61 protein-coding genes, 3 tRNA genes, 3 rRNA genes and 1 other RNA gene (1 of these 68 only partly in view) are annotated in these 57,090 nt (G+C 43.3%); 41 read left to right on the top strand and 27 right to left on the bottom strand.

What is annotated here, in order from left to right; genetic code table 11:
* Positions 1-104: 104 nt before the first annotated feature.
* The 5 genes from LP107_RS02400 to LP107_RS14410 all read left to right on the top strand — a co-directional run bounded on the left by LP107_RS02400 (position 105) and on the right by LP107_RS14410 (position 1,946).
* Entirely contained in the window at positions 105-494 is a 390-nt protein-coding gene (locus LP107_RS02400) for a hypothetical protein (RefSeq protein ID WP_078275177.1), read from the top strand.
* A 71-nt stretch (positions 495-565) separates the two neighbouring features.
* Complete coding sequence (locus tag LP107_RS02395) at positions 566-919, top strand: hypothetical protein (RefSeq protein WP_078275178.1); 354 nt, start codon at positions 566-568, stop codon at positions 917-919.
* Between the two features lie 12 nt (positions 920-931).
* Positions 932-1,201 carry an SH3 domain-containing protein gene (locus LP107_RS02390; protein ID WP_078275179.1) on the top strand — a complete coding sequence of 90 codons (270 nt, stop codon included), beginning with the start codon at positions 932-934 and terminating at the stop codon, positions 1,199-1,201.
* 200 nt (positions 1,202-1,401) lie between these two features.
* A complete protein-coding gene (locus LP107_RS14415; protein WP_420029494.1) occupies positions 1,402-1,785 on the top strand; it encodes a transposase in 384 nt (127 codons plus the stop codon).
* Positions 1,749-1,946 (top strand): transposase, encoded by a 198-nt coding sequence (locus tag LP107_RS14410; RefSeq protein ID WP_420029493.1) that lies wholly within the window; start codon positions 1,749-1,751, stop codon positions 1,944-1,946. Before LP107_RS14415 ends, LP107_RS14410 begins: the two co-directional genes overlap by 37 nt.
* Positions 1,947-2,354: 408 nt before the next feature.
* Here the strand turns inward: LP107_RS14410 and LP107_RS02380 are convergent, their stop codons facing one another.
* On the bottom strand, positions 2,355-3,023 hold the full coding sequence (locus tag LP107_RS02380) for an XRE family transcriptional regulator (protein WP_112741806.1): 669 nt from the start codon (positions 3,021-3,023) through the stop codon (positions 2,355-2,357).
* 228 nt (positions 3,024-3,251) lie between these two features.
* On the opposite strand from LP107_RS02380, the gene LP107_RS02375 reads away from it, so the two are divergent.
* From LP107_RS02375 to LP107_RS02320, 12 genes are all read left to right on the top strand, one after another.
* The gene (locus LP107_RS02375; protein WP_112741805.1) at positions 3,252-3,491 is read left to right on the top strand and encodes a helix-turn-helix domain-containing protein; all 240 of its coding nucleotides are present in this window, start codon (positions 3,252-3,254) and stop codon (positions 3,489-3,491) included.
* Between the two features lie 29 nt (positions 3,492-3,520).
* Complete coding sequence (locus LP107_RS02370; protein ID WP_162860340.1) at positions 3,521-4,888, top strand: DDE-type integrase/transposase/recombinase; 1,368 nt, start codon at positions 3,521-3,523, stop codon at positions 4,886-4,888.
* A gap of 195 nt (positions 4,889-5,083) precedes the next feature.
* Positions 5,084-5,305 carry a hypothetical protein gene (locus LP107_RS02365; protein WP_036387886.1) on the top strand — a complete coding sequence of 74 codons (222 nt, stop codon included), beginning with the start codon at positions 5,084-5,086 and terminating at the stop codon, positions 5,303-5,305.
* A 42-nt stretch (positions 5,306-5,347) separates the two neighbouring features.
* Positions 5,348-5,560, top strand: a complete 213-nt coding sequence (locus tag LP107_RS02360; RefSeq protein WP_112741803.1) for a helix-turn-helix domain-containing protein — start codon at positions 5,348-5,350, stop codon at positions 5,558-5,560.
* A gap of 81 nt (positions 5,561-5,641) precedes the next feature.
* Positions 5,642-6,139: a D-Ala-D-Ala carboxypeptidase family metallohydrolase gene (locus LP107_RS02355; protein ID WP_112741802.1), complete on the top strand. Its 498-nt coding sequence runs from the start codon at positions 5,642-5,644 to the stop codon at positions 6,137-6,139.
* 9 nt (positions 6,140-6,148) lie between these two features.
* Positions 6,149-6,421, top strand: coding sequence for a DUF7940 domain-containing protein (locus tag LP107_RS02350; RefSeq protein ID WP_112741801.1), 273 nt, complete (start codon positions 6,149-6,151; stop codon positions 6,419-6,421).
* Complete coding sequence (locus tag LP107_RS02345) at positions 6,418-6,639, top strand: TraR/DksA C4-type zinc finger protein (protein ID WP_079326755.1); 222 nt, start codon at positions 6,418-6,420, stop codon at positions 6,637-6,639. The genes LP107_RS02350 and LP107_RS02345 overlap by 4 nt, the downstream gene beginning before the upstream one ends.
* Positions 6,636-6,920: a hypothetical protein gene (locus LP107_RS02340; protein WP_079326756.1), complete on the top strand. Its 285-nt coding sequence runs from the start codon at positions 6,636-6,638 to the stop codon at positions 6,918-6,920. Before LP107_RS02345 ends, LP107_RS02340 begins: the two co-directional genes overlap by 4 nt.
* Positions 6,917-7,939 (top strand): phage portal protein family protein, encoded by a 1,023-nt coding sequence (locus tag LP107_RS02335; RefSeq protein WP_112741800.1) that lies wholly within the window; start codon positions 6,917-6,919, stop codon positions 7,937-7,939. The genes LP107_RS02340 and LP107_RS02335 overlap by 4 nt, the downstream gene beginning before the upstream one ends.
* A gap of 1 nt (position 7,940) precedes the next feature.
* Positions 7,941-9,281, top strand: a complete 1,341-nt coding sequence (locus LP107_RS02330; protein ID WP_158079697.1) for a phage minor head protein — start codon at positions 7,941-7,943, stop codon at positions 9,279-9,281.
* Between the two features lie 5 nt (positions 9,282-9,286).
* Complete coding sequence (locus LP107_RS02325; protein ID WP_078274953.1) at positions 9,287-9,616, top strand: hypothetical protein; 330 nt, start codon at positions 9,287-9,289, stop codon at positions 9,614-9,616.
* Between the two features lie 2 nt (positions 9,617-9,618).
* The gene (locus tag LP107_RS02320; RefSeq protein WP_078274952.1) at positions 9,619-9,810 is read left to right on the top strand and encodes a hypothetical protein; all 192 of its coding nucleotides are present in this window, start codon (positions 9,619-9,621) and stop codon (positions 9,808-9,810) included.
* Here LP107_RS02320 and LP107_RS02315 read toward each other — a convergent pair.
* On the bottom strand, positions 9,791-9,979 hold the full coding sequence (locus tag LP107_RS02315) for a hypothetical protein (RefSeq protein ID WP_078274951.1): 189 nt from the start codon (positions 9,977-9,979) through the stop codon (positions 9,791-9,793). The genes LP107_RS02320 and LP107_RS02315 overlap by 20 nt on opposite strands.
* A 22-nt stretch (positions 9,980-10,001) precedes the next feature.
* Here LP107_RS02315 and LP107_RS02310 point away from each other — a divergent pair, with 22 nt between their 5' ends.
* The 4 genes from LP107_RS02310 to LP107_RS02295 all read left to right on the top strand — a co-directional run bounded on the left by LP107_RS02310 (position 10,002) and on the right by LP107_RS02295 (position 12,845).
* Positions 10,002-10,349: a hypothetical protein gene (locus LP107_RS02310; RefSeq protein ID WP_078274950.1), complete on the top strand. Its 348-nt coding sequence runs from the start codon at positions 10,002-10,004 to the stop codon at positions 10,347-10,349.
* Positions 10,350-10,424: 75 nt separating this feature from the next.
* Positions 10,425-10,745, top strand: coding sequence for a hypothetical protein (locus LP107_RS02305; protein WP_112741799.1), 321 nt, complete (start codon positions 10,425-10,427; stop codon positions 10,743-10,745).
* Positions 10,733-12,562 carry a hypothetical protein gene (locus tag LP107_RS02300; RefSeq protein WP_078274936.1) on the top strand — a complete coding sequence of 610 codons (1,830 nt, stop codon included), beginning with the start codon at positions 10,733-10,735 and terminating at the stop codon, positions 12,560-12,562. The genes LP107_RS02305 and LP107_RS02300 overlap by 13 nt, the downstream gene beginning before the upstream one ends.
* A 58-nt stretch (positions 12,563-12,620) precedes the next feature.
* A complete protein-coding gene (locus tag LP107_RS02295; RefSeq protein ID WP_078274935.1) occupies positions 12,621-12,845 on the top strand; it encodes a DUF2190 family protein in 225 nt (74 codons plus the stop codon).
* 265 nt (positions 12,846-13,110) lie between these two features.
* Here the strand turns inward: LP107_RS02295 and rrf are convergent.
* The 7 genes from rrf to rnpB all read right to left on the bottom strand — a co-directional run bounded on the left by rrf (position 13,111) and on the right by rnpB (position 19,714).
* A 5S ribosomal RNA gene (gene rrf / locus LP107_RS02290) occupies positions 13,111-13,224 on the bottom strand.
* A gap of 162 nt (positions 13,225-13,386) precedes the next feature.
* Positions 13,387-16,612 (bottom strand): 23S ribosomal RNA (locus LP107_RS02285).
* A 316-nt stretch (positions 16,613-16,928) separates the two neighbouring features.
* Positions 16,929-17,004 (bottom strand) — tRNA-Ala (locus LP107_RS02280).
* A 5-nt stretch (positions 17,005-17,009) separates the two neighbouring features.
* Positions 17,010-17,086, bottom strand: a tRNA-Ile gene (locus LP107_RS02275).
* A gap of 61 nt (positions 17,087-17,147) precedes the next feature.
* Positions 17,148-18,678, bottom strand: a 16S ribosomal RNA gene (locus LP107_RS02270).
* The 16S, 23S and 5S rRNA genes sit together here with 3 tRNA genes alongside, the layout of an rRNA operon.
* A 443-nt stretch (positions 18,679-19,121) precedes the next feature.
* A tRNA-Met gene (locus LP107_RS02265) sits at positions 19,122-19,198 on the bottom strand.
* Positions 19,199-19,275: 77 nt separating this feature from the next.
* Positions 19,276-19,714: RNase P RNA component class A (rnpB, locus tag LP107_RS02260), an RNA gene on the bottom strand.
* A 744-nt stretch (positions 19,715-20,458) separates the two neighbouring features.
* Here rnpB and LP107_RS02255 point away from each other — a divergent pair.
* From LP107_RS02255 to LP107_RS02225, 7 genes are all read left to right on the top strand, one after another.
* Entirely contained in the window at positions 20,459-21,193 is a 735-nt protein-coding gene (locus tag LP107_RS02255) for a LytR/AlgR family response regulator transcription factor (RefSeq protein ID WP_112741797.1), read from the top strand.
* A 196-nt stretch (positions 21,194-21,389) separates the two neighbouring features.
* Positions 21,390-22,331 (top strand): hydroxymethylbilane synthase, encoded by a 942-nt coding sequence (gene hemC / locus LP107_RS02250; protein ID WP_078275181.1) that lies wholly within the window; start codon positions 21,390-21,392, stop codon positions 22,329-22,331.
* A 45-nt stretch (positions 22,332-22,376) separates the two neighbouring features.
* Positions 22,377-23,255 carry a uroporphyrinogen-III synthase gene (locus LP107_RS02245; RefSeq protein ID WP_112741796.1) on the top strand — a complete coding sequence of 293 codons (879 nt, stop codon included), beginning with the start codon at positions 22,377-22,379 and terminating at the stop codon, positions 23,253-23,255.
* 30 nt (positions 23,256-23,285) lie between these two features.
* The gene (locus LP107_RS02240; RefSeq protein ID WP_078275183.1) at positions 23,286-24,308 is read left to right on the top strand and encodes a hypothetical protein; all 1,023 of its coding nucleotides are present in this window, start codon (positions 23,286-23,288) and stop codon (positions 24,306-24,308) included.
* A 79-nt stretch (positions 24,309-24,387) separates the two neighbouring features.
* Positions 24,388-24,846: an acyl-CoA thioesterase gene (locus tag LP107_RS02235; protein WP_078275184.1), complete on the top strand. Its 459-nt coding sequence runs from the start codon at positions 24,388-24,390 to the stop codon at positions 24,844-24,846.
* The gene (tusA, locus tag LP107_RS02230) at positions 24,843-25,079 is read left to right on the top strand and encodes a sulfurtransferase TusA (protein WP_078275185.1); all 237 of its coding nucleotides are present in this window, start codon (positions 24,843-24,845) and stop codon (positions 25,077-25,079) included. The genes LP107_RS02235 and tusA overlap by 4 nt, the downstream gene beginning before the upstream one ends.
* Before the next feature lie 2 nt (positions 25,080-25,081).
* Positions 25,082-25,648: a hypothetical protein gene (locus LP107_RS02225; protein ID WP_078275186.1), complete on the top strand. Its 567-nt coding sequence runs from the start codon at positions 25,082-25,084 to the stop codon at positions 25,646-25,648.
* Here LP107_RS02225 and LP107_RS02220 read toward each other — a convergent pair.
* From LP107_RS02220 to LP107_RS02200, 5 genes are all read right to left on the bottom strand, one after another.
* The gene (locus tag LP107_RS02220) at positions 25,645-26,175 is read right to left on the bottom strand and encodes an HI_0552 family protein (protein ID WP_078275187.1); all 531 of its coding nucleotides are present in this window, start codon (positions 26,173-26,175) and stop codon (positions 25,645-25,647) included. The genes LP107_RS02225 and LP107_RS02220 overlap by 4 nt on opposite strands.
* Positions 26,176-26,297: 122 nt before the next feature.
* Positions 26,298-26,690, bottom strand: coding sequence for a type II toxin-antitoxin system VapC family toxin (locus LP107_RS02215; RefSeq protein ID WP_078275188.1), 393 nt, complete (start codon positions 26,688-26,690; stop codon positions 26,298-26,300).
* Positions 26,687-26,950: an antitoxin gene (locus tag LP107_RS02210; RefSeq protein ID WP_264675982.1), complete on the bottom strand. Its 264-nt coding sequence runs from the start codon at positions 26,948-26,950 to the stop codon at positions 26,687-26,689. Before LP107_RS02210 ends, LP107_RS02215 begins: the two co-directional genes overlap by 4 nt.
* 79 nt (positions 26,951-27,029) lie before the next feature.
* Positions 27,030-28,289: a replication-associated recombination protein A gene (locus LP107_RS02205; protein WP_264675983.1), complete on the bottom strand. Its 1,260-nt coding sequence runs from the start codon at positions 28,287-28,289 to the stop codon at positions 27,030-27,032.
* 357 nt (positions 28,290-28,646) lie between these two features.
* Complete coding sequence (locus tag LP107_RS02200) at positions 28,647-29,024, bottom strand: hypothetical protein (RefSeq protein ID WP_264675984.1); 378 nt, start codon at positions 29,022-29,024, stop codon at positions 28,647-28,649.
* Positions 29,025-29,108: 84 nt separating this feature from the next.
* Here LP107_RS02200 and LP107_RS02195 point away from each other — a divergent pair, with 84 nt between their 5' ends.
* Positions 29,109-29,564, top strand: a complete 456-nt coding sequence (locus LP107_RS02195; RefSeq protein ID WP_264675985.1) for a type IV secretion protein Rhs — start codon at positions 29,109-29,111, stop codon at positions 29,562-29,564.
* A 64-nt stretch (positions 29,565-29,628) separates the two neighbouring features.
* On the opposite strand, the gene LP107_RS02190 is transcribed toward LP107_RS02195, so the two are convergent.
* The 5 genes from LP107_RS02190 to LP107_RS02170 form a co-directional block, all read right to left on the bottom strand.
* Positions 29,629-29,901, bottom strand: a complete 273-nt coding sequence (locus LP107_RS02190) for a type II toxin-antitoxin system YafQ family toxin (protein WP_228157760.1) — start codon at positions 29,899-29,901, stop codon at positions 29,629-29,631.
* Entirely contained in the window at positions 29,894-30,187 is a 294-nt protein-coding gene (locus LP107_RS02185) for a type II toxin-antitoxin system RelB/DinJ family antitoxin (RefSeq protein ID WP_029103533.1), read from the bottom strand. Before LP107_RS02185 ends, LP107_RS02190 begins: the two co-directional genes overlap by 8 nt.
* 143 nt (positions 30,188-30,330) lie before the next feature.
* On the bottom strand, positions 30,331-31,665 hold the full coding sequence (locus LP107_RS02180) for a deoxyguanosinetriphosphate triphosphohydrolase (protein WP_112741795.1): 1,335 nt from the start codon (positions 31,663-31,665) through the stop codon (positions 30,331-30,333).
* A gap of 208 nt (positions 31,666-31,873) precedes the next feature.
* A complete protein-coding gene (locus LP107_RS02175) occupies positions 31,874-32,590 on the bottom strand; it encodes a hypothetical protein (protein ID WP_078275193.1) in 717 nt (238 codons plus the stop codon).
* Positions 32,591-32,610: 20 nt separating this feature from the next.
* A complete protein-coding gene (locus LP107_RS02170) occupies positions 32,611-33,222 on the bottom strand; it encodes a class I SAM-dependent methyltransferase (RefSeq protein WP_112741794.1) in 612 nt (203 codons plus the stop codon).
* Between the two features lie 119 nt (positions 33,223-33,341).
* Between LP107_RS02170 and LP107_RS02165 the strand changes: the two genes are divergently transcribed.
* Genes LP107_RS02165 through LP107_RS02155 form a run of 3 tightly spaced genes read left to right on the top strand, consistent with a single transcriptional unit; the run spans position 33,342 to position 38,897 of the window.
* Positions 33,342-34,676 (top strand): valine--pyruvate transaminase, encoded by a 1,335-nt coding sequence (locus LP107_RS02165; RefSeq protein WP_078275195.1) that lies wholly within the window; start codon positions 33,342-33,344, stop codon positions 34,674-34,676.
* Between the two features lie 31 nt (positions 34,677-34,707).
* Positions 34,708-36,693, top strand: coding sequence for a type I restriction-modification system subunit M (locus LP107_RS02160; protein ID WP_078275196.1), 1,986 nt, complete (start codon positions 34,708-34,710; stop codon positions 36,691-36,693).
* 32 nt (positions 36,694-36,725) lie between these two features.
* Positions 36,726-38,897 (top strand): restriction endonuclease subunit S, encoded by a 2,172-nt coding sequence (locus tag LP107_RS02155; RefSeq protein ID WP_264676745.1) that lies wholly within the window; start codon positions 36,726-36,728, stop codon positions 38,895-38,897.
* On the opposite strand, the gene xerD is transcribed toward LP107_RS02155, so the two are convergent.
* Complete coding sequence (gene xerD / locus LP107_RS02150; RefSeq protein ID WP_078275198.1) at positions 38,887-39,840, bottom strand: site-specific tyrosine recombinase XerD; 954 nt, start codon at positions 39,838-39,840, stop codon at positions 38,887-38,889. The genes LP107_RS02155 and xerD overlap by 11 nt on opposite strands.
* 225 nt (positions 39,841-40,065) lie before the next feature.
* Between xerD and ribB the strand changes: the two genes are divergently transcribed.
* Positions 40,066-41,157 (top strand): 3,4-dihydroxy-2-butanone-4-phosphate synthase, encoded by a 1,092-nt coding sequence (ribB, locus tag LP107_RS02145; RefSeq protein WP_264675986.1) that lies wholly within the window; start codon positions 40,066-40,068, stop codon positions 41,155-41,157.
* Between the two features lie 286 nt (positions 41,158-41,443).
* Here ribB and LP107_RS02140 read toward each other — a convergent pair whose 3' ends face one another.
* The gene (locus tag LP107_RS02140) at positions 41,444-41,734 is read right to left on the bottom strand and encodes a hypothetical protein (RefSeq protein WP_264682804.1); all 291 of its coding nucleotides are present in this window, start codon (positions 41,732-41,734) and stop codon (positions 41,444-41,446) included.
* Between the two features lie 145 nt (positions 41,735-41,879).
* On the opposite strand from LP107_RS02140, the gene LP107_RS02135 reads away from it, so the two are divergent.
* Both LP107_RS02135 and LP107_RS02130 read left to right on the top strand, forming a co-directional pair.
* Positions 41,880-42,329 (top strand): NfeD family protein, encoded by a 450-nt coding sequence (locus LP107_RS02135; RefSeq protein ID WP_078275057.1) that lies wholly within the window; start codon positions 41,880-41,882, stop codon positions 42,327-42,329.
* Positions 42,330-42,450: 121 nt separating this feature from the next.
* Positions 42,451-43,299: an SPFH domain-containing protein gene (locus LP107_RS02130; RefSeq protein WP_078275058.1), complete on the top strand. Its 849-nt coding sequence runs from the start codon at positions 42,451-42,453 to the stop codon at positions 43,297-43,299.
* Positions 43,300-43,301: 2 nt separating this feature from the next.
* On the opposite strand, the gene LP107_RS02125 is transcribed toward LP107_RS02130, so the two are convergent.
* Together LP107_RS02125 and iscX are read right to left on the bottom strand one after the other, a co-directional pair.
* Complete coding sequence (locus LP107_RS02125; RefSeq protein WP_078275059.1) at positions 43,302-43,511, bottom strand: hypothetical protein; 210 nt, start codon at positions 43,509-43,511, stop codon at positions 43,302-43,304.
* The gene (gene iscX, locus LP107_RS02120; protein ID WP_029103819.1) at positions 43,498-43,698 is read right to left on the bottom strand and encodes a Fe-S cluster assembly protein IscX; all 201 of its coding nucleotides are present in this window, start codon (positions 43,696-43,698) and stop codon (positions 43,498-43,500) included. The genes LP107_RS02125 and iscX overlap by 14 nt, the downstream gene beginning before the upstream one ends.
* A gap of 95 nt (positions 43,699-43,793) precedes the next feature.
* On the opposite strand from iscX, the gene LP107_RS02115 reads away from it, so the two are divergent.
* From LP107_RS02115 to LP107_RS02105, 3 genes are all read left to right on the top strand, one after another.
* Entirely contained in the window at positions 43,794-44,537 is a 744-nt protein-coding gene (locus tag LP107_RS02115; RefSeq protein ID WP_228144857.1) for an epoxyqueuosine reductase QueH, read from the top strand.
* A 300-nt stretch (positions 44,538-44,837) separates the two neighbouring features.
* Positions 44,838-46,376, top strand: a complete 1,539-nt coding sequence (locus LP107_RS02110) for a catalase (RefSeq protein ID WP_112741788.1) — start codon at positions 44,838-44,840, stop codon at positions 46,374-46,376.
* Between the two features lie 344 nt (positions 46,377-46,720).
* The gene (locus LP107_RS02105; RefSeq protein ID WP_264675988.1) at positions 46,721-48,298 is read left to right on the top strand and encodes a reverse transcriptase domain-containing protein; all 1,578 of its coding nucleotides are present in this window, start codon (positions 46,721-46,723) and stop codon (positions 48,296-48,298) included.
* A gap of 534 nt (positions 48,299-48,832) precedes the next feature.
* Here the strand turns inward: LP107_RS02105 and LP107_RS02100 are convergent.
* A complete protein-coding gene (locus LP107_RS02100; protein WP_078275062.1) occupies positions 48,833-49,903 on the bottom strand; it encodes an enoyl-CoA hydratase/isomerase family protein in 1,071 nt (356 codons plus the stop codon).
* Positions 49,904-50,045: 142 nt separating this feature from the next.
* Between LP107_RS02100 and yaaA the strand changes: the two genes are divergently transcribed.
* The 3 genes from yaaA (at position 50,046) to LP107_RS02085 (ending at position 53,050) form a co-directional block, all read left to right on the top strand.
* Positions 50,046-50,828 (top strand): peroxide stress protein YaaA, encoded by a 783-nt coding sequence (gene yaaA / locus LP107_RS02095; protein WP_112741786.1) that lies wholly within the window; start codon positions 50,046-50,048, stop codon positions 50,826-50,828.
* 190 nt (positions 50,829-51,018) lie between these two features.
* The gene (recA, locus tag LP107_RS02090; protein WP_078275069.1) at positions 51,019-52,077 is read left to right on the top strand and encodes a recombinase RecA; all 1,059 of its coding nucleotides are present in this window, start codon (positions 51,019-51,021) and stop codon (positions 52,075-52,077) included.
* Positions 52,078-52,081: 4 nt separating this feature from the next.
* Entirely contained in the window at positions 52,082-53,050 is a 969-nt protein-coding gene (locus LP107_RS02085) for a regulatory protein RecX (protein WP_158079708.1), read from the top strand.
* 21 nt (positions 53,051-53,071) lie between these two features.
* On the opposite strand, the gene hemA is transcribed toward LP107_RS02085, so the two are convergent.
* From hemA to lptF, 3 genes are all read right to left on the bottom strand, one after another.
* Complete coding sequence (gene hemA / locus LP107_RS02080; protein WP_078275065.1) at positions 53,072-54,406, bottom strand: glutamyl-tRNA reductase; 1,335 nt, start codon at positions 54,404-54,406, stop codon at positions 53,072-53,074.
* A gap of 380 nt (positions 54,407-54,786) precedes the next feature.
* Positions 54,787-55,875 (bottom strand): LPS export ABC transporter permease LptG, encoded by a 1,089-nt coding sequence (gene lptG / locus LP107_RS02075; RefSeq protein ID WP_112741785.1) that lies wholly within the window; start codon positions 55,873-55,875, stop codon positions 54,787-54,789.
* On the bottom strand, positions 55,872-57,090 hold the 3' portion of the coding sequence (gene lptF / locus LP107_RS02070) for an LPS export ABC transporter permease LptF (protein ID WP_112741784.1). Its footprint extends 68 nt past the window's final position; only the last 1,219 of its 1,287 coding nucleotides appear in the window; its start codon lies beyond the right edge, outside the window; its stop codon occupies positions 55,872-55,874. Before lptF ends, lptG begins: the two co-directional genes overlap by 4 nt.

Raw genomic sequence — 57,090 nt, 5'->3', positions numbered from 1 at the left:
CCTCCACCAAGCGGTCGCTCTTGGAGGGGGTTAAGAAGTTCATAAAAGGCTTGTATTTTTTGCAGATTTGTTATGATAATAAGAATGTTTTTTAAGGAATATTTATGAAAAGTTTAAAAGCTGTATTATTGTGTGGGCTAATGGCAATAAGCGGGCAAAGTTTTGCCAAACCACCCACAGACATAGAAATCAAATTTAAAAAGGGCGATTATTGTGCCATCTATCAAATTGATACTCGTAGCGACCTGCATATTTATTTAAACAAAAATCAAAAATTTACCATTAATTTAATTGCAGGCATTGCAAAACCCTACCTTACCAACAGCAAAGGTAGTGGCGTTGAATATGATTATAGCAAAGTATATAGTCAAAAATACGACACCAACCAATCGCAATGGAAATATCATATTGCAAGCAAGGGAAAATATACGATTGGATTTGACATACCGCACGACAGCCATACTTATGCCGAACTTGAATTTTGTGCTTATTGATTTTAAAAAATTGTTTTTCTGGTTTTTTAGGATATAATTTCTACAACCCATGTTAATACTAAGGATATTTTATGAAAACATTTAAAGTTTTAGCCTTCTGTGCGTTTATGGTGGTGAGTGGGCAAAGTTTTGCCAAGAACAATCCCATCTCCTTTACCAAAGGTAGCCATTGTGGTAGCTTTGAGAGGGATTATACAAACCGAACTTTTACTTTAAATACCAAAGCCAACCAAACCATTTATGTTACTATTAGAGAAAACGCTCGTGATGTTGAGGATATTAAAATCATAGACCCAAAAGGTCGCACTACCTATGCAGACGGTGCGGAGCTTGATTTTACCACCAAAGTCAAAGGCGTGCATAAAATCAAGATTATCCCTTATAATGATGCAGGTTGGGCAAATATTGAATTTTGTGCTTATTAACCAGCAGTTTATATGAAAAAATTAGCATTTGCTCTAATATTAAGCTTTGCTAGCATATCTGCCCACGCTCAAACCTGCAAAGTAACCGACCCAACAGGCACACCGCTCAATGTACGAGCCACACCAAACGGCAAAATTATTGGTAAAATCAAAAATAATACAACCGTTTATGTTAGTGAATATGCCTATGACGACAAAGGTCGCCCTTGGATAATGGTGTTTAACGCCAAAACCAGTAAATATATCGGATGGGTATACCGGGAATTTATCAGTTGTTATTGATTTTTAAAAATCCATTCAAGAAATTGAGTGGATTTTTTTAAATCCGTATTACCAAATAACAGGTAAATCATATTTGGCACAATACCCATCAGAACTAGAGCATGTTGAACTTTACTAGAGCATGCTGAACTTTATTAACAAAACAAAAAACGATTTTGGTACAATGCAAGCTCTAACCCAAACAAAGCACCAAAATCGTCATGGCTCGCACCTTACTCACAAATGAACAATGGCACAAGTTAAAAATTATTCTACTACAACTTGGTATCTACAACAAGCACAATCTTAGATTAACCGTAGAAGGCATTTTGTTTCGCATTCGTACAGGCATACCTTGGAGAGACCCACCCAAATGTTTTGGTTGCCACAACACCATTTACAAAACCTTTGTGCGTTGGTATAAGCTGGGTAAGCTCATGAAATTGTTTCAATGCCTATCCAAAGAAGCTGATACTGAGTGGGTGTTTATAGATGGTAGTTACATCAAAGCCCATATCAACATGCTTGTAATGTTGCTAACAAGACAGAACAAGGCATTGGTAAAAGTGTGGGTGGTAACACCACAAAGATTCATCTTGTGGTAGATGCTTGCGGTAACCCTATTGATTTTCTCATCACAGGTGGACAAGTTCATGATGTTAAGGTTGCTCCACAGCTTATAGAGCAAAACAAACAAGTTTTATCAAAGCATACAGAAGCATTAAGTGCGGATATTGGCTACGACTGTGATGAGCTAAGGGGGTAAATTAAACAAACCAATACAACACCCAACATATCAAAACGCAGTAATAGCAAAAGTAAAAACCGAAACCCAATAGATGACTACTTGTATAAACTAAGACACCTAGTGGAAAATGCCTTTGAAACATGCAAAAGATTTAGAGCAGTTGCTACAAGGTATATGGGGTACTGATTAAATCTGCATAAGTGAGTATAGAAGAGACTGGCGAGCCAAGACCAATGATGGCAAGGGCTAGGGCAAGACAAGCAAGCTAATTATGCAGATAAAAGCCCAAATCCAAAATGAGAAAAAACAATCAAAAATGATAGAAAAATGATAAAAATATGTGCATATTTGATAGGCGTTTAAACGATGTTTAAACAATTTTGAAAGCGACCTTAAATGGGTCGCTTTTTTGTGGGTGTAGCAGGGCTAGCGGGGTAAGTCTATGCCGATGTGGACGACCTGCCCCATGACTTCAAAGAAGCCTTGATTGGATAGTCTAGACTTGTCCAGCTCTCGTGTTTTGTAGTCGGGGTTGTCGCTGATAAGCTCTATGCCACCGCCAATGATACGCTTGATACGCTTGACATACAGCTCATCATCAGCCCGAACAACATATATCTTACCGTCTGAGATGTGGGTCTGTGAGCGGTCAAGCAGTAGCAGGGAGTTATCAGGAATGGTCGGCTCCATGCTGTCCCCCTTGGTGTATAGCCCCACTACCTTGGCAGGTGAGAGCCGACGTTCAGTGAACCACCAAGACGGGAACTTCAAGCGACACGAGACATTCTCTTCAAACACCGCACTACCCACACCTGCACTGGCAAGCACGTCATAGACCAGTACGTCTTCGTACTCTTCATCGCTATTACTGTCAATCAGTGGCGATGTGATTTCACCAAAGATAAGGAACTGAGGACTTGTTTTGTATAGCTTGGCAAGCTTACCTAGGGCTTCAATGGACGCTTCTGTCGCCCCATTTTCCCATTGTTGAAGTGTGGTTCTGCTTACTCCGATTTTGACACAAGCGGAGTCCCTTGAAAAGCCAGCCTGTTCTCTGGCACTTCTTAAACGTTCACCAATCTGAGTTCTTTTCATGAGCAACCATAAAACAGTTTATTGGTTCAAACTGTTTTATTTTAACAATTTTTATTGTTGTAAAACAGTTTGATAAAACCATATGAAAATCAATTATTTACAATTATTCTTGTAAATAAGACCAAAAATTTAAGTATTTTGGTATATAAAACAGTTTACTTGTACAAGTAAAACAGTTATAATGTATGCATTCAGTAAGTAAAAATGGTTAATAATTGGAGTAACTGAATGCACACAAACACAAACCAAAAAATTTGCCAACCTACTCGTGAGGATTGGCATCAGGCTGATATTGTGGCGAGCCTTAAAAAGGCAGGCACAAATCTGTCGGCATTGTCAGAGAAGCACGGTTACAGCCGTAACAATCTACGCAATGCCTTGTATCGTAAATATCCGAAAGCGGAACAGATTATCGCACAGGCAATAGGCGTTGCCCCTGAGGAAATCTGGCCCAGTCGTTATGCGTAATATCATCAATCAGAAAAATGGTTAAAAGTATGAAAAAATGGTATTCAGCACAAGAACTAACGGATTTACAGTTAGATAGTCTACCAAAATCCAAATCAAATGTCATCAATTTTTTGAAAAAAAATGATGTCGCCAATCAAAAACGCCAAGGCAAAGGCGGTGGTCTTGAATATGCCTTTGACGGTTTGCCTAAAAAGGTGCAAGCAGAAATCAAAGCTCGCCAAACGGCAGAGCTGATGAAAGCGTCTAAATCTAAGGCGGTGGCGGTGGTCAAGCGTGAGCGAGAGTTTGGCGAGCTTGATGATAAAGACCGTGAACGTGTGGACAATCGCCTACTGATGTGCTTGCTCGTGGAGCAGTATATAGAAGAGCTTGGCACGCAAGATAAGGCTCTGGACTGGGTCAGCAAGATGTCCAAACAAAATGCCTTGCCTATCCAAAATGGGCTTGACTATAACGAGGTGTGCCAAAACGCCAAAGCCAGTCGTGTGGGTGGCGTGGGTGTGGGTAAGCGACAACTGCATGGTTGGCTACTTGAACACAAAAAGGCAAGCACACCAACGCAAAGACTGCATCATCTTGCCCCTGCCAAACAGGGTCGCCCTGTGATGAGCGTGCTTAGTATTGGTTGGATTTTGGATTTTTTGGCGGTGTATCGCAACCCCAACGGCTTGTCGGTGTCGGTCGCCTACCGTATCTTTGCCGTGCAATACGCCCAAAAGGTGGGGCATGAGAATGTGCCTAGCCTTGCACAGGTAAGAAACGCACTTAGTAAAGTGCCACTTGCTGAGCGAGAGCGTGGACGGCTGACAGGGTCGGAGTACAAAAAGATTTTGCCTTATGTTAAGAGAGACTGGAACGCTGACTGGTTTATGAACAACGATGTGTGGGTGGGCGATGGCCATAGCCTTAAACTCAAAGTCAAGCACCCAGACGGCAAAACGGTCATCACACCTGAGCTTACCGTCATTATGGACGCTCCGTCTCGTTTTATCGTGGGTTGGTCGTTGTCATTTAGTGAAAGTGGCTTTGCGGTACTGGACGCTCTACGCATGGGCTGGCAGGAATATGGATTTAATAAAATCTATTTTAGTGATAACGGCTCGGGGGAGTTTAATGAAATGCTTGATAATGAAGTAACAGGCATTTTGCCGAGAATGGGGGTTACGCACAAAACAGGTATTCCTGGTAATCCGCAAGGGCGTGGCATTATTGAGCGGTTTATGAAAGATGTGCCGAAAATGATTGCCCAAAGTTTTGCCAGTTATACAGGCAAAAGTGGCGATAAAAGCACCCAACACCTACGCCCACGCCAAGACAGACAAGCAAACTGGCTGTTATTCTTTATCGTGCTACACGTGATACATCTTATCATTGCTTTGATACGTTTTATTTAACCACCCCAACCCATCAACCCATGGAGAATGTTATGACTAACCCAACCCCAAACACCCAAACCGCCCCTGAGGGCTATGTGAGGGTGTTTTTTTGATAAAAATTTACCATTTTTATTTGACAAATAGGCGATAATCGCCTATAATACACCACATAAGCCAAGCAATCCTGCTGGGGCAAAACGCTAAGGAGCGACCATGAACAACCCAACCCTTAACCGAGAAATCAAAATGGCAGAGCTAGAACGCATTAAGCTAGAAACTGAAAAAATGAGAGTTGAGGCAGAAAAGTTAAGAGCTGAAACCTACAAGATTCAAAAGGAAACACGGTATTATCCCGCCATAGGCATAGTTATTGCCGTCATCGCCTTAATCGCAGCCATTGCAAGCCCCATCATTACCTACCTACTTACCAAATAACCCAATAGCCCCAATTAGGGGTTATTTTACAAGGACAATCCAATGAAACCCAACGCCCAAACGTCTTATAATCCCGACCCTGACTATTTGCGTGAGCTTATCGCCAAAACAGGCTTGACCCAAAAAGCCGTTGCCGAGCTTGTGGGGGTTAGCCCACGCATGATGAGAAGTTATTTGACATTTACGGACAATACCACTTATCAAAAAGCCCCTTATGCGGTGCAGTTTGCCATTGAGTGCCTTGCCAGTCAATAAAATAACCCCTGAACCCCGTCATCTTACCGCCATTTTAAACACCCTTTAAAATCCCCTTAAACCAACTTTAAGGGGATTTTTATGTCAAATAACCTACCTGCTGGCTATATCACAGAGCATTTTAGCCTAGCCGAACTTACCCGCTCAAACACCGCTGTGCGCGAGAACATCAACAACACGCCTCATGACATCGCCCTGCAAAATCTAAAAGCGTCTGCCAAAAACCTTTGGCAACCTGTACGAGAGCTACTAAACGCCCCCGTGCTTGTTAGCAGTGGCTACCGCTCAGAGCGACTAAACAATCGTATCGGAGGGGCGAAAAACTCAGCTCATAAATATGGGTTAGCGATTGATTTTATCGCCCCACGTTTTGGCAATACCCGAAAAATTGCTAAGTTTTTGGTGGCGGAACTGACTGCAAGAAATATTAAATTTGACCAGATTATTCTAGAATTCCCTGACAGTGCAGGCTCATGGATTCATCTTGGCTATAAAAGCCCTAACGGGGGGCAGCGTGGTCAGGTACTGACGGCGGTCAAGCGCGGCGGCAGAACTGTGTATTTGCAGGGTTTGCACTAGGGGTCAAGCATGAAACTACAACTTGTCGCAAACTGGCGTAAGGGTTGGCAGTGGTTTAGCACATGGGCGTTTATGCTGATTGTGTTTTTGGCGACCACGCCCCTACCGCCTGAGCTAACGAGCATGCTACCGCCCATCATGCAGGACAAACTCACCGCAGTCGTGGCGGCGTGTGGTCTGATACTGCGGTTTGTCAGTCAAAGTAAGCCAAGCAGAGACGGACATGGGCGAGAGTATCGCACCCAAGCAGATGACCAAGATGAGACAGGAGGTGTGCCATGACCGACCTAATCGACCGTGCCACCGCCCAATCCGAGCAAATCTTAGCCATACAAATCAAGCACGCCCAACGCCACGCCACGCCCAATGACATCACCGAGTGCATAGACTGTGGCGAGCCAATCGGCAAGGTGCGAAAGCAAGCCCTGCCCCATGCCGTGCGGTGTGTTGGCTGTCAGTGGACGCATGAGCGGACACATGAGACAGGAGGCAGACGATGAGTGATACTTATGTTGTCTTGACGATTAGCATTGTGGCGACCATTGTCCAAGCGATTTTTTGGCGGTGGGTTGCCACGTTGTCATCAAGCCAAGACGAAAATCGGCTACAAATTAGCACCTTAAAATCAGAAGTCAGTGATTTGCGTGCCGAGATGTACCGAAATTACCAATCAAAAAGCGACGCCCACATTGACAATCAGCGTATCTTAGACAGCCTTAGCGACCTAAAAGCCGATGTCAAAGAGCTGGGGCATAAACTAGACAAAAAGGCGGACAAATGAGCGATGATAATGGGCATGATGAACCAATAAATACCGCCGTCAAAAACTTGGTGCTAACCCACAGAGCCAGTCCTGCCCGTCCCATGGGGCAGATGATGATTATCAAGGCGTATCCATCCGTATTGCTACGGGGTAAAAATTGGGCGTTTTTGGGGCAGTTTATCAAACGCTATGCTCAGCCGTATGTCGTGGGTAAGCAAGGCGGATTTAGCATGATTGAGAGCTTTACCGCTAGACTGTTTGAGTTTATCAATGGCGGGGCAACTGGCATTGGGGTAGATGATGACATTAACATCCATCAGCTAAGTGCGGACGGTTCGGCTTTTGAAATGGCAGAGCGTATGGCAAACAGCCGTATCCAAAAGCTTCTATTAGGACGTGTTAAAACGTCAGAGTTATCTAGCGGTAGCCGTGCATCCCAAGAGACAGACGACAAAACCCGCATTGACCGTATCGGCTCGTACTTAGAACTTGCCAAAGAGGCGATAAATCACGCCCTAAACGCCATGATGGCGGTCAATGCCCACTACGGCACGCCCCTTGTGTCGGGTGGGCAGGTGTGGTTTGACTGGAAAAACGAGAAAGCGGTGGATAAGATGCGAGCCGAGCGAGATAAGCTGTATCTGGACACAGGGACGATAGTTTTAACGTCTGATTATTACAAAGACGTGGTGGGCTTTGAAGAACATCACTTTAAGATTGTAGAGCCTAGCCCTGCCACCGAGCCACAGAATATGCCGTTATCCATGCTGTTATCAGATACACATGATGATACAAGCCATAACCATGACGATGATGAGTCGTTGAGTGATAAGCAGATTAAGATTGCCAATGATAAAGCCGAAAAGGTGCTGGCATTGGTTAGAGACGTGGACGACTTTGCAACGTTTCAAAAAAGACTGGCAAACCTTGATTTGACTGATGATGACTTTGTAGATGAGCTTGCCAGACAAAACTTAACAGCTTATGTGGACGGCTTGACAGGCAAGGCCCATGCCGATGGGCAAATGGGGGTATAGCATGCCAGAGATTAACCATGAGCGACTGCCAAACAAAGAAGCCATTGCCAGCTTTGGTGGTAAAGCCCTACTGACTGCTCAGCACCATGCAGAATTAAAAGCGTATGAACACGCCTTAGCCTTTACCGTGGCTCGTATCGCTGATAAGGACATGCTAACCGAAGTCCACAAGGCGATGAAGCAGGCGATAGAGAACGGCACCAGTTTTGCCGATTTTAAAAAACAGCTTAGACCGTACCTTATGGCAAAGGGCTGGCTTGCCCCGACTTTTAAAAATGACAACGTGGACGATGACAAAGAGACGTTTAGAGATTATCAAAAACACCTAGGTCATCGCTTGCGGACAATCTACCATACTAACAAAGCCACCGCCTATGCAGGCGGACAATGGGAACGCATACAGCGTACCAAGGAGTTGTTGCCTTATTTGCAATATATGCCAAGTGTATCGGTAAATAAGCGAGACAACCATAGGCAATTTTATGACATGGTACGCCCTGTGGACGACCCCATTTGGGCAAGTATCATGCCCCCCAATGACTTTGGGTGCAAATGCTGGGTCAAACAGCTTACCAAAACCCGTGCCGAAAAAATCCTAAATGAACAAGCCGAAAAAGGCATCGTCTATGACATTGAAATGGAAGAGGTCAAACACCCCCTAACAGGCGAGATGATGACCGTGCCAAAGGGCGTGCATTTTAGCTTTAATCATAATCATGATAGGCTGACAGCTCTGTTGAAGTTGGCGGAGGAGAAGCATGGTTTGGCGTTTGGGCTTGATGCACAAACTACCCTAAAATCATTTATGGTAAGCTATGCAACACAGACAGGGTTTGTACAAACAGCAGATTTTGGTGGCATTGTCTATCGTGAGTCTGAAAAATTAAGACTTGAACAAGAGCTAAATGGCAGTACACGACCTTTTGAAGGCATGGTGGCAGATGAATGGCAACAAAAGTTTGATGTAGAGCTGGTGCGATTTAACCCTAATATTCACAAAGTCATGTTATCAAATGAAAAAACAGGCACGCCAAAATCCGCAGACTATGCCGTAATTGCCAAAGACAGCGAACCCAAAGACTGGGTAACGATTGATTTTTTATTTGCCTTTGACAACACGCAAGCAAAAGAAATGGCTTACCAAATTTTTGAAAGCAAGAAAAAACGCCATGCTGATGCTTGGGATAGGGTTAAAGACACGATAGATGAACATTTATTGAAGGCGGATATTGTACCAATGGATTTACGCAAAGCAGATGCAAGAATTGCTACAAAAATCATCGCTTATGTGCTATCATTACCCAAAGAAAAACAAAAACAGATTGTGTTTGTTGTGGAGTAATCATCATGACAATGTTATACATTAACGAATATAACCACTCGGATAAGACAGAAAACCTTGCGATAGATTTAGATGACCGCTCTGGTAAGTTTTTATTTGACTTGTTGCTTGACCCTATCTCAAACAGTATGGCAAAACAAGGCGACAATGAGTGGGGGGTAGATTATCAGTTGTGGTGGAATATTGCAGAAAGTCAATCGTTAAATGACCTGCCTAGCGATATTTTTATGCAGGCTTATGGACTTATCCAAAAATCTGACAATCAAGACCTAAAACCTTTCATGCCAGAGATTTTGCAAAAAATGCAAGCCGACCCACGTTTTAAAAAGGTGTAATGATGAATATAGAAAAAGAGTTAATAAAGCAGATTTTTTTGAGCATTTATAATGGCGATATTGGTAGTCTGCATCTAGCATTCAAACAAGCCAAAATCATTGCCGACTGCCTAACGACAGGCTATGTACCCAGTAATGAAAGTTTGTTTAAAATGCTAGATAACCAAGATGATTTTAGACTTTATGAGCGTTAAGCACCCCCAAAACATCAAGATATATCGTAACAATACAATCTTTTGGATTATCTTTTAGCTCTTTGGTGAGTCTTAGATTGTTTTGTGATTGTGGGTTATTGATAATGAGCTTGGTAAGCTCCAAGGCGATGTTCTCGTTGGTTTCGTTGGTGTCTGGATGATTTGACATAAGTTCTCCGTTGTTCTTTGCAATGACCGCCCTATCTGACACATGGGGCGTTTTTTATTATAGCACAGGGGTGAATCCAAAGCCCTACTTTGAACCTGCCCCCAAATTGGGGTTTTTTTATGATTTTTTGACCCCACCGCCAAAACCTGCCCCAAAGATAGCGTTTAAATTTTGCTGTAACCCCTTTAAATTTGTTAGAATAAAATTTTTGCACCCATTGCACCACGTCAATTTTATCACGCCAAAAATCCCCTTAAAATCGCTTATGGGGCGTGCCTGTCTTTTTGGGCTGTCTATACCTACCGCCAAACCGCCATTTTTGGCGAAATCAAGCCCTTTTTACTCTGTCAAAATCGGCTGTAACCCTTGATTTAAACAAGTTTAAACGCTCTTTTAGGGTGCTTTAAACAACATCCCTGAACCCCGTCATCTTATCGCCCCTACTGTGGCTCTTGCCCTACCTAATGTGGGCTACATCGCAGGGGATAATGACGGTATTGTAACAGTGGGCGGTGTCCCTGCCCGCCGTGAAATGGTGGTGTTTAATATGGATTTGTCGGTGCATTCACGCTTTTACAGTCTTGACAACGGGCATTATCTGATTAACAATCTTGACCCAAATCAGCAGTATCTCATCATGGCACGAGACCTGCCCCCATCCGATGGGGTGGAGCGTTACGAACCTGCCACTTGGGATTATGTAACCCCCATGAGCGACAAAACCCAAGCCGAGCAAATGGAACTGTGGCAGTCATGGCAGACCTGACCCGTGATAAATTGCCCTTGCCACTGACACGGCGGATAAGCGACAGACCACCGTCCGACCGCTTACCGCTTACCCTAAATCGTAAGTTAAGCACGCTGGATGTGGTCTTGCCAACACCGATTGACCCAACACCTAAGCCCACTGACCCAACCCCAAAAAGACAAAACCCTGTCATGGCAGAGTTTGATAGCCTAATATCTGACCCACAGGGCGTGAATATGGGCAGACAAGTGAGTATAGCAAGTGATGAGGTGGCACGGGCGTATAGTGTGGTGTATGGTGATACGCTAACAATGGCTTATGGGCGTGATATGTCTACTCGTCATTTTGCCCCTGTTGCTAGTGGGGCAGATAGTGCTATGGGTACGCCTTATCTGATTGGCAGTGTCTATCAGCACACATGGCAAGCTCTCATGGCACTTCACCACGCTCATCACATCAGCGTGAGCGATGGTGTGGGACTGTTTAGTTGTAATCTTGTCAAATATGGGGCTAAGGGCTATTTGCAGGGCGGTACGCAGGGCAATTTATCAGACGTGGCAGGACTATTTGGCGATAACACCCACCAAGCAGGCAGTACGCTGATTGCTCGCCCTAGCACACACACGATAACCCACAGCACTCCTGTGCCATGTCGTTATTATCCTGTGCCAGAGCCTGAGCCTGACAAGCCCGTCTCGTATTGTCGTATCAGACCACCATCTGACCGCCTGCCACTGGCTTTAAGACGCAAACGAGGCGAGCACCCTGCGGGTGCCTTGCCCCTACCGCTTATTTGTTGGCATGACTTACCACCGACTGCCACCCCCAATTTAGGAGCTTATATCGTGCATAATACCATCACTGCAACCATCGGTGGGGTCAATGTCAATCCCTTGTCATTTAGCATTAAGACCGACATGGACAGCTTTTGTTGGCAAGGACAAATTGAAATCCCCACCAAAGACTTTGATAAAATCAAAGACAAGCTAGGCAGCCGTGGTAATGAGCCGATGATTAGCGTGGTCATTAACAACCACCGCTTTGTCATCATTGCTGAGGAGCTTAGCAAAAACCGCTCATTTGTCAATCACAGCTACACGTTATCAGGACGAAGTGTTACCGCTCGCCTGTCAGCAGACTATGCGACAAATAAACAAGGCGGGTTAAATCAAGCCCTCTACGCCAGTCAGCTTATCATGAGTGCGATGGTAAATACAGGCATGACGGCAGAATATCAAGCCCCTGATTGGCTGATTAAAAAAGGGGTATATAGTACCGACAAAACCCCGATGGGGGTAATACATGATGTGGCAGAGGCGTGTGGGGCGTTTGTGTATTCGCATCCGCACGAGCCAAGCCTTGTCATTAAACCTCGCTACAAAGTGCCTGCGTGGAAGCTTGCCACGGCTGAACCTGCTTTAATCCTTGCTCTTGACCCTGTAAAAAGCATCAGTGAGCAACAAAGAGTAAGTCCTCTTTATGATAATGTGTGGCTGACCAGTACAAGCCGTCTTGATAACGTCTATCGCAGACAGTCGGCACGCATGACAGAGGCACCCACACAGTCTGACGAGCTATTGACCGACCAAATCGCCACCATTGCCAAAGGCGTGCAAATACTGTCAGAATCAGGCACGCACATGGACATGACGGTAACGACACGTTGGGCGGATAAATACGGCTTGCCCCTTGCGGTGGTGGGCGATGTTTGGCAAATCAACGATGACGGCGGTTATAAGGCAGTGGTGGTCAGTGTTGAGGTGCAGGTCAAGGTGGAAAATGGCGTGCCGACCATTTGGCAGGTGGTAGGGCTTGATAGGTATATGGGAAATTAATAGCCGATTATATTATACATTAATGCTCTAAAAAGTCAATAATTCAAAGGCAAAAAAAATGAATTTATATCAAACATTTAGCAAGCTCTTTGCCACACCCAAAGGCGTGGCACAAATCACAGGTCAAAAGGGGCAAGGCGTGGTGGTCGGGCAGACACTCGGTGGGGTGTTTGTCGTGCTAAACGGACAGGCAGAGGTGGGCGATATGGTCTATTATGACCGACAGACTCATGAAATCACAGGGCAAGCTCCGCAGGGGGAGCGAGGGGAGTTTGGGGTGTAAGTTTGTTAGATTAATATCTGCATACTGTGATAAAAATATCTGCATAATTGAGTTTTCTTTATGCAGAAATTTTTGCGATTTTATGCAGATATTTTTGCGATTTTACAGGTATGATAAGCTACTGGTGTGTTATCAAGGTACAGTGGCTTTGGCTTTTGTTTGTCAGTGGGTGAGATTGTTGTGAATGTTCGACATGGTATACACAAATTCAAGGATTTTAAAAACCAAAACCCCCTCTATCAATGACAGAGAGGGCTAAATAAGGTGCTGACGATGACCTACTCTCGCATGGGCAAACCACACTACCATCGGCGCTAAGACGTTTCACTTCTGAGTTCGGGAAGGGATCAGGTGGTTCCATCTTGCTATTGTCGTCAGCGTAAAAGGATTAACAACGCTGCTTATGAGTCTGTTGTTTTATTTTTTACTTTAAATTTAATTTTTAAAGTTTTAACTTTTTAAGTTAAGTTATTCAAGATTGATTCAAGCTTGTTAGGTAAAATCTTTACACTTATCTCATACTAAACCACTTGGGTGTTGTATGGTCAAGCCAAACGAGCAATTAGTATTGGTTAGCTACACATGTCACCATGCTTCCACACCCAACCTATCAACGTCGTAGTCTACAACGGCTCTTTAGGGAAATCTTATCTTGAGGTGGGCTTCCCGCTTAGATGCTTTCAGCGGTTATCCCATCCGAACATAGCTACCCGGCAATGCGACTGGCGTCACAACCGGAACACCAGAGGTTCGTCCACTCTGGTCCTCTCGTACTAGGAGCAGATCCTCTCAAATTTCCAACGCCCACGGTAGATAGGGACCGAACTGTCTCACGACGTTCTAAACCCAGCTCGCGTACCTCTTTAAATGGCGAACAGCCATACCCTTGGGACCTGCTTCAGCCCCAGGATGAGATGAGCCGACATCGAGGTGCCAAACACCGCCGTCGATATGAACTCTTGGGCGGTATCAGCCTGTTATCCCCAGAGTACCTTTTATCCGTTGAGCGATGGCCCTTCCATACAGAACCACCGGATCACTAAGACCTACTTTCGTACCTGCTCGACTTGTGGGTCTCGCAGTTAAGCGCGCTTTTGCCTTTATACTCTTTGAACGATTTCCGACCGTTCTGAGCGCACCTTCGTACTCCTCCGTTACTCTTTAGGAGGAGACCGCCCCAGTCAAACTACCCACCATACATTGTCCTTGATGTTGTTACATCTAAGTTAGAACCCCAACATAACCAGGGTGGTATTTCAAGGATGGCTCCATGGCAACTGGCGTCGCCACTTCAAAGCCTCCCACCTATCCTACACAAGTTAGGTCAAAGTTCAATGTAAAGCTGTAGTAAAGGTTCACGGGGTCTTTCCGTCTAGCCGCGGGTACACAGCATCTTCACTGCGATTTCGATTTCACTGAGTCTCTGCTGGAGACAGCGCTGCCATCATTATGCCATTCGTGCAGGTCGGAACTTACCCGACAAGGAATTTCGCTACCTTAGGACCGTTATAGTTACGGCCGCCGTTTACTGGGGCTTCGATCAAGAGCTTCGCATACGCTAACCCCATCAATTAACCTTCCAGCACCGGGCAGGCATCACACCCTATACGTCCACTTTCGTGTTTGCAGAGTGCTGTGTTTTTAATAAACAGTTGCAGCAGCCTGGTATCTGCGACTGCCAACAGCTCAAAGAGCAAGTCTTATCACCATCGGCAGCGTACCTTCTCCCGAAGTTACGGTACCATTTTGCCTAGTTCCTTCAGCAGAGTTCTCTCAAGCGCCTTGATATTCTCTACCTGACCACCTGTGTCGGTTTCGGGTACGATTTGTTTATGACTATCGCTTAGAAGCTTTTCCTGGAAGCATGGTATTTGCCACTTTGCCAGTAAACTGGCTTGCTATCAGATCTCAGTAATAGTCTAGCGGATTTGCCTACTAAACCTACCTACATCCTTTCACCTGGACAACCAACGCCAGGCTGACATAACCTTCTCCGTCCCTCCATCGCATCATAAACAAGTATTGGAATATTAACCAATTTCCCATCGACTACGCCTTTCGGCCTCGCCTTAGGGGTCGACTCACCCAGCCTCGATTAACGTTGGACTGGAACCCTTGGTCTTCCGGCGAACGGGCTTTTCACCCGTTTTGTCGTTACTCACGTCAGCATTCGCTCTTGTGATACCTCCAGCATGCTTTACAACACACCTTCACAGGCTTACACAACGCTCCCCTACCACTTAATTGAAACAATTAAATCCGCAGCTTCGGCTCCTAGTTTGAGCCCCGTTACATCTTCCGCGCAGGCCGACTCGACTAGTGAGCTATTACGCTTTCTTTAAAGGGTGGCTGCTTCTAAGCCAACCTCCTAGCTGTCTGTGCCTTCCCACATCGTTTCCCACTTAACTAGGAATTTGGGGCCTTAGCTGGCGGTCTGGGTTGTTTCCCTCTTGACGACGAACGTTAGCACCCGCCGTCTGTCTCCCGGATAGTACTCATCGGTATTCGGAGTTTGCATCGGTTTGGTAAGTCGGGATGACCCCCTAGCCGAAACAGTGCTCTACCCCCAATGGTATTCGTCCGAGGCGCTACCTAAATAGCTTTCGGGGAGAACCAGCTATCACCGAGTTTGATTAGCCTTTCACCCCTATCCACAAGTCATCCCCTGGCTTTTCAACGACAGTGGGTTCGGTCCTCCGGTGCCTGTTACGGCACTTTCAACCTGCTCATGGATAGATCACTCGGTTTCGGGTCTATACCCTGCAACTTAATCGCCCTATTAAGACTCGGTTTCCCTACGGCTCCCCTAAACGGTTAACCTTGCTACAGAATATAAGTCGCTGACCCATTATACAAAAGGTACGCCGTCACCCGACCACTTAATCACTCTGCTTCGCATCGTAATTAAGTGATCGGGCAAGCCCGACTTAGCTTATTTACGATACTTTGTCATTTTATGATGACTCAAACTGTGATTTAATGCGGTTCATTAAGAAAGTTCGCACTTTGCCATTATTTTTTGTGGCGTGTTCTCGCTTTCTTGCCACTTTCTCACTTATATAGGCTTCACAATAAACGATTTTCCAAGTCCTACCACGAGTTGCGGTAGTTTGACCTGTATTATGTGCTTCAATTCTCTGCTTTAAGTTGGAAGTAAACCCAACATAAAAGTCATTTTGATTATTGATGTTTTGTAGAACATATACATAATAAAAGTTCATTGTTATCCTCAAAGCGATTAAGTGGTCGGGCTCCGACTGCTTGTATGCACACGGTTTCAGGTTCTATTTCACTCCCCTAACAGGGGTTCTTTTCGCCTTTCCCTCACGGTACTGGTTCACTATCGGTCAGTCAGGAGTATTTAGCCTTGGAGGATGGTCCCCCCATCTTCAGACAAGATTTCACGTGTCTCGCCCTACTTAATATGTCGCATTTGCAGTTTCGCATACAGGACTATCACCTACTATGGTTGGCTTTCCCACGCCATTTTGCTACTACAAGTTTGATCGGCTCCTCCCCGTTCGCTCGCCGCTACTTGGGGAATCTCTATTGATGTCTTTTCCTCGGGGTACTGAGATGTTTCACTTCTCCCGGTTTGCCTCCTAACCAAAGGTTAGGATAGCCAACTTATGTTGGCTGGGTTTCCCCATTCAGAAATCGCCGGGTCACAGGATATTGCCACCTCACCGACGCTTATCGCAGGCTATCACGTCTTTCATCGCCTCTGACTGCCAAGGCATCCACCATGTGCACTTCATTACTTGACCATACAACCCCAAGCAGTCTTGGTGTCATAAGGGTAATGTGTAACGATTTACCTATGTTTACGCTTGATTCAGTTTTCTTTACTTTATCCGACCACTCATCTTACTTAAATTTTAAATAAAACCTAAAAGATGTGGAGTAGTGGTCGGGATGGTTAATTATTTGTTGGAATTAAATAATTAACCCAGACTCATAGTTACGTTGTTAAATAATGTAATTAACTTCATCAGTTAATTGTAAGTTATCTACATAAAGTAGAATTAAGAAATCTAATTGTATGCTGTTTAATTTGATTGCTTAGTTCTAATTTATTGTAAGTGGTGGAGTTAAGGAGAGTCGAACTCCTGACCTCCTGCGTGCAAGGCAGGCGCTCTACCAACTGAGCTATAACCCCATAAATGGTGGGTCTAATAAGACTTGAACTTATGACCCCCGCCTTATCAAGGCGGTGCTCTAACCAACTGAGCTATAGACCCAATTTAACTTACGCTACTAAGAACAACTTGTTGTGAATTCTTGCCAATCAGATAATCTCGTTAAGGAGGTGATCCAGCCGCAGGTTCCCCTACGGCTACCTTGTTACGACTTCACCCCAGTCATCGACCCCACCGTGGTGATCGCCCTCTTGCGTTAGGCTAACCACTTCTGGTGAGATCAACTCCCATGGTGTGACGGGCGGTGTGTACAAGGCCCGGGAACGTATTCACCGCAGCATTCTGATCTGCGATTACTAGCGATTCCGACTTCATGGAGTCGAGTTGCAGACTCCAATCCGGACTACGATTGGCTTTTTGAGATTAGCATCACATCGCTGTGTAGCAACCCTTTGTACCAACCATTGTAGCACGTGTGTAGCCCTGGTCGTAAGGGCCATGATGACTTGACGTCGTCCCCGCCTTCCTCCAGTTTGTCACTGGCAGTATCCTTAGAGTTCCCGACCGAGTCGCTGGTAACTAAGGAAAAGGGTTGCGCTCGTTGCGGGACTTAACCCAACATCTCACGACACGAGCTGACGACAGCCATGCAGCACCTGTATCCAAGTTCCCGAAGGCACTAAGCTATCTCTAGCGAATTCTTGGTATGTCAAGACCAGGTAAGGTTCTTCGCGTTGCATCGAATTAAACCACATGCTCCACCGCTTGTGCGGGCCCCCGTCAATTCATTTGAGTTTTAACCTTGCGGCCGTACTCCCCAGGCGGTCTACTTATTGCGTTAACTGCGTCACTAAGTCTTCAAGAGACCCAACGACTGGTAGACATCGTTTACGGCGTGGACTACCAGGGTATCTAATCCTGTTTGCTACCCACGCTTTCGAACCTCAGTGTCAGTATGATGCCAGGAAGCTGCCTTCGCCATCGGTATTCCTCCAGATCTCTACGCATTTCACCGCTACACCTGGAATTCTACTTCCCTCTCACCTACTCTAGTCATCCAGTATCAGATGCAGTTCCCAGGTTAAGCCCGGGGCTTTCACATCTGACTTAAATGACCACCTACGCTCGCTTTACGCCCAGTAATTCCGATTAACGCTTGCACCCTCTGTATTACCGCGGCTGCTGGCACAGAGTTAGCCGGTGCTTATTCTGTAGGTAACGTCAGGGCTTGTGGGTATTAACCACAAGCTTTTCCTCCCTACTTAAAGTGCTTTACAACCAAAAGGCCTTCTTCACACACGCGGCATGGCTGGATCAGGCTTTCGCCCATTGTCCAATATTCCCCACTGCTGCCTCCCGTAGGAGTCTGGGCCGTGTCTCAGTCCCAGTGTGGCTGATCATCCTCTCAGACCAGCTACAGATCGTCGCCTTGGTAGGCCTTTACCCCACCAACTAGCTAATCCGACTTAGGCTCATCTAATAGCGAGAGCTAAAAGCCCCCTTTCACCCGTAGGTCGTATGCGGTATTAGCTATCCTTTCGGATAGTTATCCCCCACTACTAGGCAGATTCCTAAGCATTACTCACCCGTTCGCCACTAATCATATCTAGCAAGCTAGATAGTCATCGTTCGACTTGCATGTGTTAAGCCTGCCGCCAGCGTTCAATCTGAGCCATGATCAAACTCTTCAGTTTAATCTTTGTTTTGCCTAATTGATTATTTACTTAGAAAGTAAAATAAAAAGTTAGGACTTTTAATTTTGGCTCATTTATTACTAGCAAATTTGCTCATCGTGTAAATGAATTAACTTTGAGTATTTTTGCTTGATAAATGATAATTTTTTTGTTATCTTGTATTAGCAAAAATCCACACAAGTTGTTCTTAGTATGTTTTTAAATAGTGCGTGATACATCGTCTGTATCATCAATCAAGGCTGACTATTCTATCACAATGGATTTTGATGTCAAGCGGTTTTTTTTAATTTTTTGGCTCTGGTTCAAAAAGTATGCTACAAAGAAAACCGTTCGTGGCGAGCTTGGGAAACCTAACGGTTTTCCTGCCCGCAGGCAGGCTCAGAGCGAACGGAAAACTAGTTTGGCATACTTTTTAGACTACTACCAATTTTTTTAAGGTAATTTGGTGGCGATGAAGAGACTTGAACTCTTGACCTTACGATTATGAGTCGTACGCTCTAACCAGCTGAGCTACATCGCCGTTACAAGGTGTGAATTATACAGACGCTTTTATCTGTTGTCAACACCAATTTTAAAAAAGTTTTCATTTTTATAAAAATAAATGGCAAACCGATAAGCCGGATTCTGTCGTGGACAATCATTCATCTAGACGCACAATCACTCATGCGTTCAAGCAACCTACCCGTATCCTAAGCGGGCAACTCATTGGATACCTATTTGGTCTTGCTACACGTGGAGTTTACCTTGCCATGAACTGTTACCAGTCATGCGGTGGGCTCTTACCCCACCGTTTCACCCTTACCCGACCACTTAAGTTGACTGTCGTCAGTCCAGACCATTAAAATCAATCAAATTAAGTGGTCGGGCGGTCTATTCTCTGTTGCACTGGTCGTAGGCTTTCGCCCCCTAGCCGTTAGCTAGCACGTCGCCCTATGTAGTCCGGACTTTCCTCCCTCCGACCACTTAATTTAACTAACATTTATCATAATATTAACTTCAAATCAAGTGGTCAGACGGTGATTGTCTGGTCTGCCTTTTTTATTATAACACGTTTTTATAAAAATATGTCAAATTTTCATACATAACTTGCAGAGCCTAAAACACCAACCATGTATGACGATTATTTGTACACTCTACAAAATGAAAAGTACTACAGTTTTTCGTTCGTGGTGAGCCTGTCGAACTATGACGGAAACCGACCTGCGGTCAAGCTTGTGGCGAACGGTTTCCGTAGTAAAATTCAATTTTGTTGGCTGTACTTATACTCTCAACCTCTCCTAGAAAGATTGCTAAAATTTGCAATACTGTGATAAGATAGCTAATAGACAGCCCATCAATGTTACCAATAATTATGGTTGCTTTAGATTTGTTGGCACGATTCTTGCTTTAAATTGAATAAAATTTTGGTAGTAGTCTAAAAAGTATGCTGAACTAGTTTTTCCGTTCTCCCTTAGCCTGCCTGCGGGTAGGAAAACCGTTAGGTTTCCCAAGATCGCCACGAACTGTTTTCTTTGTAGCATACTTTTTGAACCAGAGCCAAATTTTGATATACCCACTTTTCTTTTAGGTTAACTTTTGCTAAAATCCTTAATTAGCAAAAGTTAACTCATAAATAAAATTATTCAATCAAAAACAGACATGACATTTAGTTATTCTTCATTACATTGATGGTATTTGACGAGCGTTTGTTATGAATAATTTGTAAATCCACATCATTATTGGTTATTCATCAATAGCAAGTGGATACTGTAACACATGCCATAATATGAAGGAGAGGCAAATGAAAATTCTAATTTGTGAGAGCGAGCCAGCCCTATGCAAACATGTTCAAACAATTATCGAGACACTCACGCATGAAATCGTCGGGCAAGCAGAACGCTTAGAAGAAGCTTATACATCGGTAATGGAACACCAGCCTGAGGTTCTATTTATCAATGCTCACTTGGCTTACATTGAGGAATTTTGCCAAAAATTAACCCATGAATTTAAGCATCCGCCTGCCCTGATTTTTTTTGGCTTAGATGAAGCTCATCTTATGCTAACCGCTTTAAAATGGGGAGCAAGTGACTATTTGCTGATACCCATTGAAAAAGATGATATTAAAAACGCCCTGCAGAAATGCTGTCGTATCAACGCCGCCCAACAAGCAAGTCTTAATAAGAAAAACGGAAAAAACAGCCGTGCACGTCAATACATCGCCGCACGCACGCACCGTGGCGTTGAACTCATCTCACTGTCTGACGTGTATTACTTCACCGCCGACCAAAAATACGTCAAAGTACGCCACAAAAATGGCGTGGTACTCATTGATGAAACCTTAAAAGACTTAGAAGAAGAGTTTGAAGGCATCATGTTCCGCATTCATCGCAATGCCTTGATTAATCTAGATTATTTGGATTTGTTGGAGACGGTGGACAGCGGTCAATATCAAGTACGCTTTCGGGGCATGCCTGAGAAACTGTCGGTATCACGCCGTCATCTGCCCATGCTCAGAGAAAAAATTCACAGCATTTGACGGACAAGCCATCCGATACCATCCAAGGGCGTTGATTCGCCCTTTTGTATTGTCCTTTTGTATTTTAGCCACCTTGATTTGGTAATTATTTACATCCATACCAAGAAATAACTGGTATGAATTTTTATTTGGCATTTTGAGGTAAATGTGGTTAAATAGGCAATCATTGATAAGATAACATAGCGATAACACAATCATGAAAACCCTAACCATCGCCACACGCCAATCCCCGCTTGCACTTTGGCAGGCTCATTTTGTCAAAGACGAACTTCAAAAACTCTACCCCGAACTTGACATTCGTCTGTTAGAGCTGGTCACCAAAGGCGATAAAATCTTAGATGCTCCCCTTGCCAAAATTGGCGGAAAAGGCTTATTTGTCAAAGAGCTAGAAACCGCCCTACTAAGCGGTGAAGCTGACATTGCCGTACATTCTTTAAAAGACGTACCCATGGTACTGCCTGACGGGCTTATCATCGGGGCGCATCTTGACCGCCACAGCCCTTTCGACGCTTTTGTAAGCAATCATTTTGCCAGTTTAGATGACCTACCCCAAGGGGCAAAGGTCGGCACATCAAGCCTACGCCGTGAATGCCAACTGCGTGCCTATCGCCCTGACTTAGAAATCATCAGCTTGCGTGGTAATGTTGGCACACGCCTTGGCAAGCTTGATAATGGCGACTATGATGCGATTATCCTTGCCCAAAGTGGCTTGGAGCGGTTAGAGTTACACGAACGCATTCGCCACAGTCTACCTGCTGACATCTGCCTGCCTGCGGTCGGGCAAGGCACACTTGCCATCGAGTGCCGAGACGATGAGATTAGGGAGCTTATCAAGCCCTTAAACCATGACATCTCCGCCTTACGAGCCATCACCGAGAGAGCCATGAACCATGCCTTAGAAGGGGGCTGTCAAGTACCGATAGCAGGATTTGCACAGCTTGATAAAGGCGTTCTGCACCTAGAAGGTCGAGTAGGCACGCCTGATGGTCGCACCCTGCTAAAAGTCACCGCCCAGACCGACATCACGGACAACGCCACACAAAATATCCAAAATGCCCAACAACTGGGGCAAGCTGTCGCCACAGAGCTACTTACCCAAGGGGCGGATGAGATTTTAAAAGCCCTGTATCAACATTAAGACAACTAATACCAACAACCCCATAAGCACAATCAACCCAACACCATGACCCCCCTATTCATCAACACCCGTCCTAAGCACAAAGCTGACATGAACCTGGTCATCCACAGTGTCGGCTTGCCACTGCTTGCCATTCGGCATTTTGATGAATTAGAGCAGTCAGAAATGCAGGATTTGGTGGATTTTGTCCATGGCAAATTTAACACGCTCATCGTGGTGAGCGTGGAAGCAGTCGCGTGTGCGGTGCGTTTTTTAAAAGAGCAAGGCATTGACCACGCCTGCGACCTACCCCATCATGACACCCTAACCGTCATCGCCGTGGGACAGCCAACAGCCGACGCTTTGGCGGAGTTTCGTTTTTCGGTGCTGACCCCCTTTGATGTAGGATGCCCGATGAGCAACGAAGGCATGCTTGCCATGCCCGCCATCGGTGAGCTACACACAGGCGATGATGTGCTGATATGGCGTGGGGTCGGTGGACGGCGACTGTTGTCTGACACACTCATCAAACGGGGCGTGAATGTGCGTGCCATCGCCTTTTATGAGCGGTGCGTGCCGTCAGAGCTGGCGAGCGATTTTGCTCGTCTGCTTGGCGATAGCACCGATGATGGCCCTGATAGAGCTTTTAATAGTAGTCAAAACCATCAACATCAAATTGGCAAGCACTCGCCCATCTTTGTCCTTATCAGCAGTCAGATGAGCCTAAACGCTTGGCAGAGTGTGTATGACCAACAGATTCACAGCCATCGCACGCACACGCATGGGCTTTTGCCACAAAATGTGATATATTTAACCCTAGGTTATCGCCTGACCGCCCTAACCGCCACGCACTATCCGCACAGCCGTGTCTATCCCGTGGTGGATTTGGCGGAATCAACCCTAAATCAAGCCATACAAGACGTCATGGCAACTTACCCATCGTGAGACATTTTAAAATTTAACGCTTTTATCATCATGCCAAACACCAAAAAACCTGACAGTCTAAGTGCCGAAGCCATCAAGGCAAATCTAGAAGAGCTGGACGCCAAATTCGCCCACGCCAAAGAAGTCGAGAGAGAAGAGCTTAAAAAACAAGCCGACCAAGCTCGGGTGGTACTCATGCGACTGCAATGGCTGGTCATTATCCTACTGGCAGGTGGACTGTTGTGGCTATACCTTTCTTTTACGTCGGTCGTGGATAAAGTAGATGAACGCCTTGCCAAAATAGACACCGTCGATACCCGCCTAAACGACATGGACGACCGCCTGTTCGCCATCACCCCAACCGACAGCCACAAAAAAACAAATAAAGCCGAAGCGAGCAAAGACGCTGAATTTTTAAAAATCGAACTTGCCATGACCAACAGGCTCTTTGAACAAGGCAGTTATGATGACACCTTGACCGCCTTGCAAGCCATTGATTATCAGCTTGGGCAGATGACTGGTATCGCCCCATCGGTCAAATCCGCCCTAAGCAGTAGCATAAAGGCAGACATCGCCTACATCGGCACGCTAAAAACACAGCCTGACGCATGGCAGGCTCACATCATCAAAATGCGAGACGTGCAAGCTTTTTTACGCACTAAGCAGACCAGCACGCCCAACGCCTCCCTAAGTCGTGGCGACATCCTGCTTCATGACGCCAGTATGATGTTATCGCTTGCCATCGGTTCGGCAAACGTGCGAGACAGGGGACTGATGACCAGTTACTTACAAGAAGTCCGCTCACAGTTAGAAAGCCATATTACCTTACACGGCGGTAAGATTGACCCTGAGAGCCTAAAAAAGCAATCTGAACAAACCGCTTTGGCAAACAAAGCCAGCGACAGAGACGGCAAAAAAGACGGTAAAAATGCAAACAACACCGACACCAAAACAGGGCAAATCGGACAGCAAGTCGCCCTAAATACCATCGATGACGCCCTATTTTGGGTCTATGATTTACTTGCCAACAGCCCCAAGAACAAAGAGCTGAGCAGTGTTCAGATGTTAAAATAAATCCAAAACAGGCAAAAAAACAGCGAACTCATCATGCGTTAATCATTTTAGATAAATTGAAACTTAAAAGGACACCCCCATGACCCATCCTTACACCGCCACACTCACAGGCAATGACCGCCCCACCGAGCTACACGACTACCCCATCGTCCACGTCCAACCTGTGGCATGGGGCGAGATGGACGCCTTTAATCATGTCAATAATGTCGCTTATTACCGCTACGCCGAATCTGCCCGTATCAGCTATTTGCATTCGCTTGCCATGTTCAAGGACGAAACTTTAACCATTTTAGCAGGCTCATCATGTAACTACCTACGTCCCGTGCATTATCCTGACACCCTACTTATCGGCGTTAAATGCACCAAAATCGGCAACACCAGTCTGTCGATGGCGTACGAATATTACAGCACTACCCAAAATGCCATCGTTGCCAACGGCACGGCAACCATCGTCCGCACCGACAAAGACGGTAACAAACAAGCATGGACGGCAGACGAACGGCAGATTTTAAGTGATTTTGAAGGGCGTTCGCTATGAGCGATACTGTTATGCTGGACACCACAGGGCTAATCTGCCCTGAACCTGTCATGCTCCTACATAAGAGCATTCGCACCGCCAAAGGGGGTGATGAAATTCATATCCTAGCGACCGACCCCGCCACCACCCGAGACATTCCCAACTTTTGTCGGCATTTGGGGCATACGCTTGCCAGTCAAGAAACCTTTGATGACGGCAGTTATCGTTATGTGGTTGTTAAAAAGTTGGGCTAAGTATGGTTGTATTTGGTCTACCCGACCGTTTGGGGCTTGCCATTTATAAAGAGATGTTTTGCTTGCCTGTGATAAGCATTGGGCTCTTGCCATGCTTGCTGTTTGGTAGTTTGTTTTTTGTGCCAAACGATTATGCCGGCATACTGCCTGTGGCAAAGGGTATGAATGGCAGTGTCGGCAACAAATGGATATATGACAGCTTAACATTTTATTATCTGTTTTTGCTCGGGCAAGTCCTGCTAAAACACCAGCTTATCGGACTGTCCGCACCGACTTTATTTGCCCTAAAAAAGCATTACCGCCACACCTTACAAACCCAAGCAGTAGAAAATCCCAGTCAAGCGTCTTATTTTTGGCTGTTTATGGTTGTGGCGTTGATTTATTTTTTGGGATTTTGGGAATTTTCTGAGACTGCCAACCACAACAGCCACACTTATTTGGCACGATATGGCAATGAATTTGGTAATTTCATCTTTAAAATCATGACGTTATTATTTGTAATAGAAGGCTTGGCATTATTTATCGTCAATCGGCATTTTGCTAAATTCTTTGATGACATTGCGCTCTAATGACACCACTCATACACCCCGCTTAACCGCTCAATCGCCTGCCCGACCCACTCTGCAAGCTCATCATCGCTAAAATCATCCAGCTTATCTTTGTCTATAAATTTGCCCAAGCGGTAAAATTCGCCTGCATTTAGCTCTACTTTTTCATCATCAAATTCATGAGCTTGTTTAAAGTCGCCATATTCACTAACACGGCTATGCCAAAAATAAAAGTCGTCAAACTCCGCCCAATCAATCTCATTTATCCAGTTATTAAATTGCTCCAATGTGCTGTTTGAACTGTTTGCCCTATAAGAATGCCACTTTAAAGCGACAATCAGCCTTTGCCTATTTAAAATCACGACAATAATCGGGGCATTGCCAAGATAACTATCATATTTATAATAAGCAAAAAAGTGCCGTCTGATTTCCCAACCATTACACCAATTTTCAATGTGTGGTTTGGCAAAGTGCATTGGTAAATTTTGATAAACTTTTAAATTAAAGGCTTTAAAAACTTGCCAAGTGGTTTTATGATTGTATTTAATATTTTATAAGTCATCTGGGCAGTGCAACTATAAGTCTTTAATTTGAGCATAAGGTTTATTTAAAATATCGGCGTGGGTGGGTTTTAGCATAATTTTTTATCAATGAATGTGGTAATCGTCTGTTATTTTAACCAATTTTCAATTTGCAAACCGTCCACTCGGAGAAATTCTCGCACATTGTCAGTAATAACAATCAAATCATTGGCAATCGCTTGCCCTGCAATCAGCGTGTCATAAAAACCAATGGGTGTGCCACGCCTTTCTAGGGTTGCACCAATTTCGCCAGCCTTATCAGCGTCCTGTGAATTAAATTGCAACACTTCAAAGGGTAGTAGATTGATTTTTTCAAGGTTTTGGGCGGTTTTTTGGCTTTTGTACGCCCCATAATACAGCTCCGACAAAACAATTGACGAGATGGCAATTTCACGCTCTTTATGCCGTTCTAGCGTGGTCAAAAATCGTTCACTGGCATTCAAAATCGCAATGACTGCATTGGTGTCCAGCAAATATTTCATTCAAATGCACCCCAATCTCGTTCATCGGCTTTTAAATTTTGGCGACCTTCCAAAATGGCTTCTTCAAAACTGTCATCTTTTGGCATTGCTCGCAATTTGTCCAGCCACGCCCAATCTTGGGTCTCTGCTGGCTCAATAATCACTTGTCGTCCTTGTTTTTTGATACGCACTTCCGTGCCTTCAAAACGAAAGGCTTTGGGTAAGCGAACGGCTTGACTGTTGCCAGTCCAAAATAATTTTGCGGTGGCAGTTTGGCGCATTGTTATTCTCCAAAATATATATGGATAATAGCTATTATACGGTATTTTTGTCTAAATGCAATGATTTAAGGGTATTTATTTACGACTGCGATTTTAACCACTTGATAAAATTAAAACTACTTTGCTCTTTTTGATTATCACCAAAGTAATAAAACTGCATTCCTATTAAATTATCAGGCAAATAATTTTGTGGATAATAATGATTGGGGTAATCGTGCGGATAAATATAATCCACACCATAGCCTTGCGATTTCATCAAAGTGGTTACACCATTTCGCAAATGCAATGGCACAGGCGAATTGTCCGTTTTGGCAAATTCTAGGGCTTTGTTAATTGCTTTATAACTTTCATTGGATTTTGGCGATGTCGCCAAATAAATCGCCACTTGCCCCAAAATTATCCTTGCTTCGGGCATTCCGATTTCTTTGACACTTCGTAAAGCGGTATCGGCAAGTAATAGAGCATTGGGATTGGCAAGTCCGATGTCTTCACTTGCCAAAATCACAAGTCGCCTTGCAATAAACGCAGGGTCTTCGCCCGCCACAAGCATTCTGGCAAGCCAATAAATAGACGCGTCAGGGTCAGAACCACGCACCGATTTAATAAAGGCGGAAATGATATCATAATGCATATCACCGTCTTTGTCATAGCGGACGAGTGTTTGTCCTGCGACTTTACTGATGCTGTCAAAATCAATAATAATTGGCTCGCCTTGATAAGCATAAATCGCAAGCTCTAATAGATTTAATGCACGTCTTGCATCGCCTTGTGCCAACCCATAAATTGGCGAAATGTCATTTAAAACAATCGGTAGTTTTTTTAATTGTTCATCAATAGTAATTGCCCGCTTGATAATTTGAAAAATCTCATTATCAGATAAAGGTTCTAATTTATAAACTTGACAACGGGATAATAAAGCGTTATTAACACTAAATGATGGATTTTCGGTGGTCGCCCCAATCAGAGTAATTTGCCCACTTTCTACCGCTCCCAATAATGCGTCCTGCTGGGCTTTATTAAAACGGTGAATTTCGTCCACAAATACCACAGGAGGCGTGGCAAATAAACCGTCACTCGGCGTGAGTATTTCTCGTAATTCTTTAACACTGCTATTGATGGCGGATAAGGGGCGAAATTCTCGCCCTACGCTTTTGGCCAATAAACTTGCTAATGTCGTTTTGCCAATGCCTGCATTGCCGTGTAAAATCATAGACGGCAAATAACCCTCTGCTACCATTTTGGCAATGGGGGCGTTCTCGCCCAATAAATGCGATTGTCCGATAATATCGCTTAGGGCTTTTGGGCGAATGCGTTCGGCTAGGGGGATTGAAGTTGCCATTTTGGGGTTTTGCACCAGTAATATTGAGAAATTAAATTAACCAAAAATAATAAAGGAATAAATAATAATATCAAATAAAAACTGTCAAAATGTCTTATTACAACAAACATCAAAATATGGGTAATAACAAGATTATAGGTATTGATATTGTTTAATTTTGGATTTATCATAAATTGATGATGGTAATTTTGGCAATAGAATTTATCAATTTTTTGATGAGGTCTTTGCGAATGGCAATTTTGACAACAAGAGACAAATGTCTTAAATTTTACCTTAAATCTTCCAAAGCAACCGAGATTTCAAAATCATCTTTAACCAAATCATAAGTATCTATACCCTTTAGAATGGGCTTATTTTTTAATTTATAATAATGATAATTTTGTAAATTTTTTCCATAAAATAAATGCAAACACCAAGCAATATCAATGCCATTAACGATAGTGTTATCCAAAACCCAGAACCTAAATTCAGTTTATCAAAATTTGCAACCACTTCAATAACAGCGATAAAAATTGCAAATATAATCATAGCACCTATATAAAACTTCCATTGTGTTTTAATAAATCGCCTTGAAAATTGTGCAAAAGTTATCTTTTCTAATTCAGGCAAAAAAGGATTAACCAACAAACTTGTTTGGCAATGCGGACAAAAAACAATGCCGTGATGATAAATGACATCATCAAGCACCTTGCCACAGTTTGGGTGTGGGCAAATGGTTGGGGTGTTTTTTAACATCTGTCAAGTTCCTGATTTTAAATGGTTGGTACAAAGAAATAAACTTTGCTAAAATACCCCATTATACACCCTTTTTTTAGCTTTATGAAATCCAAAACGCCAATCCCCAAACCCCTACGCCTAATCCGCCCACTCACAGACGGCGAACGCCAAATGGCTCGTTCGGTGTTTGGGGACTCGCTTGCCCTTGATGACATTCGCCTGACGACAGCTTGGTGGGTATTAAAGGGCTATGCGGTGTCGCCCAATGGTTGGGTGTATTTTCATAAAGATGATTTTTGTGAGGATTTTAGTGATAAGACTTTGCACCTGCGGGCGTGGCTTATTCACGAACTTGTGCATATTTGGCAAATTCAACAAGGCATAAAGGTGGTTCGCAAAGCGATATTTAACCGCAAATACCGCTATGTTTTTAAAGAAGGCAAACCCTTTTTGGCTTACGGCATTGAACAGCAAGCCAAAATGGTGGAAGATTTTTATATTCAAAGGGAGTTGGGTAAAGATTGTACAGCGTGGCGTGAATGTGTGCCGTTTTTATAAGGGCAAATTGCAATTCTCCCTTGTAAACTATGTCAAATTTATGGTGCGGTTGGCATGATTATTATCAACCAAACAACTCGCTATGCGTGGCAAGCCGATGTAATTCCACCGCTTCATCATTTATTTTATAAATTAGCACCAAATCAGGCTTGATATGACAATCTCTAAACCCCACCCAATCGCCTTGCAATGGGTGGTCTTGGTATTTTTGAGGTATGGGTTTGGCATTTAACAAGCAATCAGACACTTCCGTCCACGCTTCGCCAATCAATGCCAAATAATGCTTTTTTAAATCCCTTTTAAAGGGATTGCCCATTTCAAAACTACGTTTAGCCACGAGCAATCTCCGCCATTGCTTGATTTAACTCATCTAAGCTATCAAATCGCTCGGTTTCGCCATTTTCAAAAGCTTGAATACTCTCACGCAACAGCTTTTCGCCATTGCTACTAAGCGTATGCGACTGCCCCCAATCAAAAGACAATGGCACTTTGCCTGTTTGGGCGATTTGATTAAAAAACATCCGCACTGCTTGGCTTGGAGTCAAGCCGTATTGTTCTAGCACAGGATAGGCTTTTTGGCGTAGGTCGTTGTCTAATCGCATATTAAAATTGGTGTGGCTCATCATCGCTCCTATTTTAAAAAGTTAAAATGAAATTAATGCTGGTGTAATGATAATGTCATTATAATTGAAATTTTTGTTTGGGGCAAGTTGGGTAAAAATTTACAAAAGCCATAAAAACAACACCATTTACCGCCAACCAACCCCTACCCCAATCCCACACCCGACAGCTCCCTTGCCAGTCGCCCTGCCGAATTGTCGGTCAGACCACCCACAAAATCCAGCACTTTCATATAGCCATCATATAGGCTATCGGTGTCCGTGATTGGACTGTCTTTTAAAAGCTCTAAGGCAAGGCGGTGCTTGGCACTTAGGGGTTTGTGGGTAAGTTTGGCGTAGACTGCAGGGACGATTAAGTCCAAAATTTGCCCCAAACAACCAAAACTTGCTATCTCGGTGATGAGTTTGCTATGGTGGTTAAATATCTGATTTTTGGCAAGATTTTTGGCATTTTGCAAGGTTTCATTGACCGCATCATCACACACCACAAGCAAATCCTTATGGATAAAATCGCCCGATAACAACTCATCATGATAATCAAAAAACCGCCTTGCCACTTCATCAACCGCCTTACCAATGGCTCGCCCACGCATTGCCCCGATACGTTGTTTGTTGTCTTTGATGTTTTGATAATCGTCAAAATCCGCCCCAAATAGCGGTTTGACCACTTTGGCAAAATCGTCAAAGCCAATCAAATCAAGCTCCACAGCGTCTTCTAAGTCAAGCAAGGCATAGCAAATATCGTCCGCCGACTCCATAAGGTATGACAAGGGGTGCCTTGCCCATGTGTCCGCCCCATGCGTGGCAAGCGTGAGCCTGTCCGCCACTTGTCGCATGATGTGCATTTCGCTCTGATAGATGTTAAACTTGGTCTGCCCCATGCTCCCCCACGGGTATTTCATGAGCGTACCAAGACTGGCACAGGTCAGACGCATACCGCCTGCGTGGGCGTACATTTCGGTGGTGGTAACAATGCGTAAACTGTGGGCGTTGCCTTCATAAGTGGTGATGTCGGCTTGTTCTGCCTTGCTAAGCGATTGTAAATACTCATTATTTTGGCGAAACCATTCACGCAAAGCGTCCTCGCCCGTATGCCCAAACGGTGGATTACCCAAATCATGAGCCAAACACGCCACCTGCACCAGCGTGCCGATGTCATACGAGCTGATGTGGGGCGGTAGTAGCCCACGCCGAGCCAGTCCCTGCCCCACGCTGTTGCCCAGACTACGCCCCACGCTTGCCACTTCTACGCTGTGGGTTAGGCGGTTGTGGGTGTGGTCGGATTTGGCAAAGGGGTGGACTTGGGTTTTTCGCCCCAGTTTGCGAAAACTTGTGGAAAACACCACTCTATCATAATCGGTATGAAAATCACTTCGCACGCCGTCATTGGGCGTATGGCTTGGGGTTAGAGTAATGTCGCCCCTATCAATCTTGGGGCGGTCGGTGGCGAGTAGGGCTTGCCATTTTTGGGCGTGGGTCATGGGGCTGTCCTTAAAACGTTAAAATTGGGGATATTATCATTTTAAGGGTTTTGGGGCAGATTGCAAGGGTGAAAAGGTATTTTAAAATTGTCAATCAATGATGATTTGAATGAATGGTGGGGGTAATTTATTCACCCTGTTGGGAATTTGGGTAAATAGATTACCCCTACCACAATCATATCATGACGGTTTTTATTATCCTTTTAGTTTATACTATTAGATGAATTGGGGCACCAAAACTATAAGGTACTGGCACACCATCTTTATTTAAAATCATATATTTGCCACGCTTAATATGGCTTGATAAACAGCGTGAGAATGATGTATCTTCCATATCCATATATACTGCCATTGCTTGACCATGTTCATTGACTTGGACTTTTATCCGCACTTGTGTTTCTCCATCTTTTCCATAATAACCACAAGGGCTATGAATTAAACGCCGTATTTGCTCTTGGGCTTGGATTACCACATCTTTTTCAAATGTACCAAAATTTATGACAATTTCATGTTTTAATTGGCTAAGCTGTTTAATCTGTTTATCGCTAAAATTGCCCTGCAAACGCTGTTTATTTTGTTCGGTCAAAGGGGCAACATTATCTTTGGCGATTTGTAGCACTCGCTGATTTAATGGCTCTAATGTCGGATGGGGATTGATGAGCTGTATTTTATCATGAGAGCCAAAAGGATAATAAACCACTCTCCATTCATAATCGCCTGCATTTAGATTGGTGGCTTCGGTAGTTTTTATCAGCCGATAAGATTTTTTAAATGCTTTAATGGCGGTTGTCTCTGGTGATATATTTTTATCCGCATTGGCGGTTTTGGCAAATGACCATTTCTTATTTAATAAATCAATGCTGTCCGCCCATGTGGCTTGTGTTAATAATAACGATGATAATAAAATGGTTTTTAAAAATTTCATAAAAATGCCTTGTAATTAACTCATTCTTTTACCGCAAGCGTAACCGTATAAGTCTTACCCTGCTTTAATTTATCGGCATTGCCAAAGACTTCATTAAATGAGCGTTTCATAAAATCCCGAAGTCCGTTAATAGTAACGACATAAAACCGTCCGCCCACTTCCATGCGTTCATAAGCGTCTAGCAGGTACAGATAATGTTGTTCTTTACTCGCCTTGGCAGGTAGGTTGCTCATGACAAGGCTAAATTTTTTGTCTTTATCCACATGATAAAAGCCATTGGAGAGCTGAACGTGGGTATTAGTCAAGCCGTTTTTTTGGCAATTTAAGCGGGCATATTCTACCGCCACAAAGTCTTTATCAATCAAAATATGCTGACCGTTTGGGCATTCACGTCCTGCCGTCATGCCAAGCACGCCATAACCACAGCCTAAGTCAATGGAATTATCATGAGCCTTAAAATCAATATAATCAAGGAGCATAAGACTACCATCATCAAGCTTTTCTGGGCTAAAAATCCCCCAAGTGGTATGAAAGGTAAAGGGCTTGCCAAGCACGTCTTGGGTAAAGGTGATGTCTTGTCGCCATTGTTTGGCTTTTGTTTGGAGTTCGTCTAAGGTAGTTTGGTTTGTCATGGATTTTCTCTAAAATCAAAAGTTTATTATACCCCAATCCCCCCACGCATACCATAGCGATATGAGCAGACAGTTTTTGCCAAAAATGTTACAATGGTATTTTTATTTGGATAATTGGCATGAACATTTCAAAATTTGGCAAAAAATTCACCCAAAACAGTGGTATATTACAACTTATGGACGATTTGGGGAACGCCCTAAACAGCGACAAACCTGTCAATATGTTAGGCGGTGGCAACCCTGCCAATATCGCTTCAGTCAATGACGTGTACCTACAAATGCTCAAAGACAGCATACAAGGCGATGGGGCGGACAGTGTTGCCTTAGAATGTGCCAGCAATTATTCCAATCCGCAGGGCGATGGCAAATTTATCACGGCGTTGGTGGACTTTTTTAATCGCCATTATGATTGGGGTATTACCAAGGACAACATTGCCCTAACCAACGGTTCGCAAAACGCCTTTTTTTATTTGTTTAATCTATTCGGTGGGGCGTTTGATGATGGCGATAAGTCCATTTTGTTGCCACTTGCCCCTGAATATGTCGGCTATGCGGACGCTCATATTGATGGCAAGCATTTTATTGGCATAAAGCCCAAGATTGAGCTGTGCGATTATGACAATCAAGATGGCTTTTTTAAATATAAAGTGGATTTTGACGCCCTAGAAAATTTGGACGCATTAAAAAATAATCAAATTGGGGCAATTTGTTGTTCTCGCCCGACCAATCCCACAGGCAATGTTTTGACCGATGACGAAATGGCACGACTTGATGCTATCGCCCAAAAATACAACATTCCCTTGATTATTGATAACGCCTACGGAATGCCGTTTCCTAACATTATCCACACCAAGGCGAATTTGGTGTGGCATGACAATATCATTTTGTGTTTTAGCTTATCAAAAGTGGGGCTGGCTGGCGTGCGGACGGGCATTGTCATTGCCAAACCTGAAATTATCAAGGCAATCAGTAGCCTAAATGCCATTGTCAATCTTGCTCCGTGTCGTTTTGGGGCGAGCATTGTTACGCCACTTATCAACAATGACAAAATCAATAAACTGTCATTACAAGAGATTCGCCCGTTTTATTTAAAGCAAGCCCATACCGCCATTCATCTTTTAAAACACGCCTTTAAAGACTTACCCCAAGTCAAAATCCATAAGCCAGAAGGGGCGATATTTTTATGGATTTGGTTTGAAAATTTACCCATCAGCACTCAATCCTTATATGAAATTTTAAAAGAAAAAGGTACGCTGATTATTCCCAGTGAGCATTTTTTTGTGGGAATTGATACATCTGATTATCGTCATGCCCATGAATGTATCCGTATGAGTATCGCCCAACCTGATGATGTTTTGGAGAAGGGGATAAAGGCGATTGGGGAGGTGGTTCGGGGGTTTATCAAGCCAATCCCAATCCATAAATCAACCCACTTTTTATCAAATCAATGCTAAAATAAAACCATTTTATCCAACGAGACTTCCCATGAATTTATCACAGCTACTCAAAGACACCAATTACCAACTTACCCAGTTTTCTACCGAGCATATCACGCTATTGGAAAATACCATTTTTCAAAAACCCAGTAAAAATGGCGATGTACCCTATGTGCATTGCTTGATACGCAAAAAGGACATTAAACTAACCCCAGAAGAAGCGGTTCGCCAACTGTATCTGATGAAATTACACCATGATTATGGTTATCCTTATGAACGCATGGAATTGGAATATTCGGTGCATTTTGGGCGCGAAAAAAAGCGTGCCGATATTGTGATTTTTGATAAAGACAATCCTAACGTTGTTTATATCATGGTAGAACTTAAAAAACCCAAATTAAAAGATGGCAAAGAACAATTAAAATCCTATTGCAATGCCACAGGAGCGCCGATTGGCGTATGGACAAATGGTGATAGCATTTCCTATTACAACCGCCGAGACCCCAATTATTTTAAAGACATTCCTAATATTCCAAGCGTTCACGAAAAATTATCTGATATTTTGCAAGAACGCTGGACGATTGACGATTTAATCAAAAATGACAAAATTGCCACTCAACGCAAATCTTTAAAAGATTTGGTGATTGAAATGGAAGATGAAGTTTTGGCGAATGCAGGGGTTGACGTTTTTGAAGAATTGTTTCAGCTTATCTTTACCAAACTTTATGACGAAATGGAAAGTACAAGAAATAAAAGTCGTCATTTGGAATTTCGTAATTATGGCGATACCGAAAGCGATTTAAAAGCCAAAATTGGGGCTTTATTTGATAAAGCCAAAAATAAATGGGAAGGTGTTTTTGCTGACAGTAGCAAAATTAACTTATCACCATCGCATTTGGCAATTTGTGTTTCATCATTAGAAGAAGTGAAATTATTTAATTCCAATCTTGATGTGGTGGACGAAGCCTTTGAATATCTTATCAATAAATCATCAAAAGGCGAAAAGGGACAATATTTTACGCCACGCTATGTGATTGATATGTGTGTCAAAATGCTAGATCCCAAAGCAGATGAAACCGTGATTGATACAGCAGCGGGCAGTTGTGGGTTTCCCGTACATGCCATTTTCCATGTTTGGGAAAAACAGCTGAAAGAAAAAGGATTGGAGCGTTCTCATTTATTTACTGCTGAACAAAAATTACCAGAACAGCTTGATTATGTACAAGAAAAAGTCTTTGCCATTGATTTTGACGAAAAAGCCGTACGAGTTGCTCGCACACTCAATTTAATTGCAGGCGATGGACAAACCAATGTATTGCATTTAAATACTTTGGACTATGAACGCTGGGATGATTTTACCAAAGATGAAGAATGGGGTGATGTTTATGGCAATGGCTGGAAAAAATTAAGAAAATTACGCAAAACCAAAGACCAAAACCGTGATTTTGGGTTTGATGTATTAATGGCAAATCCGCCTTTTGCAGGCGATATTAAAGAAACCCGAATTCTTGCCCGTTATGAACTGGGCAAAAATAGCAAAGGCAAACAACAATCCAAAGTTGGGCGAGATATTTTGTTTATTGAACGCAATCTAGATTTTTTAAAAGACGGTGGGCGAATGGCGATTGTTTTGCCACAAGGTCGTTTTAATAATTCTAGCGATAAATACATTCGTGATTTTATTGCCGAACGGTGTCGTATTTTAGCGGTGGTGGGGTTGCATGGCAATGTATTTAAACCACATACAGGCACAAAAACATCAGTCTTATTTGTGCAAAAATGGCATGATGAATTATGCCCCAAAGTGGATGATTATCCTATTTTCTTTGCAACCATGCAAGGACCAAGTAAGGATAATTCAGGCGATAAAATCTATGTCAAAAATGCAGACGGTACGCCAATATTAGACAGTCATGGACATTTGATTGTCGCTCACGATTTGTTTAATCACGATGGTTTGACAGGCGACGGTATCGCTGAGGCTTTTATTGAATTTGCCAAAAAGGAAAAATTGTCTTTTGTGGGAAAGGATTAAGCCCTTTTGATAATGTCAAATATCAGGCATTATTGGAAGGGCTTAATATAACAATTTTCAATTATAAAGAAATTTTTATTGATAATATTGAATTTAGAATAGATGCAGAGTACTACCAAAAAGAGTATTTAGATATCTATGAAAAATTACAAGGTTCAAAAACATTAAATGAATTGGTTTATATGTCAGATGTATCATCAAATGGAGCATTTGCTTATGTTCATGATATTTTAAATGATGACAACCCTAAAACCGTACCTTATATTCGCTCTGGCAATGTAGGTGGTACATTTATTAACACCAATGAATTGGAATTAATTTCAGAGCAAGCACACCAACAGCTACCAAAATCCACAACTAAGTTGCACGATGTAATGATGGCTAGAAAAGGTAAAATTGGAGGTGCATCAATTATTACAGAGGATGAAGTAAATTTCAATTGCAATGAAAACGTTATTAAATTAACCATTCATAATAATGAATATAACCCATTTTATTTTACAACATTTTTTAATTCAAAGTTTGGACTAAAACAAGTTGAAAGAATTTCAACAGGTAATGTACAACCTTGGGTTAGTATTTTTCAAATCAAAAAATTGCTTATTCCAAAATTAGAGTTATCATTACAGCAAGAAATTGAAAATATTATCAGAAAATCTCATAATGCAATTACTATTGCAAAACAAAAATATACCGAAGCCGAAACTCTATTATTAGAAAATTTAGGTTTAACTAATTTTCAGGCAGCCTGCAAACCTGTGAATATCAAATCTTTAAAAGAAAGTTTTTTAAAAACAGGCAGATTGGATGCGGAGTTTTACCAATCCAAATATGAGCAGTATTGGGATTTAATTCAATCACAGGATTATGTTTTAATTCGTGATGAATATTTACATATTACGGAAAAACCCGATTGGGAAAATCAAGTCTATCAATACATTGAAATTGGCGATGTAAATATTGGTGATGGCTCATATCAAGCAAATTGGATAGAAACACAAAATTTACCAGCTAATGCTAAAATTCAAGCTCAAAAAGGCGATATTTTAATTTCAACTGTTCGTCCTTATCGTGGAGCAGTAACGATTATTGGTGAAAACGACCAAGATTTGGTGGTTAGTGGTGCATTTACTGTTTTACGAAAAAAACCCAACTCAGTATTTAATAACGAGGTATTAAAAGTTTTATTGCGTTCAGATTTGTATAAAGATTGGTTGTTACAATTTAATGTTGGGACAAGTTATCCAGTCATTAAAGATGAAGATATTTTGAATTTACCTATTCCAAAAATTGACAAACACACCCAAACCCAAATCGCCAATTATGTCCGCCAAAGTAATGAATTGCGAGAACAAGCCACGCAGTTATTAGCCCAAGCCAAATATAGCGTAGAGGCAGAAATTGAGCAAAGTGCTTTACAAGAGAGAGAGAGAGAGAGAGAGAGAGAGAGAGAGCTTTTAGATGAGTCTGATTATTATTTACGATTGTCAGAATGGGTATTGTTGGAAAGTTTGCTTTTGGGGCAACCCAAGAATATATCAGTGCAATCATTTAGCCAATCTTTTGGGATAAGCGGTCGCCTTGATGCGGAATATTACCAGCCAAAATTTGAGCGATTATTGCAAAAATTAAAACAATACCGCCATAAAACATTGGGCGAATTGGTTGATTTGCAAAAATCGGTAGAAGCGGGGTCGGAAAATTACCGTGATGAAGGTTTGCCTTTTGTGCGAGTGGCGGATTTTTCCAAATTTGGGATTAGCCAGACGGATAAGTTTGTGAGTCCTGCGGATTTTGCCGACATCATTCGCCCCAAAAAAGACACCATTCTACTTTCAAAAGACGGTACAGTGGGCATTGCTTATTGTGTGCCGTCTGATTTGGAGGTGATTACTTCTGGGGCGATTGTGCATTTATCGCTAAAAACTGATGAAATTTTGCCCGATTATTTGGCATTGGTGCTAAATTCAGAGGCGGTACAACTACAAGCACAGCGAGATGCAGGCGGTTCAATCATTCAGCATTGGAAACCGTCTGAAATTTTGGAAGTGGTAATTCCTGTTTTACCAAAAGAGATTCAGCAGGTAATCAGCGATAAAGTGCAGATGAGTTTTGAATTAAAAAATCAAAGCGAAATTTTATTAGAACAAGCCAAGATTTTGGTGGAAAATGAGATTGAAAATGGCATGCATGCTACCCCCTAGGATGATGCTCTTCGTGCAAGGCTTGCAGACGTGCCGTGGCAACATGGGTATAAATCTGCGTGGTGGATAGGTCGCTATGCCCGAGCAAAAGCTGAACGCTACGCAAATCCGCCCCGTGGTTGAGCAGGTGCGTGGCAAAAGCATGGCGAAGCGTGTGCGGTGAGATGTCGGTTTTGATACCCGCCAAGAGAGCGTATTTTTTAATCAAATGCCAAAAGTTATGGCGGGTCATATACCCCCCCTGCTCGGTCAAAAACACCGCTTGGCAGTCACCGCCCTTTGTGCCGACCTTACCGCTTTTGCCAGCGGTCAGTTCATGACGGCGGACAAGATAGCTTTGTAGAGCGTTGTGGGCGTATTCGCCAAGCGGAATCAGGCGAGTCTTTCCACCCTTACCTGTCACTTGGAGCCAGCCTGCGTTTAGGTTTAGCTCATCGAGCGACAGATTGACCAGCTCTGAGACACGCAGACCACAGGCATACATGACTTCGAGCATGGCTTTATCACGCAATCCTAATATCGTCGCTAAGTCAGGCGTGCCAAGCAGTCTGGTGATGTCGTCTTCGGATAGGGTCTTGGGCAGGGGCTTGTTGGCTTTGGGGTTTTTGATGTTCTCACAGGGGTTGTCATCACGCACCCCATCGCCCACCTGCCATAAGAAAAACTGGCGTAAACTTGCGAGCATTCTCGCCTGCGTGCGTGGCGATTTGCCTTGGTTTTGTAGATACACCAAGCACCCTGCCACGTCCGTCTCTTGCCAATCGGGCAATGCTCGCTCACTGCTTGCCATACAAGTACGCAAATCACGAATGTAAGCGTTACGGGTGCGTGTGGCAAGCCCCCGAGCTAACATGTTAATGCGAAATTCGGTCAGATACTCTGGGTCGGTGTCGGTGGTCGTCAAGGACGGCAGGCGGGGCTTGGTGGCTCGGGTTTTGCTCATGGTCGGATACGGTGCTGATATTGAGGGTATTGTAACAAACTTTGGGGAATGATTAAATGGTTTTTGGGCGTGCCTGCCTGTCTTTTATCATGCAATGTGCATTTTAAAAAAATTTTAAAGACAAATAAGGCTTGACTGTTTTTAAAATTTTACATCATCTGCCTTTAATCCCCCAAATCCACCCCCATGTAGCCTATTAAACTTTTAACACAAATAGGCACCCTTATGGCAAGCACCCTAAACACCGCAGAAGAAATCATTGCCGACATCAAAGCAGGCAAAATGATCATCTTAATGGACGATGAAGACCGTGAAAATGAAGGCGACATCGTCATGGCGGCGGTTCATGTCAAGCCGTCCGACATCAACTTTATGATTACTCACGCTCGTGGATTGGTGTGTTTAACTCTATCCGAAGCCCGTTGCCGTCAGCTTGAACTGCCCCTAATGAGCGACAAAAACGGGGCGAAGTTTAGCACCAACTTTACCCTATCCATCGAAGCTAGCGAGGGCGTAACCACAGGCATATCCGCCGCCGACCGTGCCAGAACCGTGCAGGCAGCCGTCGCCCCCTTTGCCAAACCAACCGACATCGTCCAACCTGGACATATCTTCCCCATCATGGCAAAACAAGGCGGGGTGCTACATCGGGCAGGTCATACCGAAGCAGGCTGTGATTTAGCACGCCTTGCAGGGCTTGAACCTGCGGCGGTGATTTGTGAGATTATCAAGCCTGATGGCGAGATGGCACGTCGTGATGACCTAGAACTCTTTGCCAAAGAACACGGGCTTAAAATCGGCACCATCGCCGACCTTATCCACTATCGCATGACCAACGAGCAGACCGTGGAAGTCATTGATGAGCGGGACTTTGCCAGTGAATTTGGGGCGTTTAAACTCTATCGTTTTAGAGAATATGGGGCGGATGAGATCCACATCGCCCTAGTCAAAGGCGACCCAAGCCGTGGCGTGGCGACCGTGCGAGTCCATGCCCTAAACCCCCTAAAAGACCTGTTTGGGCATACTGACAGCAAGCACAGTTGGGATATTCGCTCAGCACTGGCTCAAATCGGACAAAGCGAGCAAGGCGTGTTCGTGTGGATTGACTCAGGGCGTGCTGTCGATGTCAGCGGTGCGTTGGATAAATGCCAAGCCAATGTCAGCGTACACGAAAGTAGCGAGCCTTATCGCAGTATCGGTGTTGGAGCCCAAATCCTAAAACAGCTTGGCGTCAAAGACATGCGACTTCTATCAAGCTCTGCCAAATTTAACGTCTCGGGCTTTGATTTGAACATTGTGGAAGTTGTGGCACGTTGATTAGAACATGCCTGCCCTTTATAACACTATTTACAATATAGAAATATTTTGGAAATAAAATAATGTTTTTGCATGAAAATGGCTAAATCTTGTGGCTTGAAGGTAAAAGTTCGTTTGATAGAAGACTCACAAACTTCACTTTTTCCTTGAAAAACGTGCGATTTTTCTCATTTTTCATTGCAAATACAAAAGGCAGGCACGCCCTATTGGTTTAAAATAACAAAAAAATCGGATAAGTCACTATCCGATTTTTTTGTTATTTGGTGCCAAATCGGAAACCATTCCATCAAAACTGTTCTATATTTTTCCATTTTCCATTTTCCATTTTCCATTTTCCATTTTCCATTTTCCATTTTCCATTTTCCATTTTCCATTTTCCATTTTCCATTTTCCATTTTCCATTTTCCATTTTCCATTTTCCATTTTCCATTTTCCATTTTCCATTTTCCATTTTCCATTTTCCATTTTCCATTTTCCATTTTCCATTTTCCATTTTCCATTTTCCATTTTCCATTTTCCATTTTCCATTTTCCATTTTCCATTTTCCATTTTCCATTTTCCATTTTCCATTTTCCATTTTCCATTTTCCAAAAAATTGTCAGCCGATTTTATATTTTGTCAAGTATTTTTATGATTATCAATCGGTTAGGGTTTGGGATTAACTCATTGACTATTTTTGATAAATGATTTATATTAACCAAAAATCCACATAAGGACACCTGATGAACGTACAGCCTTGGCATTGGTTGGTTTTTGGTCTGATTTTGATGATATTAGAGATGTTTGTGCCGACCTTTTTTCTGCTATGGTTCGGGGCGTCTGCTGTTGTAACGGCAGTGCTTGCGTGGGCGTTTGGCTTCGGCTTTGGGGCGGGGGTCATCTTGTGGCTTGTGCTGTCGGTCATCTCGTGCGTGGCATGGTTTAAATTTATCCAGCCCAACATCAAAACTCGCACGACCGCAGGGCTTGGGGGCAGTGTCATCATCGGCGAGATAGGCATGCTGACCCACGCTCCAAGTGCCGACAAGCTCGGCAAAGTGCGGTTTAGTGTGCCAAAAGTCGGCTCTGATGAATGGCTGTGCCGTGGGGCAGATGGCGAAGTGTTTCAGGCAGGCGATAAGGTCGTGGTGGTGCAGATACTGGGTAATGAGTTGGTGGTTCGGCGTAAATAATGCCATTGGATTGCTATTTATTGCCAATTCATCATATTAGATAGATTGGTAGGGGGCAATCACATTTGCCCTGTATTTCAAATTTAGATAATTTTAGATAACTGTTAGATAGGGGCTTATTATGGAAGTTTTATTTGTCTTGGTGGCGTTTGTCGTCTTTACCGTTTTTAAGGGTGTCAGACTCGTACCACAAGGCTATAAATGGGTGGTTCAGCGACTGGGAAAATATCATCAGACCTTAGAACCGGGTTTGAATTTTATCATTCCCTTTGTCGATACGGTCGCCTATAAAATCACGACCAAAGACATCGTGCTGGACATCCCCAGTCAAGAAGTCATCACCCGAGACAACGTGGTCATCATCGCCAATGCGGTGGCGTATATTAACATCATTCAGCCAGAATATGCGGTGTACGGCATTGAAGACTATGAATACGGCATTCGCAATCTGGTGCAAACGTCCTTGCGTTCTATCGTGGGCGAGATGGATTTGGACAGTGCGTTATCAAGCCGAGACCAAATCAAAACCCAGCTCAAACACGCCATTTCAGACGACATCGCCGACTGGGGCATTACCCTAAAAACGGTGGAAATCCAAGACATCAAACCGTCCCACACCATGCAACTGGCGATGGAAGAGCAAGCTGCCGCCGAACGCCAACGCCGAGCCATGGTAACACGAGCGGACGGGCAAAAACAGGCGGCTATCTTGGAGGCGGACGGGCGATTGGAAGCGTCTCGCCGTGATGCCGAAGCTCAGGTAGTGCTTGCCAAAGGTTCCGAAGAATCCATTCGCCTTATCTCATCGGCGATGGACGGCAAAGAAATGCCTGTTGTGTACTTGCTTGGCGAGCAATACATCAAAGCGATGAACGACATGGCACAGTCTGATAATGCCAAAACCGTTGTCTTGCCTGCCGATATTCTAAACACGGTCAAAGGATTGGTGGGCGATAAGTTAAAGGGGTGATTTTATAACCATTTAACTTCAAAACGCACCAATTTAAAAGGTGCGTGGTACGCACCTTGCCATACTACCAAAATAAAAAGCGGTGATAATGACCGCTTTTTTACAGATAAAGTTTTGAAAGATAGATAAAAAATAGATAAAGGCGTATGATACACCCATAAATTATCTTTTAAGTTATCTTTTAAATTATCTAAATTATCAATCAAGCTCATCAAGCCACGCCATTTGAATGGCTTCTAATATCGCTTCATTGGATTTGTCAGGTTCGCCCACAAAGTCGTCAAGCTCGCACACATAGCGGTGCAAGTCGGTAAAGCGGATATATTGTACGTCTACATCGGGGTGCTTTTCGGCAAGGGCAATGGCGATGTCTAAGCTGTCGTGCCAGTTGAGTTTCATAAAAAACCTTTTTAAAGACAAATTCACGCAAATTTTAGCAAAAAATTTAAATCAATGCTATAATAATCGCCATTTTTATTTATCATTGTTAAATTATGAGCGTACAGACCCACAACCCCCAAACCCAAAACGGGCAAAAAAAAGGCAAACCACAAATCGCCAAAGCTGACCCCACCAATCCGCACCTAACGCCGATTGACCGTGAGATTTTGACCCCGCCAAACGGACACAAAAAAGTGCTATTACACTCATGCTGTGCCCCTTGCTCAGGCGAGGTCATGGAGGCGATGCTTGCCAGTGGCATTGAATTTACCATTTATTTTTATAACCCCAACATTCACCCCAAAAAAGAGTATGAGATTCGCAAAAACGAGAATATCGCTTTTGCCGAAAAGCACGGCATACCGTTCATTGATGCTGATTATGACATGGATAATTGGTTTGCTCGTGCCAAAGGCATGGAGCAAGACCCCGAGCGAGGTCGCCGTTGCACCATGTGTTTTGACATGAGATTTGAACGCACCGCCCTATATGCCCATGAACATGGCTTCCCTGTGATGACAAGCTCGCTCGGGATTAGTCGCTGGAAAAACATGGCTCAAATCAATGACTGCGGTCATCGTGCCGTCGCCCCTTATGAGGGATTGGACTATTGGGATTTTAACTGGCGTAAAGGCGGTGGCAGTAGCCGTATGATTGAAATCAGCAAGCGTGAGCATTTTTATCAACAAGAATACTGTGGCTGTGCTTATTCTTTGCGTGATACCAATAATTTTCGCCGTAGCCAAGGGCGTGAACCCATTAAAATCGGCGTGAAATATTATGGTGATGATGAATAAGGGTTAATCCACCCGCTCTTGCCAAAAAAAGACTGTCATGAACTGATGGTCTTTTTTTATTCGCATAAAAACCATTACAATATTTAAAAAATAAATTAAAAAATTAAAATTATTATAATTTATTTAATAATTAAATCAGTTATCATCAACATCAGCACAAATCATCAGTTCATACAACATCATGATAGACACCAATTCATAGTGAGTGTCATTTTCATTATTTACATAAGACAAACCAAGGTTTGAACTGGTATTTGCTATACTTAAATCATCACACCACCCAACCAATAAGGAAAACCCATGTCAGAAATGAAATGTCCCTATTCAGGCACGCCACTTACTCACAGCAATGGCACCCCTGTCGTTGACAATCAAAATTCCTTGACCGCAGGGGCAAGAGGCCCCATCTTAATGCAGGATCTATGGCTAAACGAAAAGCTTGCCGACTTTGTGCGTGAAGTCATTCCAGAACGACGCATGCACGCCAAAGGCTCTGGTGCTTTTGGTACTTTTACCGTAACAAACGACATCACCCAATACACCAAAGCCAAGATTTTTAGCGAAATTGGCAAACAAACCGAAATGTTCGCACGCTTCTCCACTGTTGCAGGTGAGCGAGGTGCGGCCGATGCTGAGCGAGACATTCGTGGTTTTGCTCTAAAATTCTACACCGAAGAAGGCAACTGGGACATGGTTGGTAATAATACCCCAGTATTCTTTTTAAGAGACCCGCTCAAATTCCCCGACCTAAACAAAGCAGTCAAGAGAGACCCACGCACCAATATGCGTAGCCCAACCAACAACTGGGATTTTTGGACGCTCCTACCAGAAGCGTTGCATCAAGTTACCATTGTCATGAGTGATCGTGGCATCCCAAAATCCTACCGCCATATGCACGGTTTTGGCAGCCATACTTATAGTTTCATTAACGATAAAAATGAGCGTTTTTGGGTAAAATTTCACTTTCACACTCAGCAAGGCATTAAAAACCTAACCGATGCTGAAGCAGAAGCCGTGATCGCCAAAGACCGTGAAAGCAGCCAAAAAGATTTGTATGATGCCATCGAAAAAGGCGACTATCCAAAATGGAAAATGTACATTCAAGTAATGCCAGAAGAAGAAGCAAACAGCGTGGATTTTCACCCTTTTGACTTAACCAAAGTTTGGTCAAAAAAACAATTTCCCTTGATTGAAGTGGGCGAATTTGAACTCAATCGCAACCCCAACAATTACTTTTTAGATGTGGAACAAGTCGCCTTTGCCCCCAGCAACCTTGTTCCCGGCATTGGTGTATCGCCTGACCGCATGCTCCAAGCACGCCTTGTCAACTACGCTGACGCACAGCGTTATCGTTTGGGAGTGAACCGCAATCAAATCCCAGTCAACGCTCCTCGCTGCCCTGTCTACTCAAACCACAGAGATGGTCAAGGGCGAGTGGGCGACAACTATGGCGGACGTCCGCACTATGAGCCAAACAGCTTTGGACAATGGCAAGAACAGCCCCAGTACGCCGAGCCACCCCTAAAAATCAGTGACGATGCCAAGCAGTGGGATTTTCGTGAAGATGACAGCGATTATTTTAGCCAGCCAAGAGCCCTGTTTAATCTCATGACTGATGAGCAAAAACAAGCCCTGTTTGACAACACCGCAGGGGCAATGGGCGATGCCTTGGATTTTATCAAATACCGCCATATCCGTAACTGCCACTTTTGCGACAGGGCCTATGGTGAGGGCGTTGCCAAGGCGTTGGGCATGACGGTAGAAGATGCCATTAAAGCATATGACACCGACCCTGCCAAGCATTTGGCGAGCTGTTTAAATCCTAAGGACTTTATGTAAAAGCATTTTGTGTCATTTTAAAATGCAAAATAGCAAATGCGTTAAAAAACCACTCTTAATGGGTGGTTTTTCCTTGCAAAATTTTTTTTGGTGTAGTAAAATTTACCTTGAAAGTAGGTAGCAAGTCAGTTAAGTTTGCCAATTAAACTGCCCATTTTTGGGTTTGCGTACTGAATATGTCAGTGCGGATAGCTTTTATAAAGCACTTGGACAGAAATGTCAACTGCTTTATGATGTTAATTGCTGTGAATGCATTGAAACTTAGCATATTTATATCCTTTGATTTGATGATACATAGTATTATTATTCTATAATTGGGGTGCTTCTTCTGATAGAAGCGTAAGGTGCACTTACTGGCTGTTATGCGTACTCCGCCTACTTTCATTTTTTATTCTGCAACAGTTATGAAATCAAAAAAAGTCAAAGACCCCTCTTGGTTTAAACTAAAAAAATACCCTCATATCGGATTGCCAATCACTTCTAAAAGCAAAAATCAAGTAATTCGCTATATTACCAATCCTGAAAAAATAGCCAAACATGCGTTTTGTCCTTTCATTCATACACAAATAATCACGCCTAAATTTCGCAAACAGTATGACCAAGACGGCAATATATTACACAATGGTAAGCGTGTACACCTAAAACCCAAGGTGCGTGATATTTATTATGCCAATCATTGGGATGCTAATATTTTTGCTTATTATGCTTATCTTTTGCAGATTCATTACGAAAAAAAGTTAAATCAAAACAATCTTGGCGATGTGGTAACTGCTTATAGAAAAATAACTACAGTAGATGGTTCGGGTAAATGTAATATAGATTTTGCCAAAGAAGTTTTTGATGTTATAAAACACCGTGCACAACAAGAAGAACTGACAGTCATCGCAGTAGATATAGAGGGATTTTTTGATAATCTTGACCACGCCTTATTAAAAAATGTCTGGAAAAGCGTGCTTGGGTTGCAAGAAAGCAACACTCTACCCAAAGACCATTATAATGTCTATAAGGCAATTACTCAGTTTTCATACATAGATTATGACAAAATATTTGAATTATTTAAAGAGAAAATTATTATAAATCATAAAGGAAAATACAAACAAAAATCAATTAAAAAAATTACGCATCTATATTCTCAAGAGGCGGTAGGTTTTTGTCAATTAAGGGAGCTTAAATATATCCGAAGTAAAGGCATTATTTATAGACAAAAACGTAATAACACAGAAAAAAATTTATATAAAGGCATTTGCCAAGGCTCTGCTATTAGTGCAACTTTGGCAAATATTTATATGATTAATTTTGATACCTATATTCATCAAGAAGTACAGAAAATTGGCAGAATATATAAGAGATATTCCGATAATATTGTGATTGTTTGTAATAGCTCTCTTAAAAATGAGATATTGGTATTATTAGAAGAGTCAATATCTAAAATTACCAAGTTAAATATTAAACAAGAAAAAACCCAAATATTTTATTTTTTTAAAGAAAATAATAGCGTTAAGTGTCTGCAAGAGTTTGGTGGTCAAATTAACAAAAATAGTTCAAACAGAAGATTTGAATACTTAGGATTTGGTTTTGATGGTACAAATATCTATCTCAAAAATCAAGCTTTAGCACAGTATTATATGAAAATGAGTCAAGGCGTTAAACGCTGTAAATATTACTCAAAAAGAATTCAAAATAATACGAAAGGCAAGTTATTTATCAATCGATTACATTATAGATATTCATATCTCGGTGCTAAAAAATCAAAAAGATATATTAGACGATTAAATACGAAAGATAAATGGGTTTTTCAGCGTCAGGTTTGGGGTAATTTTTTGGGTTATACTTACAATTCGACAAAAATTATGCAATCAGATAAAATTCGCCATCAAGTTAGAAGGCACTGGAAAATACTCAATACTAAAATTAAGAAATAGGCTTATGAAGTTTATTTTAAAAAAATTTTAAATAATTATTCTTTATATCAATATAATAGAAAATTTTTTTGTATATATTTTTAACAGGAGTTTTTATAAAAAAATATCTATGTATCGTCCTAATGCTTGCTATACCTGCTTTTACTAGTAATTGGGCTTAAACGGACGAAACCAACAACTTTAAAGAGTATTTAGACAAAGACAGCGTGCGTGTCAAGTCTTTTACAGGCGGTGGGTAATATGTTAGTGTGTGGATACGAACAGATTTTAAAACTATTCAAAATTTAGATGGTAAAAACTATTGGCAAACGAAAATTTTTGATTATTATGACTGCGTTGTTCGTAAAAATGACTTTGATAATATCATTCATTATAACAAGCAAGGCAACAATGCAGACAGTTATGAAGGTTATGTATCCATTTATCCCTCGATTCCTTATAGGGCAGGCGAGAGCCGGCTTGACTATGTCTGCTCACAAGCGGGGCAGTAAATCAAATCCGCTTTATAAAAAGCGGATTTCTCTATAAATCTATTTAAACAAACTCCCCAAAAAATTCATCAATATACCCCACAGGCATATCGGTAAGCGTATGTCGCCATTTGGGGTTTTTGTCTTTATCAATAAGTAATGCCCGTACCCCTTCTTTAAAATCGCCATGATTGACACAATGAGTCGCCACCACTGTTTCCAAGTCAAAGATTTGTTTTAAAGAAAAATCTTTTTTAGTCGTTTTTAAGTCATGATAAATTTTAAAGGTAATCGCTTTTGTGGTGTCCGAGCCATTTTTATAAATGTCTATGGCGGATTTGATAAAGTCATTATCGCCTTGATAATTCATTAAGGCATTGTCAATCGCTAATAAATCGCCTTGATTCATGAGATGATTGATTTCATCAAATGACTTTAATAAAATGCTCTCGCCCAATATAGATTTATCATGAAATCCATTTAAACAAGCAGATAATAAATGATGATTGGTGTGATTATCCTTAAAATCAATTTGACAAATACAACTTAGCACGTCGTCAAATCCATCATGACCGATTGCAAAATCCGCCACGCCAAACGCATGAGCGTCCGCCCCTGTAAATCTTGCCCCCGTTAGCCCCAAAAACAGCCCGACCTTACCCGCCAAATGATTTAAAAAATAAGACGCCCCTGCGTCAGGAAATAGCCCGATAGAGACTTCGGGCATTGCCATGAGCGTGGCGGACGTAACGACTTTATGGCTTGACCCGACAAACAGCCCCATACCGCCCCCCATGACAATCCCATGCCCCCACGCCATGATAGGCTTGGGATAGGTGTTCATGGCGTGCATGAGTCCGTACTCGTGCGTGAAAAAGTCGTGGGCACTCGCCCCACTCGCTCCGCCATAAAGCGCCTTGATGTCACCTCCTGCACACAGCCCCTTGTCGCCTGTGCCGTGTAGCACCACGACCGCCACGCTGTCATCATCTGCCCATGTATCTAGGTGCGTGCGTGTGGCTTTGACCATGTCTAAGTTTTGGGCGTTTAGAGCTTTGGGGTTGTTGAGTGTGATGACGCCAATGTATTTGCCGTGAGCGGTTGGGGCTAGGCGTGCCAAAATCGTGTCGGTCATGAAAAATTCCTTTTAATGGTTGAAATAAGGATTTAATATAACAAATTTAAACCGTCAAATCAATATTTTTAAATTGAAAAATTACACCAGTTATTTTATAATCTTTTTATCTTTTAAACTCATTTAATCATTGGAAAATATCATGTATTGTTTAATATCCCCTGCCAAAAACCTAGATGAAAAAACCGCCATCCCCTTTAATGTAGATAACCATTTAAGCGAACCTGTACTTATCAATCACGCCATAGAATTAATGAAAACCCTAAAAAATAAAGACGTGATAGACTTACAAGAGCTTATGGGCGTATCTGCAAAAATCGCTGAATTAAATGTCGTCCGCAACCAAAATTGGACTTATCCTTTTGATGATAATAAAAAGCCTGCCATTTATTTGTTTGACGGTGATGTTTATACAGGACTTGACGCTTATTCATTAAACACCCATGAGATTTTATATTTAAATCAGCATTTGGGGATTTTATCAGGCTTATATGGCATTTTAAAACCTTTGGATAATATGCTACCTTATCGGCTAGAAATGGGTACGAAATTAAAAACGCCCTATGCCGATGATTTATATGGCTATTGGAGTGATGAGATTACTGATGTGATAAATGATAATATCAAAAACAGCGGTTCTGATGTATTGATAAATCTTGCTTCCAATGAATACTTTAAAGTGATTAATACTGCCAAAATCAAGGCGGAGATTATCACGCCCAAATTTTTAGACCAAAAAAACGGGCAATATAAAATCGTGAGTTTCTACGCCAAAAAAGCCCGTGGCATGATGATGAATTTTTGTGCAAAAAATCAAATCACAAACCCCGATAAGCTAAAAAACTTTGACATGGACGGTTATTATTTTGACGAAAAAGCAAGCAGTGATGATGAATGGGTGTTTAAACGAGATGAGCAGATTTAACAGTATTTTTTAATAAATTATTTAACTTAACAATTATTTATTGTAACAACGCAAAAATTACCGCCACTTTGCCCAAAAAAGTGCTAAAATAGGCAAAATTTTGGTTGTAAATTTAGTTGTTTTATCACGTTAATTTTAGTTGAAAAAGGTAATTCTTATGGCAAAAGCACCCAAAGAAAAAGATGAAAACATTGAAGGCAACAAAGAAAAAGCGTTGCAAATGGCATTGGCTCAGATTGAAAAGGCATTCGGCAAAAACACCATCATGAATCTGGGCGATGAGTCTATCAAGGTAGATGTTGAGACCATTTCCACAGGCTCGCTTGGGCTTGACATTGCTCTGGGGATTGGCGGTTTGCCAAAGGGGCGTATCATTGAAATTTTCGGGCCTGAAAGCTCGGGCAAAACCACGCTCACCCTACAAGCGATTGCCGAATGCCAAAAACAAGGCGGAAAATGTGCGTTCATTGACGCAGAACATGCCCTAGACCCCATTTATGCCAAAAAATTGGGTGTAAATTTGAACGAACTTATGGTATCTCAGCCCGACAACGGCGAGCAAGCCCTTGAAATCGTGGACATGCTTGTGCGTTCTGGGGCGGTGGATTTGATTGTGGTGGACTCGGTTGCTGCCTTGACCCCAAAAGCTGAGATTGAAGGCGAAATGGGCGACAGCCACATGGGTCTGCAAGCACGTCTGATGAGCCAAGCCTTGCGTAAAATCACGGGTAACGCCAAACGCTCTAACTGCATGGTGATTTTTATCAACCAAATCCGCATGAAAATCGGCGTAATGTTCGGCTCGCCTGAGACGACAACAGGCGGTAACGCCCTAAAATTCTATGCCTCTGTCCGCCTAGACATTCGCCGTATCGGCTCGGTCAAGGACAAAGAAGAAATCATCGGTTCTGAAACCCGTGTCAAGGTCATCAAAAACAAAATGGCTCCCCCGTTCCGCCAAACCGAATTTGACATCATGTATGGCGAGGGCATTAACCGCTTGGGTGAGATTGTGGACATCGGGGCAAGCCTTGACATCGTGGGTAAATCAGGGGCATGGTACAGCTATGAAGGCTCAAAAATCGGTCAAGGCAAAGCCAATGCCTGTCAATTTTTGGCGGAAAATCCAGCCATCGCCCAAGAGATTAAAGCCAAAATCCGTGAGCTAAAACTTGCCAATGTCGTGCCAGTCGCCCCCAGCGATGATGACGGTGAAGTGCCTGAATATGTCGAAGGCATGGACGACTAATTTTATGATCAAACCCATAAAAATACAAACCTTAGATGACATTTTAGCAGACATGGGACAACCTGTGTCTGCTAAAACTTTTGATAAAAAGAGTAATAACAGCGATAACACGGACGATAAAAATACCAAAAAAGCGGATAAAACGAACGATAAAAACAGCAACAAACAATCCGATGATAATTTTTTATCTGATAAACCAAAAAATTTAACTAACACCGCCAAACACCCTTTTAAAAAATCTAAAAAAACAGTTAAAAACACCCAAAATTCCAACTCCCAAACCGACACACCAACACCCACACGCAAACGCAAATCCCAAACAAGCGACAACAAACCGTCTGCGGTAGGTTTATTATTAAAAGACGACAGTCAAACGGTGCTTGATGATAATTCTTTAAAATTATTAAGCCAAGTGGAGATTGAAAAATTACAACTTCCCGACAAAGAAACTCGCTATTTGCGTTGGCTTGCGTTTTATTATTTATCCAAAAAAGAGCTGTCTCGCCATGAACTAAAAACCAAACTCATCTCCAAAGACTGCGACCCGCAGGCGGTGGATGACTTGCTTGATGAATTTGCCGAAAAAGGTTATCAGTCCGACACACGCTGTGCGACCATGCTCGTGCGTGAAGCGGTACGCAAAGGGCGTGGCGTGCGGTATTTGACAGATGGCCTAAAAAAAGCAGGGCTTGATGTCAAGGCGTTTGGCAGTATAGATGAACTTATCGCCATGAGTGATGTAGACAGTGTGGCGGACGGCACGATTTTGGACGATGACAACAAGGGTGATGACAAGGATGATGAGATAGACTGGCTCAAACTTGCCGTAGAAGCTCGCTGTAAAAAATATGGCGACACAATCCCAAAAGACCCCAAAGAAAAAGCCCGCCAACTGCGATTTTTGCAGCATCGGGGCTTTGAGATGGGTGTGTGTTTTGATGCGTTAAAGATGAATTTGGGGGATTTTGAATAAAGGTGATTTTGAGTAAAGTAGTCAGGCTTGCCTATCACGGTAATCCATCAACCCTACCCCTACCACTTCTAGAATCTGTGAATCTTGGTGTGTGGCAACGGTGCGGATGAGTCGTGACGGCGAGTGCGTGAGCGTGTTGGTCAGACGATGAGCGAACTCATCTAGCACCGTCATCATGTCATCACCCTGTGCCAGACGGTGTTTGGCATGCGATAACAGTCGGCTTTTATGCTCGTTTGCCATCATGCGATAATCGGCAATATAACGTCTGGCGGACAGCAGTTGCATTTGACTCTCGATACTTAGGGTCAGCTGACTGACCATCAGCTCCGCCTCTACCGCCGCTTGTTTTCGCTCTTCTAGGTTACCTGCGATGACATGCTGTAAGTCATCCACCGAATACAGATAGACATCATCAAATCCGCCCACCGCAGGGTCGATGTCTCGTGGCACTGCCAAATCCACCAGTAGCAACGGGCGATGACGACGCACCTTTTGGGCGTGCTTAACCATCTCTGTGCTAATCAGCGTCTCCATGCTACCGCTACAACTGCTCACCAGATCAGCACGGCTTAGCACCTGCCCGAGACTATCTAGCCCCACGCACTCAACATGCACCGACCGCCTTGCATTTTGTGCCATTTGCACCAGCTCATCTTTGAGCAGTTCGGCACGCTGTGGACTGCGATTGGCGATGATGATGTTTTTCATGCCAAGGCTTGCTACGTTATGAGCGACAAGGCGATTCATCTCGCCTGCCGCCACCATGAGTAGCGTGGTCTTCTCTGGCTTGTCAAATATCTGCGTGACCAGTTTGGCGGTCGCAAACCCTAACGTCACCGCCTGCTGTCCGACTTTACTGTCACGGCGGACACTGCGTGCTGACGCAAAAATCTGCTGAGTGAGCCAATGAAAATCACTGCCCACCCCACTTACTGCCTGCGACTGCGACACCGCTTGTCTGATTTGCCCCAGAATCTGTGGCTCGCCCAGTATCATCGAGTCTAGCCCTGACGCCACACGAAGCCAGTGGTTCAACGCACGGTTATTTTCATAAATGTACAAAAAAGGCGAAATGTCATCTAGTGCCACGCCCTTGAACTCGGCAAGCCACGACCGCACTCGCCCCGCCTGCACGCTCACATCATCATCGTCAGCGACCGCTTGCCATTCATCGTCAAACCCCACATAAATCTCACTGCGGTTGCAAGTAGAGACGATGACCGCCCCCGAGACCGACTCATCAAGACGGCGAATGTCAGTAATCGCCTGTGGCAAATCCGAGCCAAAAGACAACCGCTCTCGCAGGGCGACAGGGGCGGTTTTGTGATTGACTCCGATGACGGCTAATTTCATGACGGGCTATATTTGGTAGGTAAAAATAAACGGACAAACGATGAAATGGATTATTATAACAGCATTTGCCAAAAACACACAAAAAATGGGGGTTTTTATGAAACTTTTCAATCAAAACACACATTTGACAAAATCAATCGTTTTAAATAGATAATTTTCTTATGTTAAAATATACTCATATCTAACGAACTTAATATTTATCAAAGGTTCATCAGCACTATCTCCACACGTCCTTTATTGTTGTCATGTTTATCGGATGTGCATAGCACGCCCCTACACTCTTATATTATTGAGCTTGTGATAATTTTAAAATTTGTGGCTATACACTTAAGATTTTTAATTTAAAAATAACCATAAAAATTGGCAATCTCTCGCCCATTTTATTGCCGTCTTTGTAATAAATAAATCCCCACGCCTGCACTAATGATAATCGGCAATAACGCCATAAAAAACGGGGAGAACCCTGTTGCGAGCGCCACAAACCCCGTCAAATCAGTCAAATAACTAAACAAAAGTCCCGTCAATAACGCCATGACAATGCGAAGTCCCAAGCCCTGCGAACGCAGTGAACCAAACACAAACGATGAGGCAACTAACACCAGCGACAATACCGCAAAGGGCGAGAGTAATTTTTGCCAAAAGGCGACTTCATGACGAAGCGAGCGTCTGCCTTGATGGGTCATGAGCTGTTTATGGGTCAGAAGGTCGGTCAAAGACAAATCCTCCGCCTCTTTGGTCAAAAGATGAACATCACTCGGGGCAAGGGGCAGTGATAAGGTCTTGTGCATATCAAAACTGCGAGAGACGCCCGTATCGCCCACGGTCAGCTGTGCCACGTCAGTCAGTTGCCACTGATAATCATCGCCTACCTGCTCATGGAACACGCCACTGCCTGCACGGGTCGCCCCCGTGAGATTCGCCCCTTTGTCCAGATAGTAGCGTTTGGTTGCCCCCAGTTTGCCATCCGAGTCGGCATAGCTGATATAGACAATCTCCTGCCCTTGCTCGGTGTCATTCACCGCCCAATAGCCATTGACCGTAAATAGCTTTTTATTAGGTAAATGATTGGCAATCTGTGAGGCTTTGTCGTTGGTGGTAGGCAAAACAAACTGATTAACCGCCAGCGAAATCATCACAAACAAAAACGCAGGTAACATCGCATAACCAATGATGCGATACACGCTGATTCCGCCCGCTCGCATGACCACAAGCTCGCTGTTACCCGCCAGCAGTCCAAGCCCTATCACCGCCCCCAGTAATGCCCCCGTGGGGATAAACTGCACCAAAAAATAAGGCGAGCGGTACAAAATAAAGCGTAACGCGTCAAAATATGTATAAGTCTCGGATAGGTTTTCAAGCTCGGACAGATAGGCAAAGATGATTTGCAATAGCCACAAGCCCACCACCGCTCCCATCATGGCAAACAGTGCCGAGCGGATGACATAACGGGGCAAAATCCATGCTTTCATGATACCCCCCGCTCTGATTGCTGATGACCTTGGCGACTGATGCGATTTCGGCGAAGCTGTGCCATGATACGGTCATGATAATTTAGATACAAGGCAAAAGCGATGAACAACACCAATGCCACAGGATAGATGTACACGCCAATCTTGCCCTTGGCAATGCTCTCTTTTAGGGAAATCAAAATGAGCACATTTGCCACAAACACAAAAATCGCAGGAATGAGTTTGAGCCATCTGCCTTGACGGGGTCGCACGGTCGCAAGCGGTGTGGCAAGCAGCACAGCGATAATCATCAAAAACGGCAACGACAAACGATAACCGAGCTCGGCACGCACCTGCTGTGGGCTAAACGTGCTGTTTTTTAGGGTTATCTCGCCTTGCACCCCACGCACACTCAAAAGCTCGCCTGTGGCAATGCCTTCTATCTTCATCGGGCGTCCTTGACTGTCGCTTTTACCCGTCAGATGAATGCGATATCGCCCAAAGCCCACTTGATTATACTGACGACTGGCGGTATCCACTTCATAACGTCGACCTTCGTGCAAGTCAAGCACCACCGAACCATCATGCGAGGCGGTTGGCACTTGCGTGGCGGATTTGGCTAGGATAATCGTGTCTTTGTCCGAGAGCAATTTTTCAGGGATTTTACTGGTGTCAAGGAGGCTTTGGGATTGATTGGTTTGATTGTCGTCTTGTGTGTCATCGGTTGGCGAAGTTTTATTGCCATTCATTTGAATCACAATCACATCTTTTAAAAATTCACGCTCATCGCCTACTTCACCGACATACAGATGATAGTCGCCACTGCTGATGAACTCTTTGGTGCGAATCAAATCAAAAATCTCTACCACTGATTGTTCTTGCCAAATGTTGGTCGCCTTTGCCACGCCCCACGGCTTACCGATGAGCGTGATAAAACCCTGCATGACAAACACCACAAGCACAAGCGGTATCAGCCATCTTGATACCATGCCACGACTGACCCCGCCTGCGTTTAGCACTGCCATCTCATGGTCGGCATACAGTCGCCCAAACACCAGCATAAGCCCGATAAAAAAAGACAAAGGAAAAATCAATTCCAAAAAATAAGGCAAATTATAGCCGATGAGTGTCCACAGCACCCCCACATCCAGCCCCCCTTCGGCAGCCATGCCAAAATAACGTATCAAGCGACCACCCAAAAGCATGACCACCAAAAACCCCAGTACAAGGGCGGTG

Source organism: Moraxella bovis (assembly GCF_025985205.1).
Lineage (GTDB): Bacteria > Pseudomonadota > Gammaproteobacteria > Pseudomonadales > Moraxellaceae > Moraxella > Moraxella bovis.
Note: the sequence above shows the minus strand (reverse complement) of the source record. Positions and strands in the feature narration are given on the sequence as shown.

Excerpts from the sequence above, each read along its gene's own strand:
- yaaA (WP_112741786.1), top strand. The coding sequence starts at position 50,046 with ATGTATTGTTTAATATCCCCTGCCAAAAACCTAGATGAAAAAACCGCC.
- LP107_RS02140 (WP_264682804.1), bottom strand. The coding sequence starts at position 41,734 with ATGGAAAATGGAAAATGGAAAATGGAAAATGGAAAATGGAAAATGGAA.
- LP107_RS02170 (WP_112741794.1), bottom strand. The coding sequence starts at position 33,222 with ATGACAAACCAAACTACCTTAGACGAACTCCAAACAAAAGCCAAACAA.
- LP107_RS02355 (WP_112741802.1), top strand. The coding sequence starts at position 5,642 with ATGTCAAATAACCTACCTGCTGGCTATATCACAGAGCATTTTAGCCTA.
- LP107_RS02165 (WP_078275195.1), top strand. The coding sequence starts at position 33,342 with ATGAACATTTCAAAATTTGGCAAAAAATTCACCCAAAACAGTGGTATA.
- LP107_RS02125 (WP_078275059.1), bottom strand. The coding sequence starts at position 43,511 with ATGAGCTTGATTGATAATTTAGATAATTTAAAAGATAACTTAAAAGAT.
- LP107_RS02205 (WP_264675983.1), bottom strand. The coding sequence starts at position 28,289 with ATGGCAACTTCAATCCCCCTAGCCGAACGCATTCGCCCAAAAGCCCTA.
- LP107_RS02360 (WP_112741803.1), top strand. The coding sequence starts at position 5,348 with ATGAAACCCAACGCCCAAACGTCTTATAATCCCGACCCTGACTATTTG.
- LP107_RS02390 (WP_078275179.1), top strand. The coding sequence starts at position 932 with ATGAAAAAATTAGCATTTGCTCTAATATTAAGCTTTGCTAGCATATCT.
- LP107_RS02325 (WP_078274953.1), top strand. The coding sequence starts at position 9,287 with ATGACAATGTTATACATTAACGAATATAACCACTCGGATAAGACAGAA.
- LP107_RS02200 (WP_264675984.1), bottom strand. The coding sequence starts at position 29,024 with ATGTTAAAAAACACCCCAACCATTTGCCCACACCCAAACTGTGGCAAG.
- LP107_RS02400 (WP_078275177.1), top strand. The coding sequence starts at position 105 with ATGAAAAGTTTAAAAGCTGTATTATTGTGTGGGCTAATGGCAATAAGC.
- lptG (WP_112741785.1), bottom strand. The coding sequence starts at position 55,875 with ATGAAAGCATGGATTTTGCCCCGTTATGTCATCCGCTCGGCACTGTTT.
- LP107_RS02320 (WP_078274952.1), top strand. The coding sequence starts at position 9,619 with ATGAATATAGAAAAAGAGTTAATAAAGCAGATTTTTTTGAGCATTTAT.
- LP107_RS02085 (WP_158079708.1), top strand. The coding sequence starts at position 52,082 with ATGATCAAACCCATAAAAATACAAACCTTAGATGACATTTTAGCAGAC.
- LP107_RS02100 (WP_078275062.1), bottom strand. The coding sequence starts at position 49,903 with ATGACCGACACGATTTTGGCACGCCTAGCCCCAACCGCTCACGGCAAA.
- tusA (WP_078275185.1), top strand. The coding sequence starts at position 24,843 with ATGAGCGATACTGTTATGCTGGACACCACAGGGCTAATCTGCCCTGAA.
- LP107_RS02340 (WP_079326756.1), top strand. The coding sequence starts at position 6,636 with ATGAGTGATACTTATGTTGTCTTGACGATTAGCATTGTGGCGACCATT.
- iscX (WP_029103819.1), bottom strand. The coding sequence starts at position 43,698 with ATGAAACTCAACTGGCACGACAGCTTAGACATCGCCATTGCCCTTGCC.
- hemA (WP_078275065.1), bottom strand. The coding sequence starts at position 54,406 with ATGAAATTAGCCGTCATCGGAGTCAATCACAAAACCGCCCCTGTCGCC.
- ribB (WP_264675986.1), top strand. The coding sequence starts at position 40,066 with ATGGCAAGCACCCTAAACACCGCAGAAGAAATCATTGCCGACATCAAA.
- LP107_RS02315 (WP_078274951.1), bottom strand. The coding sequence starts at position 9,979 with ATGTCAAATCATCCAGACACCAACGAAACCAACGAGAACATCGCCTTG.
- LP107_RS02240 (WP_078275183.1), top strand. The coding sequence starts at position 23,286 with ATGCCAAACACCAAAAAACCTGACAGTCTAAGTGCCGAAGCCATCAAG.
- hemC (WP_078275181.1), top strand. The coding sequence starts at position 21,390 with ATGAAAACCCTAACCATCGCCACACGCCAATCCCCGCTTGCACTTTGG.
- LP107_RS14415 (WP_420029494.1), top strand. The coding sequence starts at position 1,402 with ATGGCTCGCACCTTACTCACAAATGAACAATGGCACAAGTTAAAAATT.
- xerD (WP_078275198.1), bottom strand. The coding sequence starts at position 39,840 with ATGAGCAAAACCCGAGCCACCAAGCCCCGCCTGCCGTCCTTGACGACC.
- LP107_RS02180 (WP_112741795.1), bottom strand. The coding sequence starts at position 31,665 with ATGACCCACGCCCAAAAATGGCAAGCCCTACTCGCCACCGACCGCCCC.
- LP107_RS02235 (WP_078275184.1), top strand. The coding sequence starts at position 24,388 with ATGACCCATCCTTACACCGCCACACTCACAGGCAATGACCGCCCCACC.
- LP107_RS02185 (WP_029103533.1), bottom strand. The coding sequence starts at position 30,187 with ATGAGCCACACCAATTTTAATATGCGATTAGACAACGACCTACGCCAA.
- LP107_RS02225 (WP_078275186.1), top strand. The coding sequence starts at position 25,082 with ATGGTTGTATTTGGTCTACCCGACCGTTTGGGGCTTGCCATTTATAAA.
- LP107_RS02375 (WP_112741805.1), top strand. The coding sequence starts at position 3,252 with ATGCACACAAACACAAACCAAAAAATTTGCCAACCTACTCGTGAGGAT.
- LP107_RS02380 (WP_112741806.1), bottom strand. The coding sequence starts at position 3,023 with ATGAAAAGAACTCAGATTGGTGAACGTTTAAGAAGTGCCAGAGAACAG.
- LP107_RS02295 (WP_078274935.1), top strand. The coding sequence starts at position 12,621 with ATGAATTTATATCAAACATTTAGCAAGCTCTTTGCCACACCCAAAGGC.
- LP107_RS02345 (WP_079326755.1), top strand. The coding sequence starts at position 6,418 with ATGACCGACCTAATCGACCGTGCCACCGCCCAATCCGAGCAAATCTTA.
- LP107_RS02365 (WP_036387886.1), top strand. The coding sequence starts at position 5,084 with ATGAACAACCCAACCCTTAACCGAGAAATCAAAATGGCAGAGCTAGAA.
- LP107_RS02245 (WP_112741796.1), top strand. The coding sequence starts at position 22,377 with ATGACCCCCCTATTCATCAACACCCGTCCTAAGCACAAAGCTGACATG.
- LP107_RS02130 (WP_078275058.1), top strand. The coding sequence starts at position 42,451 with ATGGAAGTTTTATTTGTCTTGGTGGCGTTTGTCGTCTTTACCGTTTTT.
- LP107_RS02395 (WP_078275178.1), top strand. The coding sequence starts at position 566 with ATGAAAACATTTAAAGTTTTAGCCTTCTGTGCGTTTATGGTGGTGAGT.
- LP107_RS02135 (WP_078275057.1), top strand. The coding sequence starts at position 41,880 with ATGAACGTACAGCCTTGGCATTGGTTGGTTTTTGGTCTGATTTTGATG.
- LP107_RS02300 (WP_078274936.1), top strand. The coding sequence starts at position 10,733 with ATGGCAGACCTGACCCGTGATAAATTGCCCTTGCCACTGACACGGCGG.
- LP107_RS02110 (WP_112741788.1), top strand. The coding sequence starts at position 44,838 with ATGTCAGAAATGAAATGTCCCTATTCAGGCACGCCACTTACTCACAGC.
- LP107_RS02350 (WP_112741801.1), top strand. The coding sequence starts at position 6,149 with ATGAAACTACAACTTGTCGCAAACTGGCGTAAGGGTTGGCAGTGGTTT.
- LP107_RS02195 (WP_264675985.1), top strand. The coding sequence starts at position 29,109 with ATGAAATCCAAAACGCCAATCCCCAAACCCCTACGCCTAATCCGCCCA.
- LP107_RS02175 (WP_078275193.1), bottom strand. The coding sequence starts at position 32,590 with ATGAAATTTTTAAAAACCATTTTATTATCATCGTTATTATTAACACAA.
- LP107_RS02330 (WP_158079697.1), top strand. The coding sequence starts at position 7,941 with ATGCCAGAGATTAACCATGAGCGACTGCCAAACAAAGAAGCCATTGCC.
- LP107_RS02370 (WP_162860340.1), top strand. The coding sequence starts at position 3,521 with ATGAAAAAATGGTATTCAGCACAAGAACTAACGGATTTACAGTTAGAT.
- LP107_RS02215 (WP_078275188.1), bottom strand. The coding sequence starts at position 26,690 with ATGAAATATTTGCTGGACACCAATGCAGTCATTGCGATTTTGAATGCC.
- LP107_RS02115 (WP_228144857.1), top strand. The coding sequence starts at position 43,794 with ATGAGCGTACAGACCCACAACCCCCAAACCCAAAACGGGCAAAAAAAA.
- LP107_RS02335 (WP_112741800.1), top strand. The coding sequence starts at position 6,917 with ATGAGCGATGATAATGGGCATGATGAACCAATAAATACCGCCGTCAAA.
- LP107_RS02160 (WP_078275196.1), top strand. The coding sequence starts at position 34,708 with ATGAATTTATCACAGCTACTCAAAGACACCAATTACCAACTTACCCAG.
- LP107_RS02210 (WP_264675982.1), bottom strand. The coding sequence starts at position 26,950 with ATGCGCCAAACTGCCACCGCAAAATTATTTTGGACTGGCAACAGTCAA.
- LP107_RS02310 (WP_078274950.1), top strand. The coding sequence starts at position 10,002 with ATGACCGCCCTATCTGACACATGGGGCGTTTTTTATTATAGCACAGGG.
- LP107_RS02255 (WP_112741797.1), top strand. The coding sequence starts at position 20,459 with ATGAAAATTCTAATTTGTGAGAGCGAGCCAGCCCTATGCAAACATGTT.